Here is a 56,749-nt window from a genome sequence, read left to right as displayed (position 1 = left end):
GCGCGTTAAGGCGGGGAAAAGAAGCGGCCGCATGCGGTTAAGGAAGCGCAAAGACGCCGCGCTCAGCGCGCCGGGGAAAGTTTCGGCCTCGGATAGGCGCTCGTTTTGCAAGGTCGTCGAGTTATGCACCCTTACGCAGGGGGCTTTTGGTCCGTGTCGCTTGTGACAGTGGCGGGCTTGCTGGCAAAACCCCAGGTCAGATGTTTTCCCGGTGCAACTTTTCACGCGCGGGCGCTCGGGAGGAGGTGCATATCTCGTCGACATTGCAGTTTTCGGCGCTTTTCGGCAACGCGAGGGTGCAAAACTCGACGACATTGCAGAAGCTGGCCGCCCGGCGAACGCGCGCTCATCATTGCTATACTGTCTCCCATGAAGAAAATCAGGCTCGATACGCTGCTCGTGGAGCAGGGCTACTTCCCGGACGCGGGCGCGGCGCTGCGCGCGGTGCTCGCGCACGAGGTGAAGGTGGACGACGTGTACGCCACGAGCGCCGCCGTGCGCGTGGCCCCCGATGCCGACGTCGTGGTGAGGAACCGCAAGCGCTTCGTCTCGCGCGGTGGACACAAGCTGCAAGGGGCCCTCGACGCGTTCGGGCAGCGGGTCGAGGGCCTGCGCTGCCTGGACATCGGCTCGTCCACCGGCGGCTTCACCGATTGCCTTTTGCAGGCGGGCGCGGCCAGCGTCGCGTGCGTGGACGTGAACTACGGCCAGCTCGCGTGGAAGCTGCGCCAGGATCCGCGCGTGGTCGCCTTCGAGCGCACGAACATCAAGCTGGCCGACCCGGCGGAGCTCGGAGCGCCGTTCGACCTGCTCGTGGCCGATCTCAGCTTCATCGGCCTCGCGCAGCTCGCGCCCACCTTCGCGCGATTCTCCCAGCCAGGCACCGTGTTCATCGGCCTGGTGAAGCCGCAGTTCGAGTCGCGCCCGGACGAGACGGAGCGCGGCGTCGTGCGCGACGAGGCCGTGCGCGCCCGCACGGTGGAGGAGGTGCGCGAGGCGCTCGAGGCCACCGGTTTCGAGCCGACCGGCGTGGTCGAGTCGCCCATCACCGGCCCCGAGGGCAACGTGGAGTACCTCGTGCGCGCGGTGTACGAGGGGAGCGGGGTGGCGCTTTGAAGACGGCCGGGCAGCAGCACTCAGGGGATTTCAAAGCGTTCGCCGCGACGTACCTCCCGGGGTTCTCGCTCTCGTTTCTGGGGACGGGCGTCGTGCTCGTATGGATCCAATGCATCCTGTACGCCCGCTACATCTGGGTCGATTCCGGCCTGACTACCATCGCCATCAACTTCGCCCGCTGCGCGTGCATTGTGGTGCTGGGCGCCATCGCGCTGCGCCGCGCGTTCAGCCCGCGGTTCGAGCGCCAGCTGGGCTGGGCGTCCGCGACGCTCATGACGCTGGGCAGTCTGCTGTTCTTCGTGCAATCGCTGTTCCCGCATCTGCCGTTTACGCTTGCGGCCGCCGTGTGCTCGGGCGTGGGGCTCGCGTGGGGCGGCGGCATGTGGATGACGTTCTACATCCGGCTCGAACTGCGCGAGGCATTGCTCGTGGCGTTCTCGTCGCTCGCCTTCTCCACGGTCATCGGCATCTTCATCGGCTACATCGAGGAGAGCACGGCGTTCTTCATCAGCATGCTGCTACCGGCGGTGACGCTGGCCATGTTCGTCCAAGCGCAGAAGACGCTCGACGTTCGCGAGGCGCGCGGCATCGTGGCCAAGCCGCGCGACGACGTGTACGCGGACGAGCCGCGCTCCACGCTGGTGCGGCTGATCGTGGGAATCGCCCTGTTCAGCCTGGTGCTGGGCGCGTCGCGCGGATTCCCGTTCGGCGAGTCCATCAAGCTGACCCCGTTATTCCAGCTTGTGCAGCACCTGGGCGTGACGGCGGCCGGCCTCGGCGTCGTCTGGTGGACCCTCGTGAAGGGCCGCGGCTTCAAATTCGCGGCGCTGTGGCAGGCGCAGTTGGCGGCGCTGGCGGTGGGCGTGATCCTGCTCTCGACGCTCGATCCGCTGCTGGGCCAGGTGGGTGCCGTGCTCATTGCCATCACGAACCTGTTCCAGGTGGGCTTCCTCTGGTTCGTCTCCTACGACGTGGCGCGCCATCGGGCGCTGCCCTCCTACATCGTGCTGGGGTTCTTCTGGTTCCTGCACCTGTTCTTCCGCGAGAGCGGCCGCCTTATCATGTGGTGGCTGGGCGATGCGGGCGGGGCCGAGCAGATGCTCATCATCGCGGCCATGATCTGTCTGCTGGCGGTGAGCGTGGCTTTCCTGCTCACCGACTCCATCCCGCGCACGCGGCCCCTGTTCGCCGAGGTGTGCGGCCGGTGCCGTGTGCGCATGGCGACGCCCACCCAGTTCAGCGAGCCGCTCCCAAGCGCGCCCGTTGCCGCGGCGGTTGCGCCGGCCGACGCGGTGCGCGAGGAGTTCGGCCTGACCAACCGCGAGGCCGAGGTGCTCGCGCTGCTGGCCGAGGGGCGCAGTTCGTCCTACATCGCCGAGTCGCTCGTGCTGTCTGAGAATACCGTGCGCAGCTACGTTAAGAATATCTACCAGAAGCTGGGCGTTCATTCCAAGCAAGATCTCATTGACTTCATGAAGGGCCGCTGAGGGTCTTGCCCCGAGAGCACGGCGAAGGCCCGCCGGGAGGGGGCGGGCCTTCGCGTTCAAAGGAGGGGCGCGTCGCTGCTTACGCGTTCGCGATGGCGCTGCGCGCCGAGATGCGGCCGAAGATGAGGCATTCGGCGATGTTGCCGCCGCCCTGGTACACACCGCTCCAGACGGAGCCGAACTCGCCGGCGGAGTACAGGTGCGGGATGGGCGCGCCGTCAGGGTCGAGGATCTCGCCCTTGGCGCTGCGCACGGGGCCGCCGTCGGTGTTGAGGAACGACGGGCAGCACAGCTGCGCGTAGAACGGAGGTGTGGCCACGGGGGTCAGCGTCTTGGCGGGACGGTGGAAGTACACGTCTTTGCCGGCCTCGCAGCACTCGTTCCACTGGTCGACGGTGGCCTTCAGCTCATCGGCGGGCACGTTCATCTGCGCCGCCAGCTCCTCGATGGTGTCGGCGGAGTAGGCCAGCTTGTCGGCCACGGGATCGCTCGTGGTTTCGGCGGGGATGGCGCCCGCTTCCAGCCCGGCCTGGTCGAACACGAACCACGCCTTGCGCGGCATGGCCAGGTGGGGCCACTCGCCGCCGATCTGCATATGCCCGTGGCGGCTGCCCACGGCCAGTGACACGTCGTCCTTGTAGGCTATGTCGGACTTGTTGCTGTAGCCGTCCCAGTCCATATAGAAGCGCCGGCCGTTCACGGCCACGGTGATGCCGTACTGCTTGGGGCAGGGCGAGATGATCTGGTTGTTCGTGAACTTCGTGTTCTCCAAGTCGCGCCCGGCCATCCAGAAGCCCGCAACGTGCTCCATGTGCCAGAAGTCGGCGCCCACTTTCATGCAAGCCTTGTGGCCGTCGCCGGTGTTGAGGTCCTCCACGGCCGGATGCGCGCCGCCCTGGCCGAAGAAGTCCTGGCGCATGACGGGATTGGCCTCGAAGCCGCCGGTGCACATGATCACGCCGTGCTTCGCCCGCACGTTCTTGCCGCCGATGACCGCGCCGAGGATCTCCTTCGTGGCCGGATCCTGCACGAGCTCTTCCAGCGCCGCGCCCGTGCGGTACTCGATGACGTCCGCATGATCGGCGATGACGCGGTCAAGGAGCTTCGTGATGTGCTTGTCGCCCTTCACCTCCACGTCCTTGTTGCCGGCGACGGTCAGCTTGCCCAGCGAGTAGCAATGCTCGAACTCGGGCCATTCGGGCTTCGGCGCGAGGGGGTCGTCCTTCGTGCCGGGTGCGATGATGGACGCCTCTTCCAGCACGCCGCCCAGTGTGGTGAACACCCAGTCGTAGTTCTCGACCGCCCCCTTGGCGTAGGCGGCCAGCACGTCGTCGGGCGTGGTGCCCTCCTTGCCGCGCATCTCCAGCATGTACTGGTTGAATGCATCCTCGTCCTCGGCGTAGACGACGGTGCCCTTGCAGAAGGGGCTGTTGCCGCCGGGCATGGTTCCCTTCTCAGCCAAAAGGCACGTGGCCCCGTCACCTTCGAGCGCCACTGTGATGGCGGCCGCCTGGCCCGCGCAGCCCGCGCCCACCACCACGACGTCGAACTCCTCGTCCCAGTTCATGTCGGTGCCCGCCGCAGCCGGCGCACCCGCGCTCGCATCCGTCCCGTTCGTTGGCGCGCAGCCTACGATGCCCAGGCCCGCCGCGCCTGCGAGCGCCACGCCCGCCGTCTTCAGAAACGTTCGACGGCTCTGTTGCAGCATGCTCTCGGTTTTCTCCATTGCATTCCTCCTCCTTGCGATCGTCCGCGCAGCCTTGTCTGCGCTCCTCCGAGCCGCCGCGCTCCCTCCCTCGGGTTTCGCCGCTCGGCGTGCTCGGCGTATGCCATGCTAGGCCTCCCGAACGGCGCGCGGCACACCCGAACTGCGGCGTTTTTCGCAGGTTGCCCCCAAACCCCGCAAAACGAGGGGGTTGAGGTGGTATGCTTGTCGAGCTGGGGAAACTTCGGAAAGGCGTCTCATGAGCGTGATCGGCAACATTCTGTGGTTCATCTTCGCCGGACTCTGGCAGGGTCTGAGCTGGATCTTCGTGGGGGCGCTGTGGTGCATCACCATCGTGGGCATCCCGGTGGGCACGCAGTGCTTCAAGATGGCGGGGCTCGCGTTCTTCCCGTTCGGCAAGGAGGTGGAGTACGGCGGCGGCGCGGGGTCGGCTGTGCTCAACGTGCTGTGGTTCATCTTCGGCGGCGTGTTCCTGGCGCTCGAGGCGCTGGTGAACGGCGCGCTGCTCTGCATCACCGTCATCGGCATCCCCTTCGGCCTGCAATGCTTCAAGCAGGCGAAGCTGGCCCTCCTGCCCTTCGGCGCCGTCGTCCGCGGGAAGTAGGGAGCGCAGCCTACGGGATGTTCCCGGTTGGCGGCAAGGGCAGGGCCCTTGCCCTACGTAGAACCAGCGTTTTCCTAGTTCTTCAGCGAGTTGAGCGGCGCGGGCATGCGGCCGCCGCGGTGGGCGAACACGCTGCCGGCGTGCTGGTTGACCGGCATGACGGGCGCGTAACCCAAAAGGCCGCCGAAGTCGAGGCGGTCACCCACGGTCTTGCCGATGGCGGGGATGAGGCGCACGGCGGTGGTCTTGCAGTTGATCATGCCGATGGCGCACTCGTCGGCTATGATGCCGAAGATGGTCTCCACGGAGGTGTCGCCCGGCACGGCGATCATGTCGAGGCCCACCGAGCACACGCAGGTCATGGCCTCGAGCTTCTCCAGCGAAAGCGCGCCGTCCTCGGCCGCGCGGATCATGCCGGCGTCCTCGGACACGGGGATGAACGCGCCGGACAGGCCGCCGACGCTCGAAGACGCCATGACGCCGCCCTTCTTCACCGCGTCGTTGAGCATGGCGAGCGCGGCCGTGGTGCCGGGGCCGCCGCACTGGCCCACGCCGATGGCCTCGAGGATCTCGGCCACCGAGTCGCCCTCAGCCGGCGTCGGCGCCAGCGACAGATCCAGGATGCCCTGCTGCACGCCCAGACGGCGCGATGCCTCGCGCGCCATCAGTTCACCGGCGCGCGTGATCTTGAACGCGGTGGCCTTGATGGCCTCGGCCACGCTCGTGAGGTCGGCGTCCTTCGGCAGGTCGGCCAGCACGGCGCGCACCACGCCGGGGCCCGACACGCCCACGTTCACCACGGCGTCGGCCTCGCCCGAGCCGTGGAAGGCGCCGGCCATGAAGGGGTTGTCCTCCACGGCGTTGCAGAACACCACCAGCTTGCCCGCGCCGATGCACTGGCGGTCGGCCGTGGCCTCGGCCGTCGCCTTGACGATGCCTGCCATCTTGAGCACGGCGTCCATGTTGATGCCCGCGCGGGTGGAGCCCACGTTCACCGACGAGCACACGTTGTCGGTGACGGAGAGCGCATGCGGGATGGAGTCCATGAGCTTGTGGTCGGCCACGGACGCGCCCTTGTGCACGAGCGCGCTGAAGCCGCCCACGAAGTCGACGCCCACTTCCTTGCCGGCGCGGTCCATGGCCACGGCGATGGGCGTGAGGTCGGTCGCGTCGGTGGCGGCGCTGATCTCGGCGATGGGCGTGACGGAGATGCGCTTGTTCACGATGGGGATGCCGTACTCGCGCTCAAGCTGCTCGGCCGTGGGCACGAGGCGCTCGGCGGCGCTGGTCATGCGGTCGTACACCTTGCGCGCCATCGCGTCGATGTCGGAATCCGTGCAGCCGCGCAGGTTGAGCCCCAGCGTGATGGTGCGGATGTCCAGGTGTTGCTTGCTCACCATGGCAAGCGTTTCGGCGATTTCAGCAGGCGTGATCTGCATGGCCCCGTCTTTCTCTCTGCGGTCGTTCGCTGTGCGTATCGGCCAAGGATAGCAAATATCTCGGGCGCGGATGCCGCTGGCCGGCCGTTTCCGGCGTTTCTTCTCAGGGAGCGCGCTGAAAGAAGGATTCCTCCTTTGTCGTGAGAAGGAATTTCGCCTCGGCTGCGACGGGGGAGGGCGAGAGGCGCAGTGGAGACGCGGCCAAAGTCGCGAACGGGTGTTTTACGTGAAACATTTGATGACTTGCAACATCATGGACAAAATCGAGCTTCGGGCGCGTTTTCGGGGGAGGGATCTTTCGTTCGGCTCTTCGTCACCTGGGGTTTTCCCACGTTTGCGGCGGCTGAGCGTGTGAAAAACGCGCACGAGGGGCGATTGTGTCCACGTCTCCTCTCGCGAGCAGCGGGCTGGCGATGAGATCCTTCGACTCCGCGCTTCGCGCTCCGCTCAGGATGACAGAGGGGGTGCGCCGAGCTTCGCGCTCCGCTCAGGATTGCAAGGGGGGTGCGCCGCGGCCGGCGCTCACCTCGCCGTAGGGGAGGGCGAGGCGGGTCTTGTCGGGCAGCTCCACCACCAGCCGGAAGTCGTCGTCGAGGTCCACCGCGCGGGCGCGCACGCGCGAGCCGTCGCGCGCGACGACGACCGGCTGCCCCAGCAGGAAGCAGCGCCGCCGGTACTCCTCGAAGAACCGCCGCTCCTCGATGCGCTCGTAGAGCCGCCAGAACTCCTCCAGGATCGTCGCCGCCAGCTCGGCGCGCACAGCCCCCGCCCCGTCGGCGACGGCTCCGGCCACGTCGGCCAGCTCGGCGGGGAAGCCGGCCGCCGGCATCTTCGCGTTCACCCCGATGCCCATCACGGCATGCTCGAAGCGCCCCGACTCTATGTCCACCATGCCCTCGGTGAGGATGCCGGCCACCTTGCGGCCGTCCATGTAGATGTCGTTCACCCACTTGATCAGGGCCTCGCATCCGCACACGCGCTCGATGGCCCGCGCGCCCGCCACGGCGGCGGCGCAGGTGAGCAGCTGCCCCCGATCGGCGGGGAGCGTCGGACGCAGCACCACGCTCAAATACACGCCCGAACCCGGCGGCGAGTAGAACCGCTTGCCGGGCCGTCCGCGTCCGGCCCGCTGCTCCTCGGCCACGATCACCGTTCCCTCGGCCGCGCCCTCGAGCGCGCGCCGCCGCGCCTCGGCGTTCGTGGAGTCCACGCGCTTGCGCACCACGATGTCGAAGGGGTGCCTCTCCGGCAGGAAGCGCTCGATGCCCGCAGGCGACAGCAAGTCGTTCTCCTGCGCCAGACGGTAGCCGCGGTTCGTGGCGGCATCGATGACGTATCCCTCCTCGCGCAGCGCGCGCACGGCCTTCCACACCGCGTTGCGGCTCACGCCGAGCGTCTCGGCCAGGCGCTCGCCCGACACGAAGCGCTCGCGGTTGCCCTCCAGCAGCCGCAGCAGCCGATCCCTGGTGTTCATGCGCGCCCCTTCCGTCTCGCGGTCCATGGTAGGGAGGGTCGCTCATCACGTCAACCTAGGGCAGCAACAAGGGTGACAATAGGCCGCAGGGGAAATCCCTGCGTTGCGATGAGGCCCGCGACCGGGTATACTGGACGTTATTCGACAAGTTGTTCATTAATGGGCGAGGTGTACAAAAGGGGCCGCATGGCAGTTGCAACGATGCAGAAGGGCGCGAACCCGGCGTGCTGCGAGGATCGCCGCATCACGCGCTCGAAGCGCGCCCTGCGCGACGCGCTCATCGAGCTCATGGAGGAACGCGGCTTCGACGGGTTCAGCGTGAACGACCTGTGCGCCCGCGCCGACCTCAACCGCGGCACGTTCTACAACCACTTCCGCGACAAGGACGCCCTGCTCGCCGCCCTCGAGGCCGAGGTCATGGACGACCTCGAGCGCTTCCAGGCGCAGATGCAGGAGCTCACCGTGCGCAGCCTCATGTCGTACCGCGCGCGCAAGAAGCCGCTGCCCTTCCTCGTGGAGCTGTTCGACTACCTGCGCGAGCAGGGCGACTTCCTGCACGCGGTGCTCGGCCCCGGCGGCGACGTGGGGTTCGGCCCGCGCCTGCGCGACTCCATCTGCACCAACCTCGTGCAGTCCATCCTGCACGAGCGCTACCGCAACGACCCCTCGCCGTTCGTCGGCTACTACGTGGCGTTCTTCGCCTCGGCGTACCTCGGCGTCATCGAGCGGTGGATCGAGACGGGCATGTGCGAAAGCTCCGAGGAGATGGCCCTGGTGGCCATGCGCCTCTTCTTCATCAAGCCGGGCGAATCGATCAGACTGTAAGCGGGGGAGAAGGCAATGGATACGATGAACGTCAACGAAGAGAACGCGAAGGAGAACGTCATGGCGAACGCGAACGCGCCTGAGAATCCCCTGCACATCGGCATCGACGTGGGCTCCACCACGGTGAAGCTGGCCATCCTCGACGACGCGAACGAGGTGCGGTTCTCCGTGTACCGCCGCCACCACGCCGACGTGCGCGCCACCATCGTGGAGGTGCTCGAGGAGGCCGCGGCCGACTTCGGCGACGAGTCCATGACCATCGCCATCACGGGTTCGGGCGGCCTTCTGCTGGCGCAGTGGCTGGGCGTGGAGTTCGTGCAGGAGGTCATCGCGTCCAAGACGGCGGTGGAAACCTTCATCCCCAAAACCGACGTGGCCATCGAGCTGGGCGGCGAGGACGCGAAGATCATCTACTTCGACCAGGGCATCGAGCAGCGCATGAACGGCACGTGCGCCGGCGGCACGGGCGCGTTCATCGACCAGATGGCGGCGCTCCTGAACACCGACGCGGGCGGCCTGAACGAGCTGGCCCAGGGCGCGCAGACCATCTACCCCATCGCCAGCCGCTGCGGCGTGTTCGCCAAGACCGACGTGCAGCCCTTGCTCAACGAAGGCGCGCGCAAAGAGGACATAGCCGCGTCCATCTTCCAGTCCGTGGTCACGCAGACCATCAGCGGCCTGGCGTGCGGACGCCCCATCCGCGGACATGTTGCCTTCCTCGGCGGCCCCTTGCAGTACCTTCCTGAGCTGCGCAAGCGCTTCTACGAGACGCTCAGCCTGGACGACGAGCACATCATCGTGCCCGACGACGCCCATCTGTTCGTGGCCTGCGGCTGCGCGATGGCCGGCGCGGCCAGCGAAACCGTGCGCGCCGAGCGCCTGGCCGACGTGCTCGACCGCCTGAAGAACCTCGGCGACATCCAGGGCTCGGAGGTGGTGCGCCTGGCCCCTCTGTTCGCGAGCGACGAGGAACTCGACGCATTCAAGCGCCGCCACGACGGCGAGCGCGTGCGCCGAGCCGAGCTCCTCGACTACGAGGGCACGGCCTATTTAGGCATCGACGCCGGCTCCACCACGTTCAAGGCCGCGCTCATCGGCGAGGACGGCGCGCTTCTGTGGTCGCACTACGCCAGCAACAAGGGCGACGTGCTGGGCTGTGCGAAGGCCGCGCTCTCCAACCTGTACAACGCCATGCCGGTGGACGCCGACACGGGCGAGCCGCTCGTGCGCATCGGCCACGCCACGGTCACCGGCTACGGCGAGTACCTGCTGCTCGAGGCGCTGCGCGTCGATTCCGGCGAGATCGAGACGGTGGCGCATCTGCGCGGCGCGCAGGAGATGCTGCCGGGCGTGGAGTTCATCCTCGACATCGGCGGCCAGGACATGAAGTGCCTGCGCGTGAAGGACGGCGTGATCGACCACATCATGCTGAACGAGGCGTGCTCTTCGGGCTGCGGCAGCTTCATCGAGAGCTTCGCCACGGGCCTGAACCTCGACGTGTCCGAGTTCGCGCAGACGGCCATCGAGGCCGAGCGCCCCGTCGACCTGGGAAGCCGCTGCACCGTGTTCATGAACAGCCGCGTGAAGCAGGCGCAGAAGGAAGGCGCCACCGTGGGCGACATCGCCGCGGGCCTGGCCATCTCCGTCATCAAGAACGCGCTGTTCAAGGTCATCAAGATCCGCGACCCGCACGACGTGGGCACGAAGGTGATCGTGCAGGGCGGCACGTTTTTGAACGACGCCGTGCTGCGCGCGTTCGAACAGCTCTCCGAGGTGCAGGCCGTGCGCCCCGATATCGCCGGCAACATGGGCGCGTTCGGCGCCGCGCTGCTGGCCCGCGACCGCTACCACGAAGCCGTGAAGCGCGCTTCTTGTCATCCTGAGCGAGCGCAGCGAGTCGAAGGATCCCGTGCGGCGGCAGCCGTGGCGCTTCCCGCTGACGCCAAGGGGGATCCTTCGACTCCGGCGCTGCGCGCCTCCGCTCAGGATGACAACCATGTTGCCTCCTCCCTCCTCTCCCTTGAGCAGATCGAGGCGCTTTCGCCCACGCACAAGACCGTGCGGTGCAAGGGCTGCTCCAACAGCTGCCTGCTCACCGTGAACGACTTCGGCGTGGACGAGCGCACGGGCAAGCACCGCCGCTTCATCACGGGCAACCGCTGCGAGAAGGGCGCGGGCACCTTCGACGAGAGCAAGGCCGTGGTACCCAACCTCTACGAGTACAAGAGCCAGCGCCTGTTCGACGCGTACGAGCCGCTGACGGCCGAGGCCGCCACGCGCGGCAGCGTGGGTATCCCGCGCGCGCTCAACATGTACGAGAACTACCCGTTCTGGTTCACGTTCTTCACGAAGCTGGGCTTCCGCGTGGTGCTGTCCGACCCGTCCACGAAGAAGACCTACGAAGCCGGCATCGAGTCCATGCCGTCCGAATCGGTGTGCTACCCGGCCAAGCTCTCCCACGGCCACATCATGAACCTGCTCGACAAGGACCCGGACTTCATCTGGTTCCCGTGCAGCAAGTGGGAGCGCCAGGAGGACGAGGGCGCCGGCAACCACTTCAACTGCCCCATCGTGGCCAGCTACGCCGAGGCGCTGCGGCTGAACGTCGACGAGCTGCGCACCTCGCGCGCGCAGTTCCTGAACCCGTGGCTGCCCTACGATCAGAAGGACCACCTGAAGAAGCGCCTGTTCGTGGAGCTGGTGGAGGCGCATCCGGAGCTCATGGGGGCCGCCGGCGCGCCGGCGCAAGCCGAGGTGGACGCCGCAGTGGACGCCGCGTGGGACGAGGACGAGGCGTTCAAGCGCGATATCCGCGCCAAGGGCGAGGAGACGCTCGCGTGGATGGAGGCCACCGGTACCCACGGCATCGTGCTGGCGGGGCGCCCCTACCACAACGACCCCGAGATCAACCACGCCATCCCCGAGCTTCTGACCAGCTTCGGCCTGGCGGTGCTCACCGAGGATTCCGTGGCGCACCTCGGCACGCTCGAGCGCCCCATCCGCCTCGTGGACCAGTGGATGTACCACACCCGCCTCTACGCCGCCGCGAAGGTGGCCACCGAGCGCGAGGACCTCGACCTCATCCAGCTCAACAGCTTCGGCTGCGGCTTGGATGCGCTCACCACCGACCAGGTGCAGGAGATCCTCGAGCGCGCGGGCAAGGTGTACACCGTGCTCAAGATCGACGAGGTGTCCAACCTGGGCGCGGCGCGCATCCGCGTGCGCAGCCTGCTGGCCGCGCTCAAGGACCAGGCCGACGACAAGGCCGAGGCCGAGCGCATGCCGCGCGGCTGCCCGGCCCTGAGCTTCGATCCCGAGGCATTCGCCGCCACGCCCGAGGCCGCCGTGGAGGTGAAGACCGGCCAGACCGAGGCCTCCATCGCGCGCGAGCTGACCGGCGCCACGCCCGAGACGTTCACCGAGAAGGCCGCGCCCGAGGTCATCGAGCGTTTCCGCCAGCGCGAAGGCGCTACCACCGAGTTCCCGCGCGCGGTGTTCACGCAGGAGATGAAGGACGCGGGCTACACCATCCTCTGCCCGCAGATGGCGCCCATCCACTTCGAGCTGCTGGTGAAGATCTTCCACCGCAACGGCTACAACCTGGAGCTTCTGCCGTCGGTGGACCACGGCGCGGTGGATGCGGGCCTCAAGTACGTCAACAACGACATCTGCTACCCGTCCATCCTGGTCACCGGTCAGATCATGGAGGCCGTGATGAGCGGCCGCTACGACACCGACAAGCTGGCCGTCATCATCACGCAGACGGGCGGCGGCTGCCGCGCCACCAACTACATCTCGCTCATCCGCAAGGCGCTCGCGGCCGTGGGGCTGCCGCACGTGCCGGTGATCGCGCTGTCGTTCAAGGACCTCGGCGAGAGCAACCCCGGCTTCAAGGTGACGCCGAGCATGCTCCTGCAGGCCGCGTACTCCATCTTCTACGGCGACCTGCTCATGATGGCGCTCTACCGCACGCGTCCCTACGAGGTGGAGCCGGGCAGCGCGAACCGCCTGTTCGACCACTGGATGGCCGCGTGCCAGGAGCAGCTCATGCGCGGCCTCAAGCGCCGCGAGTTCAAGGAGACGGTGCGCCGCATCGTGGAGGATTTCGACTCGCTGCCCCTGCGCGGCGAGGGGACGAAGCCGCGCGTGGGCGTGGTGGGCGAGATCCTCGTGAAGTTCCACCCCACGGCCAACAACCAGATCGTCGACGTCATCGAGCGCGAGGGCTGCGAGGCCGTCGTGCCGGGGCTCGCGGAGTTCTTCCTGTTCGGCATCGCGGGCGGCATCTTCCAGAAGGATCCGCTCGGGCGCTCGGCGAAGGGGGCGCTCGGCAGCCGCATCGGGCTCTGGGCCATCGCGAAGCTGCGTGCGCCGGTGACGAAGGCGCTTGCGGCGTCGAGCCGCTTCGAGCCGCCGGCGGACATCTACGAGCTGGCCGAGTACGCGAGCGAGATCCTGTCCCTGTGCAACTCGATGGGCGAGGGATGGCTGCTCACGGCCGAGATGGTGGAGCTCATCCGCACTGGCGCGCCGAACGTGGTGTGCACGCAGCCGTTCGCCTGCCTGCCGAACCACGTGGTGGGCAAGGCCGTGATCAAGGAGCTGCGCCGCCGCTACCCCGACAGCAACATCGTGGCCGTGGACTACGACCCGGGCGCCTCGGAGGTCAACCAGCTCAACCGCATCAAGCTGATGATCAGCGTGGCGAAGGCGAACCTGGCCGACAAGGAGGCCGAAGCCAAGGCCGCCCGCGACAAGTTCGTCGACGCCGGCAAGCCCCACGCCTCCCAAGAGGAGATGGGCGAGCTTGAGATAGAGACGAAGAAGGCGTAAGCCCCTTCTGTCATCCTGAGCGGAGGCGGCCGAAGCAGCCCCTTCTGTCATCCTGAGCGGAGCGACCGAAGGGAGCGGAGTCGAAGGATCCCGCGCGGCGACAGCAGTGCGAGAAAGGACGAAGCCTTATGCAGAGACTTGAATCGCTGGCTGCACTGGCTGCGTGTGTGTGCCTGTGCGCGGCGCTTGCCGGATGCGCGCAGGAGCCGGTTGTCCCAGAGGAAAATCCGGTCCCGCAGGAGGCGGCCGAGCTGCATCCCGACCTCAAGGAGGCCGAACCTGCCAAGGCCCCGCTCCACCAGGGCAAGGACGAGATCACCGTGCTCGTGCTCAACGGCTGCGGCATCGAGGGCGCCGCCGAGGAAGCCGCCGGGAAGATCCGCGCGCTCGGCTTCGAGAACGTGACGGTCGATAACGCGACGTCATGGAACAATCCTCAGAACAGGGTGTCGTACCACCACGAGGAGCATCGCGCGGAGGTGGACGAAGTCGCGGCGTTGTTCGACTCGCTTCCACCCTTCGATCCCTATTGCTACGAAGACGCTAATAGCGGCGGCTGGAGCATGGATTACGACATCCTCGTCATGGTGGGCTGATCGTCAGCTACGGACGATGCGGTCAACTATTCTCAGGGACAAGAGAACCGTCAGCGTGAAGCGTCACTGCTGTCGCCGCGCGGACGCGCGCAACCGGTGCGGAGGGGCCTTCGCGAATTCGCGGGCTTGCAGTCACATTTTGGCCGCTCTGAAGCTTTTCGGCGGCAGGTAGGGTGCTTTGTGCAATTCGCGACCTGCGCAAACGCGCCGAGGAAGGTCGTCTGGCTGCCGGAATCGGGCTCCGAGCGCACGAAAAGGCTTCAGAGCGGCCAAAACGTGACTTCGGGATCCTCTCTTTTCGCACTACGGCGTTGTCAGTCGCGAATAACCCCGTCTACTAGCCTCATGAACGCGTCGGCCATCGCCTCGGGCGATTCCCTCGCAAGGCGGGCCGGCCCGTATGGAAGGGCACGTGCACGCACTGCATGGCCTGCATCGGCGGCTGCCCGGCCGAAGCCATCGAGTACGGCGAGAAGTCGAAGGGCCGCCGCCGCTACTATTTGGAAGAGGACGCAAGCGCCTAGCCGCCCCCGCGAGAGGAGTCCCCATGCGCTTCCCCCACGAGATAACGATAGACCCCGCGCGCTGCATCGGCTGCGGGCGGTGCGTTGACGATTGCCCGGCGAGCAACCTCGCCCTGGAGGGCAAAAAGGCCGCGCCGCTCACGCAGGCCTGCATCATGTGCGCGCACTGCGTGGCCGTCTGCCCGACGAACGCGATTGCCATCAGCGGCTTCGACGAGGAGCCGCGCCCGCTCGACGGCACGGAGGCGCTCGATCCCGCACGCCTGCTCGCGGCCCTCGGCGCCCGCCGTAGCATGCGGCGCTTCGCCGAGGGCCCCGTGTCCGACGAGGCCCTGGCCGACATCGTGGAAGCCGGCCGCCTCACGCCCACGGGAAGCAACGCCCAGGACGTCTCCTTCATCGTGCTGCGCGAGCGCCTCGCGCGCTGCGAGGAGCTGTCCGTGCGCCTGTTCCGCCGCATCCTGCCCCTCGCGCGCCTCGTGGACGCCACGGCCCGGCGCACCGAGATCGGCGACCGCTTCTTTTTCAAGGGCGCGCCGGCTGCGGTTGTAGTGGTGGCGAAAGACCAGGTGAACGGCGCGCTCGCCGCCTCGAACATGGAGCTTGCGGCGCAGGCGCACGGATTGGGCGTGCTCTACAGCGGCTTCTTCGCGATGGCTGCGAGGCTTTCGCCGGCGCTTCGCCGCGAGCTCGGCCTGGCGCGCGGGCAGAAGGTGGTGACCGCCCTCGTCGTGGGCCATCCCGCCGTGAAATACCGCCGCACCGCCCCGAAAGAGCCTGCGGACGTGCGGTTCCTGTGAGGGCGTGCCGCATGCGGCGGTCCCGTGTCCGTTCCGCAATATGTTATCAACAAAGTATCATTTTGCGGTAGCATAAGCGCGAACACGAAAGCCGCCGTTTGAAAGAAGGAACCCATGGCCTCCCTCTACGATCTCACCGTCAAGAACCAGCAGGGCGAGGACGTCGCGCTCGCGGATTACCAGGGGCGCGTGCTGCTCATCGTGAACACCGCCACCGAGTGCGGTTTCACGCCCACGTACGCCCAGCTCGAGGAGCTGTACCGCAGCCTGCACGAGCGCGGCTTCGACGTCCTCGACTTCCCGTGCGACCAGTTCGGCCACCAGGCGCCGGGCACCAATGAGGAGATCGCCCAGTTCTGCACCTCGCGCTTCGGCGTGACGTTCCCGCAGTTCGCCAAGATCGAGGTCAACGGCGAGGGCGCCGACCCGCTGTTCGCCTACCTGCAAAAGCAGAAGGGCTTCGAGGGCTTCGACGAGGGCCACGAGCTCACGCCCATCCTCGAGGACCTGCTCGCGAAGGGCGACCCGGACTACGCCGCAAAGCCCGACATCAAGTGGAATTTCACCAAGTTCCTCGTCGACCGCGAGGGCAACGTCGTGGACCGCTTCGAGCCCACGGCCAGCATCCCCGACGTCGTCGCCCCCGCCGTGGAAGAGCTGCTGTAGCATCCCCGCCTTACGCGCCCCGCGCGGCTGCGAAAGGCGTCGCGCGGGGCGTCAGTCTAGCTCAAGCAGCGCGTCCACTACGGCGTCCACGTCGAGCACGGGCATGACCCCGGGGTCGAACTCCTGCCGGAAGCGGATCTCCAGCGGGGCGTGCTCGATCTCGTCGAGGTTCACGGCGTAGGGCATGCCGCTGAACCGCAGGCCCAGCAAGTGCCCGCTGCCGCGCACGAGCGCCACATGGGCCGCGTCGCCCTCCGCGCCCGCGCCGCCCGCGTCGACGACGGGCGCCAGCTCGTTGCCGCGATGCAGCACGCCGCAGAACTCGCGCGGCAAAAAGGCCAGGGGCTTCACCTTGTCGGCCGCCACCACCTCTTCGATGGATGCGAAGGCGATGGCCATAGGCCCGCTCACGGTGGGGATGACGAGGGCGTTCGCGCGGGCGGCATCTTGCTGGGAGCCGCCGATGAGCTTCTCGATCCAACGTAGACGCTGGTCACGGTCGCGCATGGCCGCCTCCTCCCTTCAGGGCGGCGCCCGCCAGTAGCCGGGCGCTCACCACCGGGCAGGGCTCGCCGTTTTGCAGCAGGGCGTAGCCGATGCAGCCCGCCTCGCGCGCCTCCCGCCTATCGAGCAGCGCCGGCAGCCGGTTCACCGAAAGGCGCTCGTAGCCATCCACGGCGTCCACGACAAGGGCGCGCTTCGCTCCCGGTGCGTCCAGGAGCAGGGAGAACGTGGGGCTTTCGGCCTCGAACGGCGACGAGCCGCCCGGCTCGCCCAGAAGCGCGTAGCGCGCCCCGTCGTCGCCCACGTAAAACGCGCTTGCGGACACCGTCGCGCTCGAGACCGCGTCCGCCTCCCCGCTCGCCGCGCCCGCGCCCGCCCGCTCCACCCGCTCGGGCCGGTACGCCTCGAAGCGCTCGATCTGCTGCGCGGGCAGGGCGAACCGCGTGCCGCCCGCGCGCAGCACGGCCGCTTCCATCACGGTGAACGGCACGGGGAAGCGCAGGGATATCTCCAGGGTGCCCCGCTCGGTGTTGCGCACCTCGCCGCGCCCGCCCGCGTGCTGCAGCAGCGATCCGACCTCGTTGAACTGGGCGAACATGCTGGACGTGTGACTCGTGCCCGCCGTGACGAACCCCGGCAGCAGCAGAAACGCCCCCAGCTCCTCGTCGGTGTAGGTGCTCAGGGGCCGCGCGAGCAGGCCGCGCTCGACCGCCTGCTCGCCGATGGCGCGGGCGTCGAAGGGCCGCCCGTCGTGCTCGATGCGGCAGATCACGTCGGAGCCGTCGCTTTCCAGGCGCAGGCGCACCGTGGCGCGCGGGGGCTTGCCGGCCGCCGTGCGCGTCTCGGGCTTCTCGATGCCGTCGCGCAGGCACGCCCGCATCACCCGCTTGATGACCCCCTCCATCGACGCGAGCACCGACCGGTCGAGCGCCAGGTGCCCGTCGGCTATCTCCAGATCGGCCAGCACGCCGAAGCGGTAGCCGTAGTCGCTCACCAGCGTGCGCAACGACGGCGCGATGCGGTCGAAGGGCTCGATGCGCGAGCGCATCACGGCCGTGCGCAGCCCGTCCACCACCTGCGCGTGCGAGAATACGATGGCGCTGAGCCCGCGGTCGTTCGGCGCGTCGTCCAGATGCGCCCGCAGCGCGCGGTGCACCTCCTCGAACCGTGCGAGCAGGCCCGTGAGCTCGGCACTGCGGCGTCCCAGCTCGTCGGAGTGCGAGAAGGACGAGGGCAGGGCGAAGGCGGTGTCGCCCTCGCCGTCCGCGTCGGCACCGGCGGCCTCGTAGGCGGGGATGGCGTCGGGATCCTCCACGATGGTGCAGCGATCCACGAAGAACGAGCCCTTGATGGCCAGCAGCACCTGCTCGGGCGTGGCCGAGCTGAAGCGGATGAACAGCCCGTGGTCGCGCAAAAACGAGATGGTGGCGGGGTCGCTCTTCACCGTGCGCGGGTGGCACGACACCGCGTCGCACAGAGGCGTGATCCGGCGCACCACCAGCGAGGCGCGCGTGTTCTCCAAGCCGCAGTTCGGCTTGAGCATGACCTGCACGATCAACTCGTCTCGCTCCATGGCCGCCCTCCGCTAGTCCAGAAGGTCGGGCCGTGCGAACACGCAGCGGTTCTTGCCGGTTTCCTTGCCGTGGTACAGCGCGCGGTCGATGAGCGAGAAGTTCTCCGCGAAGCTGAGGGCGGGGTCGTAGGAGCCCAGCCCGAACGTGAGCGTGCACGAGAACTCGCCCGCGCCGTCGTCGATGCGGTAGGCCGCCACCTCCTCGCGCATGCGGTTGCACAGCCGCAGCGCCTCGTGGTCGGGCGAGGCGAACAGCACCGCGAGCAGCTCCTCGCCGCCCCAGCGGATGACCGGATGGCCGCCTGCCAGGTCGTCGAGGATGTCGGCGATGCACGCGATGGCGATGTCGCCGGACTGGTGCCCGCGCACGTCGTTGATGACCTTGAAGTCATCGATGTCGCACAGGGCCAGCACCGTGTTCGTCTCGCGGCTGGCCTCCTCTATCTCGCGTTCGAGGTAGTCGGTGAGGTAGTGGCGGCTGTACAGCCCGGTGAGCTGGTCGCGGAAGGCCAGGCCGCGCATGAGGTCGAGCTGCTTCTTCAGCTCGGCGTTGGCCGCGCGTAGACGCTCCTCCTCGGCGGGCAGGGCGGCCTGAGCGGCGGATTCGGGCGGGCGCTTCGTCACGATGCGCCGCCGTCCGCGCCCGTCGCCGGCGCCTCGAAGGTAAAGCGGTCGATGAGCTTCTTCAGGACGCGGGCCTGCTCGGCCAGCTCCTCGCCGATGGCGGCGCTCTCCTCGGAGGCGGCCGAGTTCTCCTGCACCACGTCGGAAAGGCTGTCCATGCTCTCCTGTATCTGGGAGACGGCCTCGAGCTGCTGGGCAGACGCCTGCGCGATGGCCGACATCATCTCCTTCACGCCCTCGGTGGCCGCCACGGCCCCTTCCATGTTGTCCGACGTGACCTCGATGAGCGCGCTGCCGCTCTCCACGCTGGCGCTCGCGCGCACGGCCAGCTCGTCGGCGGCGCGCGACGCCTCGCTCACCTGGGTGGCAAGGCGGCGTATCTCCTCGGCCACGATGGCGAATCCGCGCCCGGCGTCGCCCGCGCGAGCCGCCTCCACCGAGGCGTTGAGCGCGAGGATGTTCGTTTGGAACGAGATGTCCTCGATGGCGTTGGCCAGCTGCGAGATGTTGCGCGTGCTGGTCTTGATGTCGCCGATCACCTGCACCGTCTTGGCTATCTGGTCGTTGCTGTGCTCCACGGCGGCCAACACGTCGGCCGTGTTCTCGTTGGCCACGAGCACGCTCTCGTTGTTCACCTCCACCACCTGGGTGATGCCCTGCACGTTGGCGGCCAGCTCCTCGATGGCCATGGCCTGCTCGGCCGAGCCCTGCGCGATGGCCTGCGATCCGTCGGACATCTGCGACGACGAGCGCTCCACCTGCTCGGCCGTGTCGCTCAGGCGCTGCACGGTCATGCGCAGCGTGGCGATGGTCTTGTTGAAAGACGCGGCCAGCACGCCCAGCTCGTTGCCCGAGGTCACGGGGATATCGGCCGTGAGGTCGCCGTCGGCCACGCGCTTGGCGGCCTGCTCGATCTCGTGCACCGGCACGGCGATGGCGCGGGTGATGCGCCGCCACATGAAGATGGCCACCGCGACCATGACGAGCCCGATCGCGGCGATGATGAGGGAGGTGACGTTCTCAAGCTCCTTCGAGCGCGCCACGAAGTCGACGGCCTTCTTCTCGGCCGCCGCCACGATGTCGTCGGCGAGATCCATCGTGATGTCCTTCTGAGGAAGGTAGCTCTGGTCGTACAGGCTCTGCGCGCGTTCGAGATCGCCCGCCTCCGCGGCCTCCATGACGTCGTTGCGCAGCGCTATAAGGCTCTCGTTGGCCAGGTTGAACTGGGCGAGCACGTTCTGGTCGGCGACGAAGTACGTGGAGATGGTCTCTTGCTCGGTCTCGCGCTCGGCGGACAGCTGGTCGATGACCACCTTCACCTCAGTGCGTTCGGCGGCGTCCTCGATGTTCACGTACTGGCCCAGGTAGCCCGACATCTCCTCGACATCGTTGCGCAGCGACACGGCGCTCTTCGCCACCTGGTAGGGCCGTTGGTAGAACTCCTCGGTGACGGCCGCGTTCTGATGCACGGCCACGATGGATACGCAGGTGGACACGACGAACAGCACGGCGACGATGACGTAGGACAGCATGAGGATGCTGCTGATGCTCAGGTCTTTTGCGTTTCGCTTCATGGCAGGGTCGCTTCCGGTAGCTTCTGGTAGATGGAGTTGCCGCGGTACGCGAAGAGCGCCCGGTCGCGGACGATCTCGGCGTGGCCGAGGACGAGGTAGCTGGAAAGGGCCAGGTGGCGATGCAGGGTGTCCAGCACCCGCTCGCGCGTGCGGTCCTCGAAGTAGATGATCACGTTGCGGCAGAGGATGAGGTCGTAGGTGCGGGCGAGCGGCGCCGCGTCGCTCAGGTTCGCGTAGGCGAACGCCACGCGCCGGCGCACGGGCTCGGCCACCGCGTAGTCCTTGCCCTCCCGCACGAAGTAGGAGGACAGCCACCGCGGCGGCACCTTCTCGATGCGCGAGGCGGGATACACCGCGCGGCGCGCCTCGGCGAGCGCCGGCTCCGACACGTCGATCCCCGTGATGCGCACCGGCGGGATGTCGCGGCCGCGCGCGTAGTCCTCGACGAGCATCGAGACGGTGTAGCATTCCTCGCCGGTAGAGCAGCCGGCGCACAGGATGTTCCACGTGCGGCGCGGGCGGGCGCGCTCCAGCTCGGGCAGCGCGACGGTGCGCAGGAAGTCGAACTGCCGGCTCTCGCGCAGGAAGTAGGTGTAGTGGGTGGTGACGAGGTCGATGAAGCGGGCGCGGGCGGCGGGGTTCGCGCCCGACTCCATAAGATCGAGGTAGGCCGAGAACGAGGGCATCCCGAGGCGCTCCCGCTCGCGCGAGAGGCGGCATTCCAGCAGCACGCGCTTCGACCGCATGTCCAGCCCGAAGGAGCGGGCCAGATACGTGCAGGCGCGGTCGAACTCCCTGTCGGTCAAATGGTCCACTGCTCGCCGTCTCCGTCGAAATTGCTATGATCGAACCAGCATAACATGACAGGCGGGGAGCCGCCAGATCGAACCGTTTCAGTGGGATTTGGGTAGGCGGGCGCGCGGGGCGCGCGCATCCGTTTGGCGAGGTGGTATGCGCTGCCCGGCCGCTCGCGTCGGAGGGCCGGGCAGCGGTTTCGCGCGGGCCTAGAACGGGTAGGGGTGGGACACGTGCTGGACGCTCGTCCAGTGGGTGCGCGTCATCTCCTCCAGGATCCAGTCGCCGTTGAAGCGGCCGAGGCCCGAGTTCTTCTCGCCGCCGAAGGGCACGTGCTGCTCGTCGGCCACAGTCATGTCGTTCACGTGGGTCATGCCGGCATCGATCTTCAGGGCGAACGCGGTGGCGCGCTCCACGTCGCGGCCGACCACCGCCGAGGACAGGCCGTAATCGCTCATGTTGGCGAACTTGAGCGCCTCGTCCTCGCCGTGCGCCACGATGATGGGCGCGAGCGGGCCGAAGCTCTCCTGCAGGGCGATGTCCCAGGAGGGGTCCACGCCGCCGAACACCACCGGCGGCATGACCAGGCCGTCCGGCTCGCCGCCCAGGAGCACCTCCGCGCCCTGCTCTTCGGCGCGCTTGGCCTTCTGCAGGATGCCGGTGAGCTGGGCCTCGTTGATGATGGGGCCGATGTCGGTTTTCGGGTCGAGCGGGTCGCCGCACACGAGCTTGCTCGCGCGGTCCACGAAGCGCTCGGTGAACTCGTCGGCCAGGCTCGCGTCCACGATGATGCGGTTCGTGCTCATGCAGATCTGCCCCTGGTGCAAAAAGCGCCCGATGATGGCGATGTCCACGGCCAGCTGGAGGTCGGCGTCGTCGAGCACCACCAGCGGGCAGTTGCCGCCCAGCTCCAGCGCCACGCGCTTGAGCAGTTTGCCGCCGGTCGTTTTCGCGCCGATGCCGCGGCCCACCTCGGTGGACCCGGTGAACGAGATGAGCTTGGGCGTGGGGTGCTCCACGAAGTAGTCGCCTATCTCGCTGCCGCGCCCGATGAGCACCGACAGCAGCCCCTCGGGCAGGCCAGCCTCCTCGTAGATCTTCGCCAGCAGGATGCCGCCGGTGACGGGCGTGTCGCTGGCGGGCTTCAGCACCACGGCGTTTCCGCAGGCCAGCGCCGTGGCAACCGAGCGGTTCGACAGGTTCATGGGGAAGTTCCACGGGCTGATGACGCCCACCACGCCCAGCGGCTGGCGGTACACGCGGTTCTCCTTGTGCGGCGTGTCGGACAGGAAGATGTCGCCGTGCATGCGGTAGGGGAAGCTGGCCGCCTCCTCGGTGATGTTGCGCGAGGCGCCCACCTCGAACTCGGCCTTGGCGCGGATGCTGCCCGACTCGCGCTGCACCCAGTCGATGAGCTCGTCGTGGCGCGCGTCGAAGATGTCCACGGCGCGGCGCAGCACGGCGGCTCGCTCGGCGGGCAGGGTGGCGGCCCACTCGCGCTGGGCCTTTTCGGCGGCGGCGTAGGCCTCGTCCACGTCGGCGCGGTTGGCCAGCACGTGGGTGGCCAGGACGTCCTGGTTGTAGGGGTTCACGTCCTGGGCGGTCTCGCCGCTTGCGCCGTCGCGCCAGGCACCGGCGATGTAGAGCTTGTCCAGGTTGTCGTAGGGCTTGGGAGGGGTGGGGGCGGTGGTCATGGGAGGATCTCCGTTTCTCGCGAGGGGCACGAGCCGACAGCCCGCCGCCTGCGAGGACGCGCAGGGCGGGCCCGGCGATTCCCCCAGTATAGAAGCCCCGCGCCGGATGGCCGTCCGGCGCGGCAAACGGTTGCCGCGCCGTCAAACAGCGAGCGCCGAGCGGCCTCAGCGCCCAGCCAGGCGGTAGCGCGCACGAAAGCTTTTCCGCTCAGACATCCAGCGGCATGTTCGAATGCCCCTGCCCATTGCGTGTCAAAGGGATAGGCAAAACTTGGCAAACTTGGCAAACTTGGCAAACTTGGCAAACTTGGCAAACTTGGCAAACTTGGCAAACAAATCCGTTTCCCAAGTTTGAATCGCGCCGTTTGCCTTCTGGGGCGTCATGGCCGACAATGGCAGGCGACGGAAAACGGCGGGTGAGACGGAAGAGGTAGGCGCATGGGATTCGGAACCGCGGGTTTGGCGTGCACGGGGGACAGCGCGCTGCCGTTCATCATCGCGGGCGTGGTGGTGGTCGCGGTCATCGTGCTGGTGATCGCGTTCGTGCTCATGCGGCGCAACCGCTAGGAGCCTCGACGTGCCTGCATCGGGAAAGCTCGTCGTGTGCCCCACGCCGCTCGGCAACCTGGGCGACATGACCGCGCGCGCCCTCGAGGCGCTGCGCGCGGCCGACGTCGTGTGCGCGGAGGACACGCGCGTGACGGGCAGGCTGCTGGCCGCGTACGGCATCGAGAAGCGGCTCGAGCGCTTGGACGAGGCGCTCATCGGCGAGCGCGCGTCGGTCCTGGTGGAGCGCGTGGCGGCCGGCGAGGTGATCGCGTACTGCTCGGATGCCGGCATGCCCGGCGTGTCCGACCCGGGCCTGCGACTCGTGCGCGCGGCCCGCGAGGCGGGCGCGCCGGTGGAGGTGCTGCCCGGCCCTACGGCTGCGGCCACGGCCTACGTGGCCAGCGGCTGCGACAACCCGCGCTTCTACTTCGGCGGCTTCTTCCCGCGCAAGGACGCCGAGCGCCGCACCGCCTTGGCTCCCCTGCGCGCGCTCGACGCGGCCCTCATCTTCTATGAGAGCCCGAACCGCCTGGCAAGCGCCCTGGAAGTGCTCGCCGACGAGCTGCCGCATCGCGAGGCCGCCGTGTGCCGCGAGCTCACGAAGCTGCACGAGGAGGTGGTGCGCGGCCCGCTGCCCGAGGTGCGTGACGAGTTCGCCGCGCGGGCGGCTGCGGGCGGGCGCGGCATCAAGGGCGAGATCGTCATCGTGGTGGACGGCCCGAGCGCCGCCGAGGGAGCCGCCGCCGAGCACCACGCCGAGGTCTCTGCCCGCGCCCGCGCCGCCGAGCTCAAGGCCCAGGGCATGCGCAACAAGGACATCGCCCGCGCCGTCGCCGAGGAGTTCGGCATCGCGCGCAACGTCGCGTACGGCATCGCGCTCGAGGCGTGAGGCGGCGCATGTCGCACGCGGCCGCAACCACCTCGATGGCGCGCCCGTTCGCGCGCTACGTCTCGCTCAACGTGCTGGGCATGGCGGGCGTGTCCGCCTACATCCTGGCCGACACGTTCTTCATCGCAAACGGCGTGGGGCCGGACGGCCTCGCCGCGCTCAACTTCGCCATCGTGGCCTATACGGTCATGCAGGCCACGGGGCTCATGCTGGGCATCGGCGGCGCCACGGAGTTCCAGGTGCACGCCGCCCGCGGCGATCGGGCCGCGGCGAACCGGGCGTTCACCACGTCGCTTCTGCTGGCGGCTGCAGCGGCCGTGCTGTTCGTGGCGGCGATGGGCGCGTTCGCGGGCCCCTTCTCCCAGGCGCTCGGCGCGCAGGGCCCCACGCTGCCGCTCACGGAGACGTACCTGCGCACCATCTTCTCGTACGCGCCGTTGTTCCTGCTCAACAACGTCCTTCTGCCCTTCGTGCGCAACGACGGCAGCCCGCAGCTGTCCATGGCGGCCATGCTGGTGGGCAGCTTCGGCAACATCCTTCTGGACTGGCTGTTCATCTTCGGGTTCGGCTGGGGCATGTTCGGCGCGGCGTTCGCCACGGGGCTCGCCCCGCTCATGAGCATGGCGGTGCTGTCCGTCCACTTCCTGCGCCGGCGCGCCACGTTTCGCCCCGTGCGCCTGCGCCCGTCCGCGCGGCTCGCGGGGCACGTGTGCGCTCTCGGGTTCTCGTCGTTCATCGTGGAGGTGTCCGGCGGGTTCGTGCTGCTCGTGCTCAATCTCATCATCCTCGCGTTCGAGGGCACCATCGGCGTGGCGGCCTACGGGGTGGTGGCGAACTTCGCGTTCGTGGCGAACGCCCTGTTCGTGGGCATCGCGCAGGGCATCCAGCCGCTGGCAAGCAACGCGTACGCGCGCGGCAGCGCCCGCGACGTGCGCGCCGTGCTGCGCCTGGCGCTCGCGACGTCGCTCGTCATCGCGGCCGTGGCGTACGTGGCGGTGGCCCTCGCTGCCGAGCCGCTTGCGCTCGCGTTCAACCGCGACAACGACCCGCAGCTCACCGCGCTCGCCGTGGACGGCATGCGCGTGTACTTCCTCGGGTATTTCTTCGCGGGCGCGAACATCGTGGCCGCGGCGTTCTTCAGCGCGGTGGAGAAGCCGGGGCGGGGCCTGGCCATCTCCATCGTGCGCGGGCTTCCGGCCATGCTCTCGTTCGCCGTTTTGTTGGCAGCGCTGTTCGGCATGGCGGGCGTGTGGGCGACGTTCCCGGCGGCGGAGGCGGCCACGTTCGTGCTGACGGCGCTGCTCATCGTGCGGTTCGTGCGCGGGCAGGGGGCACGGGCATGAGCGCGCGGCAGGCGGGTGCGCCGGTGGAGCTCGAGGTGGACGGCCTGACGGTGCGCCTCGTGCGCAAGCGCGTGAAGAACCTCAACCTGCGGGTGCGTCGCGGCGGGGGCCTCGTGGAGGTGTCGGCGCCGACGCGCGTGCGCGTGGCTGACGTGGAGCGGTTCGTGCGCGAGAAGCGCCCGTGGATCGAAGCGAAGCTCGCGCAGGTCGCCGCGTCGCCCGCTGCTGCAGCCGCCGAGGCCGCGCCGGAGGAGGTGGCCGCGTGGCGCGCCGTGGTGGAGGCGTGCGTGCCGGCGCTCGTGGAGGCGTGGGAGCCCATCATGGGCGTGAAGGCGGGCAAGCTGGCGTACCGCAACATGACCAGCCGCTGGGGCAGCTGCCAGCCGGCCACGGGGCGCATCTGCATCAACGTGCGCCTCGCGCTCTACCCGCCCGAATGCCTGGAGTACGTGGTGGTGCACGAGCTCTGCCACCTGCTGGAACGCGGCCACGGCCCCCGATTCAAGGCCCTCATGGACGCCTTCATGCCCGACTGGCGCGAGCGCCGAGCGAAATTGCGGTAATTATCCCGCTAGGCGTATCTTTCCCCCAGGCTCATACTGGAGTCGCTTCATCAGAGAGAGAAGGAGAACCCCATGCCCGTACCGGTTATGATTGGAGCGCTGCTTGCGACGACGGCGCTCGTGCTGTATGTCATCGGCATTCTGATGACGGTAATTACAGGGAAGGTGAAGAGGCGCAACGTCATCATGCAGACCGCGGCGGTCGTATGCGACGCGATCGCGACGATCTGCATGATGATCCAGGCCGGCAACATCATCCCGGCCGACTTCCACGGATGGATCGGCTACTCGGCGCTCACGCTGATGGTGATCGACCTCGTGTTCGTCATACGCCACCGCAAGGACGGGAGGGCCTCCGGCGCGATGCGCGTGTACGCGGCGGTCGCGCTCGTGTTCTGGATTGTGTCGTACTCGCTCGGCTTCGTAAAGATGGGCTGATCAAGCGGCGTTTTCGATGAACTGGGCGATGGCGTCTGCGGCCTGCTCCTGCTGCTCGTCGGCGGAGACGGCCGCTTCGCCGTCGCCCTCCTGCGGGCCGTAGTCGCCGAAGCCCGCGTGGTTGCCGCCCTCGATGACGACGGTCTCCGCGTCGGCGGGCAGCTTCACGGCGCCCTCGGCCAGCTTGTCGCGGTTGAGCACCTGGTCGTTGGAGCCGTAGACGACGATGGCGCCCAGGTCGGTGGCGGAAAGGTCGCTCGCCGAGTAGGCTCCCAGCAGCACGACGCCCCCGAGCGCGTCGTCGTCCGCGTGGTTGGCCGCGTACTGGGCCGCCATGGAGCCGCCGAGCGAGTGGCCCCCCACCCACCATATTCCCACCTGGGGATACGCCGCTCGAACGCGGTCGGCGGCGTCGATGCCGAAGAATGCGAAGTTGAACGGCATCTCCACCACCACGGCCAGGTAGCCGCGCTCGGCCAGGTCGCGCATGAGCGGCGCGTACGCGCTGTACTCCACCTTCGCGCCCGGGTAGAGCACGATGCCCGTGCGCGCGGACGCGTCGCCGAACGCCAGGTAGCCGTCGCCTTGCGCCACAGGCAGCGCCGCGGTCGAGGCCAGGCTTTCGCGCGCTGTGTCATCGGCGTGATAGTAGTCGCTCGCATACACGGCGAACGCGGCCGCGCCGGCGAACACGACGACGGCGATGATCGCAAGGGCCAACGCGAGCCGTCGCAGCCATCGCCTGCGCGGCCGGGGAGTGTCGTTTCGGGAATCCATGGGGCACATGATAGCAGAGCCGTGCTCCCGCAACCCCTCCTTGTATTCGCATCGTAGCCTTGTAATCCATGGCGATGCCAAGTATACTTATCACAACGACAAGTAAACTTGTCACCACAGGCGTACGAATGTTTCACGTGAAACATTCGTACAGCAAAGCGGACGGGAGGTGCGCACATGGACAAGAACGAGATCCTGGAGAAGAGCCGCAAGGACAACGGGCTGGTGGACGAGCGCTTCAAACTGCTTGAACAGCGCAAAGGACTCATCACGATGAGTGCGGCGGCGGTGGCGTTCATCCTTCTGTATATGTGGGAACTTTTCCATGGGCGGAACACCGATGGCCTGTACGCCGTGTTCTTCACGGGCCTTTCGACGATGATGTTCTGCCAGGCATATCAGTTGCGCATGAAAAGCCTGCTCTTCTTCGGGCTGTTCACCGCGAGCTTCGTCGTTCATTCTGCCATCCGGTACGTCCTCGCCACGATGTAGGGGCCTCTCATGATAAAGCTGCCTTTCCTCGGCTTCGACGACGTCCACGACAACGACGGCGAGCTGGAACTCAAGAACCGCCTGAAAGCCGCGCGCGCCGAGGCGGACCTGTCGCAGGCCGAGCTCGCGGGCCTGGTGGGCGTGTCGCGCCAAACCATCTCGTCCATCGAAACGGGCCTGTTCAACCCCACCGCCAAGCTGGCCCTCGTGCTGTGCATCGCGCTCGACAAGAAGTTCGAGGACCTCTTCTACTTCGAGTAAGGCCCCCGCGGCGGGCGGCTTCGCAATCCGAGCATATCGTGCTCGCCGACCGGCTTCAGTCGTACAGTTCGTCTATGCCGACGAGATGGAGATTGGCTTCAAGTTCCGCTCGTCGCATGAGGGGGGCCGAAAAACCCGAGCGAGCAAAGAGAAAACGTTCTACTTCGTCGCTGTGAAGAGAGGCCGCTTTGCAGTCAAGCGATTCCAGCACGCTTTCACCTAAAGGACTGTTTCCGAATTTGCATTCTCCAACGAGGGCCGTTAAGCCTTTTCGGCGCATGCCAGCGGCTTTCGAGAAGCTGGCGACGTCTATCTCCACTTGCTTGTTCCAGTATCGCCCGATTTCGCCGAAGCGCGTTGCCAGCTCTCCCCGTTGGTTCTGCCTACGAAGCCACGTTCGGCAGACGTCCTCGAATGTGAGGGAGGAGAAACTCGTCAGCTCGGGCTCCACATCGAACCGGTATACTCCGTCGACATCGAGCATTTCCAGGTCGGATTTGTTAGGAAATATAAAGGCATACCAGAAGCGAAAGAACGCATCGGCCATGCGATATATGCCGCGAGTGCTCTTTGACGTTTCCTTGGGCGAATCGGCAATCGAGAACTCTCTTTTGATAATGCCGAGCTCGATCAGATTTTTTAAGTAGACGCTGGCTTTTTGCGATGGCACCATCGACCGTGCTGCGATTTCGCCCAGGGCAGAGGCTCCCATGGCGACGGCATGGATGATGCCGTTGTAGACGGCGGTTTCTCGAAGTTCCTGGTGAAGAAGGAACTCTATCTCGCTATAGAGGGTGCAGCCCTTGGTGAGCACCCGTCGCTTGATATTCTCTTCGATGCTAAAACCGTCATCGAATTGGGCGAGATAGTGGGGGATGCCTCCGAGAATAGAGAAGGCTGTCACTTGATCGGCGGGTGAGAAGCGTGGGAAGAATTCGGCTGCGGTGCGGTAGTCCATGGGCTCCATTTTGAGAATGCCCGTCGCGCGTCCGTACAACGGGTTCTTCTCGGCAAGCAGTTCGTTTTCGATAGAGCTCATGGCGCTTCCGCAAAGCACGATCATGAGGTTCTCATTGCGCAGGACGGCGTCCCACAGATTTTGCAGGATGGAAGGGAGTGAGGGATCCGCTTTTACGAGATAGGGAAACTCGTCGATGATGACGAGTTTCCTGCCGTCGCCTGGAAGCGAGGTGACTTCGCTTATCGCGTCGTGCCATGTGTCGAATCGGCTCAGGTATTTTCCCGCAGGGGCGCCCGCCTCAAAGAGGCGGCGGGAGAAAAGCGAGAGCTGCTCGGCCCGCGTTGCTTCGGGGGCGGCGAAGAACACGTGCCTTTTGTTTCGAGCGAACTCGAAAAGCGTCTCGGTTTTTCCCACGCGGCGGCGACCGTAAAGAAAGACGAGTTGCGCCTTGGACGACTCGTAGCATTGGTTGAGGAAATCGAGTTCGTGTTGCCGCCCGATGAATCGCATAAGCATCCTTTGACGTTTTGCTGTCGATAATGCTTGAGTATGATTTTCAAATCGCGATTTGTCAAATCGCGATTTGAAAAGGAAACGATTGCCAGGGGCTCTTGCGAAGCCGCTAGTTGCCCGCCTGATGCTGGAAGGGCGGGGTGTCGCGGGTGAGCACGCCGAACGTGTAGCCCTGCGCGCGCAGCCCGTCGATGACGGCCGGGAGGGCCTCCAACGTGGTGCCCTTCGCGTTGGTGTCGTGAGCGAGCACGCATATCCGCTGCATCGATCCGGTGTTGTCGAGGATGTTCGCCACGATGCTCTCGGCGGACAGCGGCGGGTTGGACGCGTCGCCGCTCGACACGTTCCAGTCGAAGTACTGGTAGCCCGCGGCCGGCACGCTCTGCGTGAGCCTGCTCATGATGCCGGAGCTGTAGTTGGCCGACACCGTGTTCGACGTGCCGCCGGGGAATCGCACGATGTCCGACGTGCGCCCGATGCGCGAGGAAACGGCCTCCTGCACGGCGGCGAGGTCGGCGAAGTAGGCGTCGTCGCTGGCGTAGACCTGCGCGTAGTCGTGGCTGTAGGTGTGCAAGCCGATGCCGTGCCCCGCGGCGGCGATGTCCACCACCCGGTCGATCTGCGCGGAGTTGCCCTGGACGAACCACGTGGCCAGCACGCCCTTCTCCTCGAAGACGCGCAGGAACTCCAAGGTGTTGTCGGAGGGTCCGTCGTCCAAGGTGAGGTAGCAGATCTTGGCGGTGGGGTCGCCCTCGGCGATGCGCTGCTCGACGACGACGGCTTCTGCGGCCTCGGGTTTCGGGGCGGCCTCGGACTCGGGCTCCGGCTCGGGCTCCGGCGCGGCTTCGGGTTCAACCTCGAGGGCGGGGTCCTCGATGGCTTCGAGCGAGCCCATGGCCTCCACATCGCTCGCAGGGCGGGCGGCTGCATCGGGCGGCGCGGCTTGCGAGCAGCCGAACAGCGCGGAGGCGGCGAGGGCGCAGCAGAGCGTGGCGACAAGCATGAGCGAGCGCGGTCGGAAGTGCTTCAAGTCGGCTCCTTTTCCAGCTCGTCCACCTCATCGGCAGACGGTGCGGGCGGTTCCTCCCGATAATACCGCACTCCGCGCCCATCACGCACACCAGAAAGGCATCATCCGGCCATCGGCGGCCCCCCGCGCCCGCGTAAATGCAAAGTCGTCGAGTTATGCACCTTTGCGTTGCCGAAAAGGCCCCGAAACTGCAAGGTGCTTGAGTTATGCACCCTTGGGAAGCCCATCTGAAAGAGCACGCATGGGGAGGGCTCAATCTGATCTGCGGTTTCTTGACTGAGTGAACTTAAACCGGCCGCGCAAGAGCCAAAAAAAGGCCTGCGGAAGGGTGCAAAACTCAAGGACATTGCAAAACTCGCGATAGCCGCGCGAGGGGCTCATGCTCCTGTCGGGGCGTCGTCGAGGGCCTGCATCCAGGCTATGTAGGTGTCGGGGTAGTGGGCGCTCAGCGCGGCGGACACGTCCAGGCCGATGAGCGACTGGACGACGCCCACCAACCCGAGCGGGCTGGCCAGATCCTCGGCCGCAGACACGTGCCCGGAGGCGTTCGAGCCGAACGAGTGCAGCGCGGCGAGCGCGTCCAAGTCGCTGCTCAGCGCGAAGCCGGTGTTCTGCCGGTAGGCGGTCTGCACGACGGCGAACGAGTCGTCGAAGCCGTCGCTCGCGACGTCCGGCAGCTCGATGGTAGAGCCGTAGCGGCCGAACCCCCAGGAGGAGAGCGGCAGCTGCGTGACGATGTCCGCCTCGTTCACCACGTTGAAGATGTTGTCGAACGCGGGATCGTGCCGATTGCCAGCGCGCGTGGCGCAGGGCGCGGCGAACGTGTAGGCGAAGATGCCCGAGGAGGGCGCGAGCGCCGCCTCTTGCGCGTCGGGATTGCCGAGGTCGGCGGCCAGCAGGTTCGCGATCGCGCCCCCGCGGCTGTGCCCGGTGATGAGGATGCGCGTGCGGTCGGGGTCGAGGCCCAGCTCGCGCACATAGGCGCGCACGGCGTGCGCCACTTCCTCCTCGGCCGCCTTGAACCCGCGATGGTCGGGCCCGGTTACGCCCTGCCCGAGGATGTTGAAGTTGCTGAGCCACTCGGCACCGTACGTGCCGCGGATGCCCACGAACACGAGCGTTGTCGGCCGGCCGCCGTCCTCCGAGGCGAGCGGCTTGCTGGCAAGCGTGTAGGCGGCCACGTCGGGCGAACCTAGCAGAAGCGAGCTCGCCTCGTCGAGGATGCTGCTGCGCAGCGCGTAGGAGTCGGTACGCACGTTCTCGAACCCGAGCCGCCCCAGCGTCTGCTCGGCGTAGGGCACTGAGCCCGGCACGCCGCTGTAGAACTGCGACTCGGAGTTGCACACCGCCGACAGCACGGCGCAGGCGGTGGCAAGCTCGTGCTGGTAGGCGTGGGAATCGCGAAGCAGCCAGAAGTCGTCGAACGTCAGCTGCGTCGAGGTGCGGCCGGCGGGATTCGCGGGATCGCTCGCGGACACCACCTCGCTGCAGTATTCTGCGACGACGGTGCTGCGCGAAGGGGCGGGCGCTTTCCCATCGGCGGCAGCCGCCTCGGCGCGCGGGATGTCGACGATGCCCGACTCGAAGCCCAGGTAGCGCACCTGGGCCATGAAAAGCCCGACCATCGCGATGCAGGCCAGCAGCGATCCGAGGACCGACATGCATCGCCTGACGGGGTTCGTCTGCACCGGCCCTCCTTCGCCAACGTGTCGGGTGCGTTGCAGCCAGTATACGGCGCGGTGCCCGTTTTCAGGCCTGGTGCGGGAGCACTGCAAGTAAACCATAAGTCTCGTGTAAGGATAACTTAAGGTTTCGCCGCCCGGCAGCCCCGATAAGCGAACGAATGTTTCACGTGAAACATTCGCGGACGCGCGCGGCGGCGCATCGCGGCGGGAAGTTGCGTGCTAAAATAGCTCGGTTATCGCGTTTGCCCATGCGGCCGACGGGGCACCATTCGCCCTGCGGTCCCGATACGTAAGGATGCACCATGTCAAAGGGAACCTACTCGTTCACCACGCCCATCTACTACGTCAACGCCGCCCCGCACCTCGGCACGGCCTACACCACCATCGCCGCCGACACCGTGGCGCGCTACCAGCGCATGAACGGCTACGACGTCGCGTTCGTCACGGGCATGGACGAGCACGGCCAGAAGGTGGCCGACACGGCTGCCGACAAGGGCATGACCCCGCAGGACTGGTGCGACTCCATGGAGCCGGCGTTCCGCGAGGCGTGGGACATGCTCGGCATCACCTACACCGACTTCGTGCGCACCACCGAGCCGCGCCACGCGCGAAGCGTGAAGAAGTTCTGGCAGGATCTCTACGACAAGGGCTGGTGCTACAAAGGCAGCTACGAGGGCTGGTACTGCGTGCACGAGGAAACCTACTACGCCGAGGGCGAGCTGGAGAAGAACGAGGAGGGCCAGCTCGTGTGCCCCGACTGCAAGCGCCCCGTGCAGAAGGCCGGCGGCGAGGAGAACTGGTTCTTCAAGCTCTCCGAGTTCCAAGAGCCGCTGCTGAAATTCTACGACGAGAATCCCGAGTTCATCCGCCCCGAAACGAGGCGCAACGAGATCGTCTCGTTCGTGAAGAGCGGCTTGCACGACCTCTCCATCTCGCGCAGCACGTTCGACTGGGGCGTGCCGCTGCCCTTCGACGAGGGGCACGTGGCCTACGTGTGGGCCGATGCGCTGCTCGCGTATCTCACCGGCATCGGCTACGCCGACGAGGGCGAGCGCGCCGGCGAGTTCGACGCGCGCTGGCCCATGCAGTACCACTTCGTGGGTAAGGACATCACGCGCTTCCACTGCGTCATCTGGCCGGCCATGCTCATGGCGGCGGGGCTGCCCATCACGCACACGGTGTTCGGCCACGGCTTTCTGCTCACCAAGGGCGAGAAGATGTCGAAGTCGAAGGGCAATGCGCTGCGCCCCGCCGACCTCTGCCGCGTGTTCGGCGTGGACGCGTACCGCTACTACTTCATGAGCGACGTGCAATTCGGCTCCGACGGCTCCATCTCCATGGAGCGCATGGTGCAGGTGTACAACGCCGACTTGGCCAACACCTGGGGCAACCTGGTGAGCCGCGTGTTCAACATGACGAAGAAGTACTTCGAGGGCCGCGTGCCCGAGGTGCCGGCCGAGGCGCTGGCCAAGGAGAACCCGCTGCGCGCCATCAGCGACGAGCTGTATGCCGCCTACGACGCCGCTCTGGGTGCCGCCGACTTCACCGGCGCCGCCGCTGCGGTGCAGAAGCTGGCCGGCCGCGTGAACCTCTACGTGGAGGAAAGCGCGCCGTGGAACCTCGCGAAGTCGGAGGAAACGGCGGCTCGTCTGGCCGAGGTCATCTACAACGCCCTCGAGGCCATCCGCATCATCGCTCTGTATATGGCACCGCTCATGCCCAACACGTCGGCCGAGGTGTTCCGCCGCCTGAGCCTGGGCGACGTGTTTGCCGTGACCGACATCGAGGCCGCCACCGCCTGGGGCCAGCTGCCCGCCGGCAACCCGGTGGAGATCGGCGAGCCCCTGTTCCCGCGCCTGGACATGGACGCCATCGACCTCTCGATGGAATAGGGGGCGGGCGATGGCCGACGATCGACGAGTCGAGCAGGTGTTCCACGACGGCCTGTTCCACCGCAGGCGCAAGCACGGCAAGTGGGACACCGTCGACGCGCCCGCACTCGAGGCACCCGTGGCCGATACGCACGCCCATCTGCAGCTTCTGGCCGAGCCGTCGCTCGCGCTCGCGCGCTGCGCCGTGCACCACGTGGACTTCGTCTGCACCATCGTGGACGTGTTCGAGGACGGCTCCACCACGTTCGACCGTTTGAACTCCTGGAAGTTCGAGGCGGCGGCCGATGCGAAGCAGATCGTCGGCTGGAGTTGAAGCGATCCCTTCCCGCGCGTGCCGCGGGTTCGGATCGCCGTGGGGTGCCATCCCCACAACGCGCGGCACTACGGGCCCAGCCTGGAGGCGGAGCTGCTCGAGCGGCTGGCCGACCCGCGCGTGGCGGCGCTCGGCGAGATCGGGCTGGACTACCACTACGACTTCTCGCCGCGCGACGTGCAGCGCGAGGTGTTCCGCCGCCAGGTGCGCCTGGCGAAGGCATGCGGCCTGCCCGTCATCCTGCACGTGCGCGAGGCGCATGACGACGCGCTCGCCATCATGCGCGAGGAGGGCTTCCCCGAGGCGGGCACCCTCCTGCACTGCTTCAACCTGGACTGGGCCACGCTCGAGCCTTGGGTTGAGGCCGGCTGCCACGTGGCCTTCGGCGGGCCGCTCACGTTCAAGAACGCCGACGAGGTGCGCGACGCCGCGGCCCGCGTGCCGGCGGATCGCCTGCTCACCGAGACGGATGCGCCCTACATGACGCCCGAGCCCCTGCGCGGCACCACCTGCGGGCCCGAGCACGTCGTCTTCACGGCGGCTCGTCTGGCCGAGGCGCGCGGCTGCGAGCCGGGGCCCGCGCGCAAGGCGCTGCTCGAACAGCTCATGGATAACGCGCGCGGCCTGCTCGACCGGCCGGCCACGCCGTGGCAGAAGGGCGAGGCGGCGTCGTTCTACGCCGAGGCGTTCGGCGCTTCGGATGCCGCCGAGGCCCGAGGGAAGGAGTGATGGCAATGAACCGCCTGATCATCTGCGGGTCGCCGCGCGCGCGGGGCCGCAGTGCGGGGCTGGCTGAGGCGCTGCGCTTCGCCTGCGAGGACGCCTTCCCCAACGACCGCGTCGACGTCGTGATGCTCTCGGACGTCCGCATCGCGCCCTGCACGGGCTGCGAGGCGTGCGCGGCCAACCTCGGCCGCAACGAGCTGTACTGCGTCATCTCCGACGACATGCTGCGCGTCCGCGCGCTGCTGAACGCCTGCGACGAGCTCCTGCTCGTGTCGCCGGTGTACTTCGCGGGCGCTCCCGCCCAGCTCAAGAGCTTTCTCGACCGGCTTCAGCCCTACTACTACGCCAACTGGCGCGCGAAGCCGAAGCGCCCGGCCAGCCTGTACGTGGTGGGGGAGGGCGGCGATCCGCACGGCTTCGGGCCGCTGGTGGGCGAGGCGCGCTCGGCGCTGTCGGTGGCGGGGTTCGCGCTCGGCGACGTGCACGACTGGGTGGGGCTCATCGGCGCGGACGGCGCGGTGCCGGCGGGCGCCGACCTGTTCCGGGACGGGCGCATCCATCCCGCGTCGGCGTACACGTGCTCGGGGCCGGACGGGACGTTCCCCCGATGAGCAAGCTCTCCCCGCTCGCGAGCGTGTCGGAGACGCGCGCCGTGCTGCAGGCCCACGGCCTTTCGACGAAGTATTCGCTCGGGCAGAACTTCCTCGTGAACGACGGCATCCTGCAGAAGATCGTGGCCTTGGCCGGCCTCGCGCCGGACGACGACGTGCTGGAGGTGGGCCCCGGCATCGGCACGCTCACCATCGCGCTGCTGAAGCACGTGGGGCGCGTGGCGTCGGTGGAGCGCGACCCCGACCTGCCCGCCGTGCTCGCCGAGACGCTCGCGCCGTGGGAGGGCCGGTTCACCCTCATCGAGAAGGACGCGCTCGACCTTGCGGCCGAGGACGTGCCCTTCGCGCCGGCGAAGCTCGTGGCCAACCTGCCCTACGCCGTGGCCGCCACCGTAGTGCTCGATTACTTCGAGCGCTTCGCGTCGCTTGAGTCGGCCACGGTGATGGTGCAGAAAGAGGTGGCCGACCGCATGGCCGCCGAGCCGGGGTCGAAGAACTACGGCGCCTACACGGTGAAGCTGCGCCTGCATGCCCGTCCCGCCGGGCGTTTCGCTGTGGGACCGGGCAACTTCTTCCCGCCGCCGCGCGTGGAGAGCGCCGTGCTGCGCCTGGACCGCCGCCCCGTCTGCGACGATGCGGGCGAGCCGCTCGACGCCGCCGCCGTCAAGGCCGCGGCCACGATGGCCGACGCCGCCTTCGCCACCCGCCGCAAGACCATCGCGAACTCGTGCAAGACCTACTTCGCCGGACGAGGGGAGGAGGGCGTGCGCGCCACCGCCGCGCTCCCGCAGATCTTCGAGGCCGCCGGCATCGACCCCCGCCGCCGCGGCGAGACCCTCGACCTGGCCGAGTTCGTCCGCCTCGCCTGCGCCTACCAGCAGGCCGTGTGAGACGAAGGGACGGGGTAATCGTCTCATCCAGGCGCATCTTCGCTCCAAAAACACGCCTCAGCGCACGAGGCATGTTTTTGGAGCGCGGATTGCGGTGAACGCCTATTCACCCAAGAAGCTTCTTGCGGACGGCCTTGCCCTTGGAGCATTTCGGCTTCGCGAGGGGGCAGTGCTTCTTGCAGCAGGGGCACGTTCGCTCGAGGACGGCCGCCGCTGCCTTCTTCGCCTGCTTCTTTTTCTTCCCCACGGCTGCCACCTGCCTTCGTCCGCTTAAATGTTACATCAATAGTACCATATAAGCATCCGGCCGCTCTGTTCGACCGCCAATCGATTCGGGGAAAGGGCGCGCACGGAGTCCGGCACGTTCCCGCTCGTCAGAATTGTTGTCGAATGAGGGACAATCCGTGCAGATTCTGTAAAGTATTGACCGAGGTGGTATAATCCTTGGCTGTCATTTCTGCACACTGGCACACGCGAGAAAGAGTGAGCATGGATTTAGCGAAACAAGCCAAAATCGTCGACTCCATTCATGATACGTTACACGACTTCGTCGGTCAACGCCTGAAAGTGCGCGCCAACATGGGCCGCTCGAAGATCGTCGAGAGCGAGGGCGTGCTCATGCAGGTGCACCCCCAGCTGTTCATCATGGAGGTCGATCGCAAGCGCGGCCGCACGGCGCGCCAGTCCTACCAGTACGTGGACGTCCTCACCGGCATGGTGGAGCTCTCCCAGAACGGCGAGCCGCTGTTCGAGCCCTTCGTGCCCGAAGCCGACGCCGCGCTCTCCCTGGACGAGGCCGACGAGCTCGACGAGGAGAAGGTGCTCTCCTAAGCCGCAAGGCAGACATGTTCGACCCGCGACGGGCGCTGCGCAAAGCGGCGCCCGTTTCATAAGGGGAAGCGCTGTTCCGCTCCGGCTAGCGGGAGCGGCGAGGAGGGTGCGTCACGCTTCGTGCACGTTCCCGTCCGCGTCCACGAAGTACGCCTTCAGGATGGCGGGATGCGCTCGGGCGAACGCGATGCCGCGCTCGATGCCGAGCGCCACGAGCGTGGTCGAGTAGCCCTCGGCATCGATGGAGCGCCGCGCGACCGCCGTTGCCCCGGCCGCGTCCGTGACGACGGGGAAGCCGGTCGCCGGGTCGAGGATGTGCTGGTAGAGCACGCCGTCGCGCTCGAAGCAGCGCTCGTACACGCCGCTCGTCACAGCCGACGCGTCGCGCACGGCCACCGCCCCCACGATGCCGCCCTTTTCGCGCGGATCCTGCAGCCCGATGCGCCAGGGCGAGCCGTCCGGCTTCGAGCCGCTCGCCATCACGTTGCCGCCCAGGTTCACGATGAACGATTCCAGGCCCTTCGCGCGCATGAGCGCGGTCAGCCGGTCGGCGATCCAGCCCTTCGCGATACCGCCCGCGTCCACGGCCGCCTGCGCGTCGGCGATGCGGGCGAGCCAGCGCGGGCCCGCGGGCGCGCCGGTTTCCTGCCACACCTCGACCTTGCGCCAGTCCACGTGGCGCAGCGCCTCGTCGATGCGCGCCCGATCGGGGATCACTCCTTCGTGGAAGTTCCACAGCCTCACGACGGAGCCCATCGTGATGTCGAAGCGCCCCTCGCTGTCGGCGCAGTAGCGCAGGGCCTCGAGCAGCAGCTCGGCCGTGTCGGCACCGATGGTAACCGGCTGGCCCTCCGCGGCGTTGAGCCGTGCGATATCGGAATGGGGCAGCGTCCGCGAGAGGCTCCGCTCGAAGCTGCGGCAGGCGGTTCGCGCGGCGTCGAACGCGGCGGCGCACCGCTCGGGCTCGCCGAAGGCCTGCAGCGTGATCACGGTGTTGAAGGCGTAGAACAGATGCGTCATCATGCCCGCGTCGTCGGGGCCGCGCGTCTCGCTCACGTCCTCGAGCGGGACCGGATCGTATGAGGAAGGTTCGTCCATGGCCCCAGTATAGGGCATACCGGTCCCGCCCGCGAGGGCGAATAGACGGCGACGGACGCGGGCCCGGCGCGTTAAGGGCGCTCGCCGTGCGACAGCTTGCCGCGCGCCTTCTCCGATTGCTCGGCGATGGCGCGCAGGGCCTCGTCGCGCGCGGTGGGGACGTTCTCCGTCGCGGCCGCGTTCTCGAACAGGGCGCTGACGGCCTTGGAGAGCTCGATGAGCCGGGAGTTCAGTTCTTGATCGGTTGAGATGCCCATGGTTCGTCCCTTTTCTCCTCGTGGCGGATAGGTGCCGGCAGCCCCTGCCTTCAGAGCCTCCACCGGCGGATGCCCGTCGCCATGCCGACCAGGAAATGCTCGACGAGCGGCACGGCATCGTTCTCGGTGTCCTCTTCAAAGGCGAGGCACAGCGGTATGGTCATGAGGTCCTCGGCAACGATGGGCAGCAAGATGGCGTCGGGGTACATCGTCTCGAGCAGCGGATCGTCCGCGACGAAGAAAGCCCCGCGGCCCTCGTTCAGAAACGCGCGGTGGTCCTCGATGTAGGGAGGCAGCGCCGTGTAGTCCGCGTCGAGCCCCTTCGCCTTGAGATGGTCCGTGATGATGGCGTGGCAGTAGCGCAGATCCTCCGGGGCGGCGAGGGGAAAGCCCTGAAGGTCGTCGATTGCGACGCATCGCTGCGACGCCAGCGGGTGATCGCGCGACACCAGCACGCCGAGGGGAAACGACAGCAGGCGCACGCAGTCGATGCCGGGCTTCGTCGTGCGGCCGACGATGATGGCGGCATCCACCACGCCCTCCTCGAGCGCGGCGAGGCACGTGCCGCTGGGATGGTAGGTTATCGTGAGGTTGACGTGGGGATACGCTTTCTTGAACAGCGAGAGGTCTTCGGGATGCACGATGTTCCCGCGGCACGGGGAGCAGGCGACGGCCAGCGAGGCGGCTCCCTCTTCCGCTTGCGCGACGCTCTGGGCCTTCGCGAGCGCCTCGAGCTCGAGCATGCAGGAGAGTATCTCGGAGGCGCGGGCGGAGAACACGCGGCCGAACGGCGTGGGCTTGATGCAATGGCTCGTCTTCACGCACAGGGCGACGTCGAGTTCGCGCTCGAGTTCGTTGACGCCCCTGGAAACGGCTTGCGGCGATACGAAGAGCTCGCGCGCGGCCATGGAGAAGCTGCCGCATCGCATCGTGGCCACGTAGTATTCCAGCTGGCTGATATTCACCGCAACCCACTTTCCTGCCGGACGGCGGCGTTCAAGGAAAATTTCAATGATATCAATTTATCATAAAACATTAAATCCGTAACCCTGGCTTTGAAGAAGGTGAGCGAACATTTTCCCAGATAGGGAAGAAATTCCGAGCGATGTAATCCCTAGGTTACGTTTGCGGTCGCGCTGCTCTGAATTTGGTTTGTTTGCAACGGTTCGTTGAACATCAGCTGCGTTTGTTGAAGTACCATAGGATGATCGTTCGAATAATGCTTGACGGTGCCGCTGCGCGACGAGGAGCCCCCAATGAAATTTGCCGAAGACGTGGTGTCGTTCGACTTCGCCGGAATTCCCATGGTGGGGTCGATGGCCACCGGCTACGCCATCGGGCTCACGGAAGAAGGGGCGGCGGTCTGCGCGCGCCTACACGTCGAGGATGTGGACGAGCGCGAGGTGGCCGCCGTCGACCCCGCGCTTCTCGAGCATCTGACCAAGGGCGGGTTCTTCTCGGAGGCGCCTGACGATAGGCGGGTGATGAGCGCGTATCTGCACGTGACGCAGCGCTGCAACCTCGATTGCGCCGGCTGCTACTCGCTCGATGCGCAGAGAAACGCGCTCGCCGACGCGTCGCTTGCGGACATGGCGCGCGCTGTTGACGAGCTTGCCTCGGCGGGCGTGTCGAACCTGGTGATCTCCGGCGGCGAGCCGTTTTTGCGCGCCGACCTTCCCGACATCGTGGCGCATGCGAAGGCCGCGGGCATCGCCAAGGCGACCGTGCTCTCGAACGGCACCTGCCTGACTGCGGACGCGCTCGCGCGGCTCGCCCCATACGCGGATTGCGTGTCCGTGTCGTTCGACGGGTGCTCGGCCGGCTCGCCCGCCTACATCCGGGGCGAGCAGCGCTTCGACGAGCTGGTGGAGGCGGTGGGGATGATCCGCGCCGCCGGCATCTCCGCGCACATCATCCCCACCGTGCATGCGAAGAACGTCGGCGACCTGCCCGCATATGTGAAGCTTTCACGCGACCTTGGCGCGACGCTCAACTTCAGCCTGCTCACCTGCGAGCCCGAAGACGCGCTGGCGCCGCTGCTTCCCGGCGACGAGGAGCTGCGCGCGCTCGGCCTCGGACTGCTGACGCTCGACGGAGGAAGGCCCCTCGCGCTGCTCGATGCGCCGGTGGGGCTCAACCTCACGGTCAAGCGCAATTGCGGCGCGGGCTATCGCGAGGTGAGCGTCGCGGCGGACGGCACCGTGTATCCGTGCCACATGCTGCAGCGCCCTGAGTTGGCCATGGGCAACGTGTTCACGGGGACTTTGGCCGAGGCGCTCGAGAGCGACGTCAGCCGGCGGTTCCGCGCGCTCGACGCTGCGGAGTTCGAAGGCTGCTCGTCGTGCCGCTACACGCGAATCTGCGGGGGAGGCTGCCGAGCCCGCTCGCTGTTCGCATCGGGCAATCTGGAGTCGCGAGACTCCTATTGCGCGATGACCCAGGCCTTCTACGACGACCTGGGAAGAAGAATGCAAGCATCGTTACAGCAAAGGAGGTGAACAACATGCTGTTCTATAGCGAAGGCGAAACACGCGGCATCTGCACAATAGTCGGCTTTGGCGGGATATGTTTTGCTCCGGGATTCTAAACTGATAACGGAAGGGTCTCTTTCATGAAAAGCGGCCCTTCCTCTTACTATTGAGTTGATGCTACATGCTTGATTTTACTATCGCCGGCGAAGGGGCTGTAAGTGGATTGCAGGAATGATTTAAAAGAAACCGCACAATCGTTGGCAAAGGTTAAAAGCATTTGCTCTTTCATAGCCGTAACGCTAAAAATAGTTTTCCCAATCGTATGTTTGTATTGGGCTTTCACAGTAATCCTCATAATTGGTACGCTTGTGAATCCAGATGCTTTTGATTTTTTTGGAACCTCTGATTTAACGAGCACTTTGCTCTATCTTCTCTACGACATCACGATTGCAGCGATGTTCGTTACTTTCATCAAAATATTTTCAGACGCTTCAAAGGGAGAATCCCCCTTTACTTTGCTGCAAGTTAAAAGACTGCGTGTTCTCGCCCTGTTGCTGCTACTTTGCGGAATTATTGATATATCTGCTACCGCTAGTGCTTCTATCATGCAATACGGAAACGTTGATGCGGGATATTATTCTACGACGGATAATATAGTAATTCCGATAAACTTTGCACCGTTCATTACTGCGGCAGTAATATTTGCTTTCTCATTTGTTTTCAAATACGGCGTTCTCCTGCAAGAGTTCACAGACGAGACATTATAGGCGTTTCCGATGCCTATCGTCCTTCGGCTCGATCAGGTTATGACTGATCGCAAGATGTCCTTAAACGAGCTCGCCGACAAGGTGGGCATCACCAACGTGAACCTGTCGCGCATCAAGACGGGCAAGATTCGCGCGGTCAGGTTCTCGACGCTCGATATGCTGTGCGAGGTGCTCGATTGCCAGCCAGGAGACATTCTCGTGCACGTCTCGCGGGAAGAGGCCGAGAGCGCGGGCCTCCCTGTTTTCCTCCGCGAGCCCGACTCAGATGCCGACGATGCCGACGGCTGACCTATCTGTGAACATTCTGCATTATCGTTTGACAAACTCATCCGCTACGTGCAAAATATCAACTCGCGCGAAAGCGCCAACCCGTGGGGATGTAGCTCAGCTGGGAGAGCATCACGTTCGCAACGTGGGGGTCGTGGGTTCGAATCCCATCATCTCCACCACGGAAACCCGATCGGGGCGAGGCCACAGGCTTCGCCCCGATTTTATCTTCTGCCGCATGGTGGGAATCGTCGGCTTTCGACTTAATTCGGGAATCCGCCCTCAAGCTTCCTTCAATCGGTCCAAGATGTCTTCTACCATTTTGGCATCTTGAATTTTCGTTATTGCGAAGCACTTCTTACCGGCGTCCTTGAGCGATGCCCCGATGTGATATCCGATTGAATCGTCGATAATTAAGAATCGGTCGTGAAAAGCCCGGGTGCGGCGCACTGTCAACGCGGGATACTGGTGGTTGAACGTATCGATGTCGGTTTGCGTCAACCGCGCATTGGGCAATGTATGGATGGTCACAGCCACCCCTGCTGCTTTCTTCGTCAAGATATTGAGTGTCGAAACGTCGACATATCCATCTATGAGCACGATCTTGCACTGGGCTTTCTGAACGAGTTCGACCAAGAGACTGAAAGCATCGAATAGCTGACCATCGAAGAAAATCTTTTGGGTTGTCTCGGGCGCACTTTCTATGTAGGCGAAAACCTGATCGAGCTTTTTATCAGTCTTCTTTTGATATTCAAGCTGCCTCAGCTCTATTTGTCCGATACGCTCGAAAAGAGCCGCATTGTTCGCGAGGAATCGGCGTGTTTCCACAAAGGCATCCATGATACGAATGCTCGTCTCGACTGCGATGTCGCTACGGAGAACGGCCGACAGCATCGCGATCCCCTGTTCGGTGAACACATAGGGAAGATAGCGCCTTCCTCCTCTTCCGTTTGAGGTCACAGTTTGTGACCTCAAACGTTCGTACTCTTCTGACGTAAGCCGGAATCGGAATCTTTCGGGAAAGCGGTTTTCGTTACGTCTCACTGCCTGATTGAAAACCTTGGTTTCCACGTCATACAGCATTGCCAAATCGCTATCCAGCATGACCTGTTGGTTCCGCACAACGTAGATGAGACTTTTGACATCGATGGGGTCGAATGAAGTCAAGGCGATATCGTTGGTCACCTTAGTTCCGCCATTTGTCTCAATGCTGTCGTTTTCCAAGGCTGATCCTTCCAGAAACAAGTAAAACGAGTATGCCTAAAACCAGCAGTGCAATCAAGAACGCTTCGCAATATGAAGATCGTGGTTTCGAATCCTATCGTCTCTACTATAAATAGCGATCGAGTTGGAAAGCGACTCTCGGCTCGATGAAGGGGGCTTGCTTGGAGTCTTGGGGCGCTGCATGGCTCGAGAGTGCCGCACCACTTCATCTGTCCTGGTATAATCAAATTTATCATATATGTCCGGTTAAGGGGGTTTCATGGTCGATCTCTCGAAAATCAGTATTGGCGGTACGAGGTCGCCTCTCGATCCTCGCGATATATACATGGCCTTACCGGACAAAGCCCCGGGGCATGAATACCCAAGAGATGTTCAGACGGACGTATGGAAGCAGTGGTCCTCGTGTCGAGATCAAAAAGATGTAATTGTGAAGATGAACACAGGGAGTGGAAAAACCACTGTTGGTCTCATAATTTTACAAAGCTGTTTAAATGAGAATAAGGGGCCTGCTGTGTATGTCGTGCCCCATTCGTATCTTGTTGATCAGGTTATTTCCGAAGCTCAAAAGTTGGGGATAAAAGTTGTTCAAAACCAAGAAGAGTATTTATTTCGAGAGGGAAAGGCGATTCTTGTAATCAATATTCATAAATTGGTGAATGGAAGAAGCGTTTTTGGCATGCGCCCCGGCGGCAATAATTGTCCAATTGGGAGCATTGTTATTGATGACGTCCATGCATGCATGGACGTCATCGAAGATCAGTTTACGGTACGAATCATCGAAAGTAGCGCTGCTTATAAGCGTGTTGTAAAAATACTAGAAGAATCGCTTAAGGCATACGATGCCCAGAAGTATCTCGAAGTGATTGAAAGTGGGGATCGAAGTAAAAGCATTTTAGTTCCGTTCTGGATTTGGCAAAAAAATTGTCTTGAAGTATTACGATTATTGCAAGATGAAGAATACGCAGATAGTGATTTCATTCTGTTTAATCTGCCACTTTTAAGAGACGATTGGAAAACTTGCAATTGCGTGATAACACCAAATCAGATTGAGGTTTCTCCGAAATGCATTCCGATTTCGGCCATAAGAAGTTTTGAAGATGCCAAGCATCGTGTTTTTATGAGTGCCACTCTGTCCGATGATAGCGTCTTTGTTTCAACTATGGGCGTCGAGGAAGATTCTTTTACAAGGATTGTTGCCCCGGAGAAGGCGAATGATCTTGGTGAGAGAATGATTCTGTATCCACAGCTTTTGAATCCTCAGATAGATGATGATGAAATTAAGGCTCAAATAGTTGAATACTCAAAACACTACAATACTGCTGTCATTGTGCCTTCTAGACAACGATCCCAATATTGGCTCGACGCGGCGGATCAGGTGCTTACAAAAGACAACCTCTCGACAGGTGTCGAAAGAATGCGCTGTTGCCATGTTGGTCTTTCCGTCCTGATAAACCAGTATGATGGTGTCGATCTGCCTGGCGATGCATGTCGCATTCTCGTTATAGATGGTCTTCCGTCGATAAGAAGTGAATTTGAATCAGTATTAGAGAATATAAATTATGAAAGCAATCACATCCGGAGAACTCAAATCCACAAAATTGAACAGGGGATGGGGAGAGGAATTCGTTCGAGCAATGACTACTGTGTCGTTCTGATCATGGGTAAAAAAATCGCGAATATCCTTACGTTCCAGAACGGGACGCAATTCCTCAGCTCAGCCACGAAGGCGCAATATGAGCTCTCAAAACAGCTGTGGGATCAATTAGCGGAGTCCGAACGTCCGCAGATGAACCATTTCGCCGAGTTGATGGATCTATCTCTTTGCCGCGATAAAGAATGGGTCGACATCAGTCGCCAGACTATCTCATCAGTGTTTTACGACCGTAAGCCAAAGCTGGATAGATCAACAATTGCTCAGCGAAAAGCATTTGAGATGTCGCGAGTGGGTGACTATCGTGGAGCTGTTAAAGTACTTGAAGAAGCAAAGAACAAAACAGAAAGCTCATTTGAAAAGGGCTATCTTATGCAGCTAATGGCTGAGTATGAGAATTTTATAAATCGAGAGATCTCTCAACAAATATTGCTATCAGCGAAGCGCGCGAATCGGGCAGTGCTGGCTCCGATATCTGGAATTCAGTATGAAAAGTTGTATAACAATTCTGATTCTCAAGCTGACTCCGTTCTGGAGTATATATCTTCTAGATATCCTACACCGGCAAGCTTTCAATTAAAAGCTGACGACCTGCTAGACTCACTATGCTTTGGAGATGCGAGCTCGAATCGTTTCGAGCAGTCACTTATGGAGATTTTTCAATTGCTGGGTTTTTCTGCTTCTCGTCCTGAGAATGAAAGCAAAATTGGCCCCGATAATTTGGTTGCCTTGGGCGGTATGGAATACCAGGTGATCGAATGCAAAAATCAAACCACTACTGAAACTATATCCGAATCAGATTGCTCGCAATTGAATAATTCCATCGTCTGGTTTCGCAATGAATATCCAGATGAATGCGTATGCTATCCTGTGATGGTTCACAACAGCGACACATTCGACCGTTATTGCTCTCCCGATAGAAACATCAGAATCATCACCCCTGAGTTGCTGAATTCTTTTAAGTGCAACTTCAAACAATTTGTCTCTGAGATTAGTCAGCCAGACACTTGGAGCTGCGCGTCGTCAATTGCTGAGTCGTTGAAAAATAGCCAGTTAGGAAAAGCTGATCTAATAAGCCGCTATTCTAAAAAATTCAGACAGCAAAGATAGCCTTGAATTCAAGCGGGAGGACACACCACCATTTTAGTTACTAAATCAAATGTGATCGTTTACGGATGAGCTGGGAGAGCATCACGTTCGCAACGTGGGGGTCGTGGGTTCGAATCCCATCATCTCCACCACGGAAATTGAGGCAGGTCGGGAAACCGACCTGCTTTTTTGGTATTGCCGGACGATTGTTGGTGTCGTGGTGGCGCGACAGTTTCTGTGGTATCTATTTCCCAATAGTAAAACGAAATCAATTTTGGGAAATAGGAATTAGAGATGAAGCTTATCGAGAGGAAAAGCTATCTGCAGAAGCTGATAGACGTCGAGGGAACTCCCGACATCAAGGTGATCACCGGCGTTCGCCGCAGCGGCAAATCCAAGCTGCTCGAAGCGTTCAAGCACCACGTCGTGAGTTCGGAACCCAGCGCGAACATCATTCACGTCAACTCAACCTGACCGAATTCGAGGGCCTCATGGAATACCACGCCCTGGACGAGTTCGTGCGGGCCGCCTACGTTCCCGGAGCGAGCAACTCCGTCATCATAGACGAGGTCCAGATGTGCGAGGGGTTCGAGAAGGCCATCAACAGCTTCCACGCATCGGAGAACTTCGACATCTACATCACCGGCTCGAACGCCTTTCTGCTCAGTAGCGACCTCGCCACGCTGTTCACGGGCCGCACGTTCGAGATCGAAGTGTTCCCGTTCTCGTTTGCCGAGTACCTTGCCTACTTCGGAGAAGGAGAGGGGGTCGACAGCGCCTTCGATCGCTACGTGCGCGCAGGAGGCATGTCGGGCTCCTACCCCTACAAGAACGAGGTGGACCGCTACGCCTACATAAAGGACGTGTTCGACACCCTCATCATGCGCGACATCCGCCAGAAGTACGACGTGCGCAACCCCGATCTGCTTAACCGCCTGTCCGAATTCCTGATGGATAACGTCTCGAACGTGACATCTGCAAGGAGCGTGGCGTCATCGCTAGAAGGCGACACCGAGGCGAACCACAAGACCGTCGGTTCGTACATCGAGTACCTGTGCAACGCCTACGCGTTCTACAAGGTCCGCAGATATGACATCCGAGGGAAGAAGTATCTGTCCTCGGGCGACAAATACTACCTGAGCGACCACTCTTTCCGGTTCGCGAAGCTTGGCACGCGCAACATGGACTGGGGCCGGGTCTACGAGAACATGGTTGCCATCGAGCTTCTGAGGCGGGGCTTTGAGCTCTATGTCGGAAAGCTGTATCAAAAGGAAGTGGACTTCATCGCCATGCGGGGGAGCGAGAAGATGTACATCCAAGTAAGCGACGACATCTCAGCTCCTGCGACATTCGAGCGGGAGGTCGATCCTCTGCTGAAGATACGCGACGGATACCCGAAGATTCTCATCGCCCGCACAAGGCATGAAACCTACGATCACGAGGGCATCAGGATCCACGACCTTGCCAGGTGGCTGTCTGCCGAATAGCGGCGATGGCCGCTTTGCGAGATGCCGCCCACGTTGCACATCTTGGCGCAGAAGAACAGGCTCTTGTAGTGGCGGCTCTCGTCAACGAACAGGCGGTCGGCGCATAGCTGCTCGAACTCGATTGCGTCATACGATCAGCAAAATGCGTAACTATTGGCTTAGTGATGCGTAGTACCGGAGTTACTAATTGTGATGGCATACGTACCTTCTGGGAGAGCATCGCGTTCGCAACGTGGGGGTCGTGGGTTCGAATCCCACCATCTCCGGAAGCTCGATCGGGCGAGGCGTGCACCGAAATCACGGTTTCGTGGCAGAAAACGGCGATCCGCGTGCGCGCGGACCCGGGGCACTGCCCGGATCGGCGGGCGCAACGCAGGGGAAAACATCCCAGACCCCTGCGCCAACCCCCGCTTGAAACCCTTACCAAAGCCATCATCCCAGGTCGCATGCGATATGCCAATAACCCTCCTGAACTGGGGATAGCCGAGCATCAGGGTTTTTCCCTATGGTCTTGCTGGGAATCCCCGACACGGGCCAAAGCAGCTTGGAACATCCTCCGAAAAAGTGTATATTTCGTGAAGGAGAGATCGTCAGTCGAAGGGAGGAGATTTGCATGACGAAAGTCAAGAGGAACAAACTCGCTCTCTGGACCGCGTCGCTGTGCGCGTTCGGCATGGTTGTGGGGTTAGCTGCTTGCGCACCCCAGAACAACGCCAACGATGCGACGGACCAGAAAGCGGAAGAGAAGCCGGCAGTGCAGGTGGAGACGCCTGAGGCCGATAGCTTCGGTGTGGTCGTGGCGGACTCGTGGAAGGATATCTATCCTGACCAGTACAAATCGTACATGGAGAACGAGGCCAACAAGCCCCTCCAGAACGGTGGCGATAAGCACAACTATCTGGAGCTGTACCCTGCTTTGAACACGATGTACAAGGGTTACGCGTTCGCGCTCGGCTATGACGAGGCCGCGGGCCATCTCTACACGCTGCAGAGCGTGAAGGAGACTCCGCGTACCACCAAGAAGGAGCAGCTCGCGGGCTGCATCACCTGCAAGACCCCTCAGTTCACGAAGATGGTCGAGGACGAGGGCGAGGGTGTGTACAAGGAGAAGTTCAACGACCTGATCGGCGAGTTCGACGAGCCTATCAGCTGCTACAACTGCCACGAGAACGACCCGCAGACGCTCAACGTCACCGGCTCGTACTTCGTGGACTCGCTGGGCAAGGACTACGGCGAGAAGGGCAAGGCCCCGATGAACGCCCAGGTGTGCGGTCAGTGCCACAACGAGTACTACTTCGATGGCGAGACCAAGGCCACGTCGAACCCCTACACGGGCCTCGACGCCATGACGCCCGAGACCATGCTCGCGTTCTATGACGAGAAGGGCTTCAAGGATTGGAACCATGCCGACACGTTCGCCCCGATGCTCAAGGTCCAGCACCCCGAGTTCGAGACGATGTACGGCGGCGAGCAGTCGCCCATGGCCAAGCAGGGCTATGGCTGCGCCGATTGCCACATGGCTCCGGCCGAGGGCGAGAGCGGCGAGTACACCTCCCATAACTGGGTGAGCCCGCTCGAGAACGCCGAACTGATGAAGAACGACTGCAGCAAGTGCCATGCCGACCTCGAGAAGGAAGTCAAGGACATCCAGGCTAACGAGGAGAAGCGCGTGACCGCGATCAGCGAGAAGATCGAGGACATGACCGGCAAGATCGCTGCCAAGTACGCCGACGAGATCGCCGCCATGAAGGCTGCGAACGAGGCTAAGACCGAGATCCCGGCCGCTTCCGAGGACCTGGCGAAGCTGCAGAAGCTGCAGCGCACCGCCCAGTGGTACTGGGACTTCGTGATGGTCGAGAACAGCGAGGGAGCCCATAACTCCAAGCTGACCGAGGAAACCCTCGATAAGGCCGAGGCCGCCGTCGACGAAGCTCTGGCGATGCTCGCATAACGACAGGGACGTTCTCTCCAACGTTTCTGAGAGTGGGGAAAGGGAGCGCATGCTTCCTTTCCCCGTCTCTCCGCCCTTTTCGGCGGCGCACGCCCGAAACGACGGTCAAAAAAGCCGTATCACACGAAAAACGGGGGTGATTCGGGCTAATTCCCCCCAAATGGGTGATAGGTTTTTTGTCGGTTGAACGATAGTATGCATGTGGTAAAGTGCTTGTGTTTCCGTTTGGAACCTGACTCGTTACGAAGGTGTTGCGGAAACGGATGGAAATACGAGCCGAGTAAATCAGAAAGGGGGTTAGAAGAGCATGAGCGAAGAGGAAACCAAAGTGGAAGCCGCCACCGAGGCAGCCGTGACCGATGATGCTTCGACGACCGAGGAAGCCGCTCCCAAGAAGTCTGGGAAGAAGAAGTGGCCGATCGTCGTGGGCGTCGTCGCGGTTGTTTTGATTGCAGCCGGTGCCGGCTTCTGGGTTTGGCACGAGCAGCCGAGCTTCTGCAACGCCATCTGCCACACGCCGATGGATCCGTATCTGCCGACGTATGAGGCGGAGCCGGGCCAGCCGGCCGTGGACAAGTGGGGCAACGAGGTTGCGGACGCGTCCAGCATGATGGCCGCGGTGCACCGCGCGGACCAGGGCACGACCTGCATGGGCTGCCACGTTCCGTCCATCGGCGAGCAGATCTCCGAGGGCATGAGCTGGGTCACGGGCAACTACGTGGCACCGCTCGAGGAGCGCGATCTCGAGCAGCTCGTCGAGGCGCGCGGCATCGAGGAAGACCAGTTCTGCCTGAACGAGGCCTGCCACAACCTGACGCGCGAGGACCTGATCAAGGCCACGAGCGGCATGGAGTTCAACCCGCATGTGGCGCAGCACGGCGAGATCGCCTGCAGCGAGTGCCACAAGGCGCACCGCGCCTCCGTTGTGTACTGCACGCAGTGCCACAGCGAGGCCGAGGTGCCCGAGGGCTGGCTGACGGTCGCCGAGGCCAACAAGCTGGCGGCGTAACGGCCGACCTTGCGCCCCTCGGGGCGCGCACAACCGAATAGCGAGAGGGAGCCCGCCTCGAGTGCGCATGCGCTCGGACGGGCTCCCTTGTCAAAGGTCCGAAGAACGAAATGGCCGCTTCGCGGCACACGCAGATGAATGCCCGACGATCTCGTCTCGCACGCGCGGCGCGCCACGCATGGTGAATCTTTGAATTCCGCGCCATTGCGCTCTTCGGAACTTTGAGGTACGTGAAAATTACCGTGAGAGAGAACCATTCGAGGAGGCGAACGTGAACACGAAAACGAAGCGCCGCATGGTCGTGGTGACCGGCATCATCGTCATCGTGCTGGTGGTCATCCTGGCCGTGGTCGGCGGCACCAGCTCGGCGAAGAGCGTGACGATAGCCGATGCGGCGGCCGGCTCGCTCGGCGACCAGAAGATCCAGGTGAGCGGCAATGTCGTCGAGAACTCCTTCGAGACGAAGGACAACGTGCTGACCTTCGCCATCTACGATCCGCAGGGCGATCCCGCCCAGCAGCTCGACGTCCGCTACGACGGGGGCGTGTCCGCCACGTTCGGCAACGACGTGACGGCCATCTGCACGGGCAAGATCGGCGAGGACGGCGTGCTCCACGCCACCGAGCTCGTCACCAAGTGCCCCTCGAAGTACGAGAACGCCTTGGATGCCCTCACGGTGGCCCAGCTCGTCGGCTACGGCCAGGAGGTCGTCGACAAGCCCGTGAAGGTGGCGGGCGAGGTCAAGGCCGGCACGCTCGCGGCCGCGGGCGCGGGCGACCGCCTCGTGGTGGTCGACCCCGACAGCGGGGAGGAGCTCGCCGTGCTCTACGACGGCGCGATCGCCGATGCGATCGCCGACGGCTCGAAGCTCGTGCTGACGGGCTCACTGAACGCGCAGGGCAAGTTCGCCGCGACCGACGTGGCCCTCGAGGGCTAGGTCCGGCCGCACTGGAATTCGACAGGCGGCGGCAACGGCCCGCCGCTTCGGAAGGATAGTACATGTCAACATTCGGATTGATCGGACTGCTCGTCGCGTTTGCCGGCGTGATCGTGTCCGTGGCGTGCCTCGTCGCGGGCGCGGTGCTGCGCAAGCGCAAGCGCGGCCTCGGCGACACGCTCACCTGGGCGGGCCACATAGCCGTCCTGCTGTCCGTCGTGGGGCTCACGGTATGCTGCGGCATCCTCGTGTACTGCTTCATGGCGGGCGACATGACCATCGACTACGTGCTCAAGTACCACAGCGACGCCTCGGGCGACATGGCCTGGCTCTACAAGCTCTCCGGCCTGTGGGCCGGCCGCCAGGGCTCGCTGCTGTTCTGGGCGTGGCTCATCGCCGCGTTCAACTCCGTCATCGCGGTGCGCAACCTCAAGAAGACCGCGCGCCTCGACTCCATGGCGCTGCTCGTGGCCCAGCTCGTGCTGGCCGCCTTCGTGTGCGTGCTGCTGTTCTCCGAGAGCAACATGCCCTTCACGGCCACCGACGCGCGCTACTTCGACGCGTCGGGCAACCTGACGGCCGCCGCCTCGTCGTTCGGCATGAACACGCTTTTGGAGCACTGGGCCATGGCCATCCATCCGCCCACCCTGTTCGTGGGCTACGCGGGCCTCACCATCCCGTTCGCGTACGCCATCGCGGCGCTCATCGTGAACGACTCTTCCAAGGAGTGGGTCATCCGCTCGCAGCGCTACGCGCTGTTCTCGTGGCTGTTTTTGGGCGTCGGCATCGGCCTGGGCGCCGTGTGGGCCTACGTGGTGCTCGGCTGGGGCGGCTACTGGGGCTGGGATCCGGTGGAGAACGCGAGCCTGCTTTCGTGGCTCGTGGGCGTGGCGCTCATCCACAGCTTCACGGTGTACCGCCAGCGCGGCGCGTTCAAGCGCTGGAGCGTGATGTGCGCGTGCCTCACGTTCGCGTTCGTCATCGTGGGCACGTTCATCTCGCGTTCGGGCCTCGTGCAGTCCGTGCACGCCTTCGAGGGCGACCCGGTGTCGCTCGTGCTGTTCGGCGCGCTCATCGCGGTGTCCATCCTCGCGGGCATCGTGGGCCTCATCGTGCGTTGGAAGAGCTTCGGTCCGGCCAACGTCGGCCAGGACGACGTGGAGAGCATGGTGTCCAAGGACGCCGCCTACTACTTCAACAACGTCATCATGGTGGTGTTCACGCTGCTGCTGACGTACCTCACCGTGGCCTCGGCCCTGCCGTCGTGGCTGCCGCTGGGCGGCCAGACCGTGTCCACCGGCACGTTCGACGCCATCGCGCGCCCGCTCGGCGTGGTGTACCTCGCCATCCTCGCGGTGTGCCCGCTGCTGTCGTGGGGCCGCACGGAGGGCAAGCTGTTTTGGAAGCGGGCCCGCATCCCGGGCGCGCTCGCGCTCGTGCTGTTCGCCGTGCTCATGTTCTACTTCGCGACGTACCTGCTTCCCAGCTACGACGCCAACGTGGCGTACTACACCGCGCAGTCGCTCGGCGGCGACGCCTCGGCCACCGAGATGCTGTCCACGCTCACTCCGGGCTGGTACTACAACGGCCTGGCCGTCGTGGGCTTCCTGGTGGCGAGCCTGCTGTTCTTCAACTCGCTGTTCATGCTCGGCCGCGCCATCCGCGGCTACAAGAAGGGCCATGGCGGCAACGTGGTCGCCGCGGCGTGGGGCATGCTGGTGAACCGCGCCTCCACGTTCGGCGGGTTCGTCGCGCACCTCGGCATGGCCGTCATCCTCGTGGGCCTCATCGGCTCTTCGATGTACGTGACGGAGCGCGTGGGCTACGTCGACTACGACGAGGCCACCGACACGGCGGCGCAGCCCTACCTCATCCAGGATTTCGTGCTCACCTACACGGGCAACGAGGTGGTGCCGCAGGAGAACGATGACGACATCCTCTACACCGTGTTCTTCGACGTGACCAAGGACGGCCAGCCGGTGGGCTCGGTGAACCCGACCGTGCAGTTCGTCCAGTCCACGCAGCAGCAGAAGCTCGTGGCCAGCGTCATCGGGTTCCCCACGGAGGACCTGTTCGTGGTGTACCGCGGCGTGAGCACCGAGGGCGACTTCTCGATGGACGTGCGCGTCAACCCGCTCATCTCGCTCGTGTGGGCCGGCTTCGCCCTGCTCATGGCGGGCATCGTGGTGGCCACCTTCGGCCGCCGCGGCGCGAGCCGCAAGCTCACCGGCATCGAGGACGAGGAGGAGCGCCTGGAGGCCCTGGCCAAGAAGGCCTCCGACAAGGGCGCTGCCGTCGTCGCGGCGGCGTACGAGGCGGTCGCGGTGAGCGACGGCGAGAAGGTCGTGGTGGAGGAGAAGGCCGTGGTCGTGGAGGCCGCGCCTGCCGCCGACGCCGCGGCCGACGAGGAGAAGAAGGACTGACGTGGCCGAAGTGGGCGCCGCCATCAAAACGAAGAAGCTCTCGAAGGTGTTCGGCAACCGCCGTGCGGTGGACAACGTGACCATCGAGGTGCCCCAAGGCGCGTTCCTGTCCATCTTCGGCCCGAACGGGGCGGGGAAGACCACGCTTCTGCGCGTGCTGTCGACCCTGTCCCGCGCCACCTCCGGCACGGCCACGCTCATGGGGGTGGACCTGAAGGACGAGCCCGACAAGGCGCGCGACCACATCGGCCTCATCTCGCATAACTCCATGCTCTACCCCGACCTCACAGCCGAGCAGAACCTCATGATATACGCGCGCCTCTACGGGGTGGTGGACCCCGAGGCGCGCGTCATGGAGCTCTTGGAGGCGGTGGAGCTCAAGCACCGCCGGCTCGACGTGGTGCGCACGTTCTCGCGCGGCATGACGCAGCGCCTCTCCATCGCCCGCGCGCTCATCCACGACCCCGACGTGGTGTTTTTGGACGAGCCGTACTCGGGCCTCGACCCGCATGCGGTGGAGATATTCGACGAGCTCATCGAGCGGCAGCGCGAGGGCCGCACGTTCGTCATGGTGAGCCACGATTTGCAGAAGGGCTTCGCCATGTGCACGCACGCGCTCGTGCTGGCGCGCGGCCGCGTGGTGGCGTTCGACCAGAAGGACGCGTTCGACTTCGACGAGTTCGCGGCGATGTACCGTGAGACGGTCGGCATGGGGGTGGCCTAGATGGCGGCGCAAAAGGAGGCCGCCGTGCGCACGGCCGGCGGCGTGGAGCTGAGGAAGCCCTCGACGTTCCAGCAGTACAAGACGCTGCTGCGCAAGGACCTGGAGCAGGAGTTCCGCACCAAGGAGATGCTCACGTCCATGGGCATCTACGCCCTTTTGGTCATCATCGTGTACGGGGCGGCGCTCGCGCAGACGTCGCAGACCACCGACGTGCTGCAGATGTCGGGCGGCCTTCTGTGGGCGCTCATCGTGTTCACGTCGCTTCTGGGCCTGAACCGCTCGTTCGCGCACGAGAAGGAGCAGGGCTGTTTGGAGGGCATCCTGCTGGTGCCCATGGACCGCTCGGTGGTGTTTTTGGCGAAGTCCACGTCCAACCTGCTGTTTTTGCTGGTGGTGGAAGTGCTCGCCGTGCCGCTGTTCTACTTCTTCTTCCTGACCACCACCACGCCCGCCGACAGCTTCTGGCTGCTGGTGGTGCCGCTCGTGGTGGGCACCATCGGCGTGGCGGGCATCGGCACGCTGCTGTCCACCATCACCATCAACACGCGCGGCAAGGACGTCATGCTGGCCGTGCTGTTCATCCCGCTCGTGTTTCCGCTGCTGTACTCGTGCGTGTCCGCCACCACGGCGGTCATCGTGGGCGCGGAGGGCTACGCCGACGTGATGCTGACCTCGTTGGCGCTCGCCGGCGGCTACGACGTCATCATGATCCTGGCGTCGTGGGTACTGTACGATTTTGTGATTAGCGCTTGATGTCATCCTGAGCGAAGGCGGCGAAGCCGCCGCAGTCGAAGGATCCCGCGCGGACGCACGTCCGGCGGGTTTGAGAGAGAAGGAGCCGTATGACCGAGGAAACGAAAAAGTCGCTGAAGCTTCCGGAGGCGGGGCAGTGGCCCGACCGGATCGCGCCGGGGGTGCTCATCGCGGGCATCGTGCTGTCGACGATCGGCTTTCTGCTGGCGTTCCTGTGGGCCTCGCCGGTGAATGGCGCCGCAGTGAACGGCGCGGAAATGATCGGCGGCCAGATGGTGACCAGCGTGCTTTTGCTGTCGCAGAAGATCTTCTACTTCCACATGCCGGTGGCCATCACGTCGTTCGTGGCGCTCGCGTTCGCGGGCTACTACGCGGTGCGCTTCCTCATGACGAAGAACCGCCGCTTCGACACGTGCTCGAAGATCGCCATGGAAATCGCGCTTTTGTTCGTGGCGTGCACCATGATCACGGGCGACTTGTGGACGCGCTTCGAGTGGGGCGTGTGGTGGACGTGGGATCCGCGCCTGACCACGTACCTCATCCTCATGCTCATCATCATCGCGTACTTCATCCTGCGCAACGCCATCGACGAGCCCGAGCGCCGCGCCACCTACGGCGCCGTGCTGGCCATCATCGCGCTCATCGACGTGCCCATCTGCTTCATGGTGACGCGCCTCATCCCCTCGAGCATCCATCCCGTGGTGGTGCGCGAAGGCGGCATGTCGGGCGACATGGGCATCACGCTCATGTTCTGCCTGTTGGGCATCGCGATGGTGGGCTTCGCGCTGTACCGTCTGCGCTTCCGCCAGGTTCGCCTGACCGAGCGCGTGGAGGCGCTGAAAGAGCAGCTGGAGGACTAGGGGTTCCGCCCCGAGCGAAGCGGGCCGAAGGAATCCGCCCCCGCGTCATCCTGAGCGAGCGAAGCGAGTCGAAGGATCCCACCAAGGATCCTCACTGAATGAGAAGGAGAGCAAACCATGAATCCGATTCTTGTCGAGATATACAGCACCGTCGCGCCGTCCA

General features: G+C 64.6%; 53 protein-coding genes and 1 tRNA gene (1 of these 54 cut by a window edge). 36 read left to right on the top strand and 18 right to left on the bottom strand.

The features are described 5' to 3' along the window. Positions 1-369: 369 nt before the first annotated feature. Positions 370-1,116 (top strand): TlyA family RNA methyltransferase, encoded by a 747-nt coding sequence (locus FX134_RS07370; RefSeq protein WP_080799804.1) that lies wholly within the window; start codon positions 370-372, stop codon positions 1,114-1,116. Beyond that, on the top strand, positions 1,113-2,603 hold the full coding sequence (locus FX134_RS07365) for a helix-turn-helix transcriptional regulator (RefSeq protein ID WP_080799801.1): 1,491 nt from the start codon (positions 1,113-1,115) through the stop codon (positions 2,601-2,603). Before FX134_RS07370 ends, FX134_RS07365 begins: the two co-directional genes overlap by 4 nt. Before the next feature lie 79 nt (positions 2,604-2,682). On the opposite strand, the gene FX134_RS07360 is transcribed toward FX134_RS07365, so the two are convergent. After that, complete coding sequence (locus tag FX134_RS07360) at positions 2,683-4,329, bottom strand: FAD-binding protein (RefSeq protein WP_080799798.1); 1,647 nt, start codon at positions 4,327-4,329, stop codon at positions 2,683-2,685. Positions 4,330-4,567: 238 nt separating this feature from the next. Here FX134_RS07360 and FX134_RS07355 point away from each other — a divergent pair, with 238 nt between their 5' ends. Beyond that, on the top strand, positions 4,568-4,933 hold the full coding sequence (locus FX134_RS07355; RefSeq protein ID WP_080799795.1) for a YccF domain-containing protein: 366 nt from the start codon (positions 4,568-4,570) through the stop codon (positions 4,931-4,933). 74 nt (positions 4,934-5,007) lie between these two features. Here the strand turns inward: FX134_RS07355 and FX134_RS07350 are convergent, their stop codons facing one another. Both FX134_RS07350 and FX134_RS07345 read right to left on the bottom strand, forming a co-directional pair. Next, complete coding sequence (locus tag FX134_RS07350) at positions 5,008-6,372, bottom strand: PFL family protein (protein WP_080799793.1); 1,365 nt, start codon at positions 6,370-6,372, stop codon at positions 5,008-5,010. A gap of 487 nt (positions 6,373-6,859) precedes the next feature. Beyond that, complete coding sequence (locus tag FX134_RS07345; RefSeq protein ID WP_080799790.1) at positions 6,860-7,846, bottom strand: biotin--[acetyl-CoA-carboxylase] ligase; 987 nt, start codon at positions 7,844-7,846, stop codon at positions 6,860-6,862. Positions 7,847-8,032: 186 nt separating this feature from the next. On the opposite strand from FX134_RS07345, the gene FX134_RS07340 reads away from it, so the two are divergent. The 5 genes from FX134_RS07340 to FX134_RS07315 all read left to right on the top strand — a co-directional run bounded on the left by FX134_RS07340 (position 8,033) and on the right by FX134_RS07315 (position 16,090). Next, positions 8,033-8,671 (top strand): TetR/AcrR family transcriptional regulator, encoded by a 639-nt coding sequence (locus FX134_RS07340; RefSeq protein WP_080799787.1) that lies wholly within the window; start codon positions 8,033-8,035, stop codon positions 8,669-8,671. Between the two features lie 60 nt (positions 8,672-8,731). Beyond that, complete coding sequence (locus FX134_RS07335) at positions 8,732-13,504, top strand: 2-hydroxyacyl-CoA dehydratase (protein WP_080803882.1); 4,773 nt, start codon at positions 8,732-8,734, stop codon at positions 13,502-13,504. Positions 13,505-13,632: 128 nt separating this feature from the next. Continuing rightward, a complete protein-coding gene (locus tag FX134_RS07330; protein ID WP_080799784.1) occupies positions 13,633-14,100 on the top strand; it encodes a LytR C-terminal domain-containing protein in 468 nt (155 codons plus the stop codon). A 547-nt stretch (positions 14,101-14,647) separates the two neighbouring features. Next, positions 14,648-15,424: a nitroreductase family protein gene (locus tag FX134_RS07320; RefSeq protein WP_080799782.1), complete on the top strand. Its 777-nt coding sequence runs from the start codon at positions 14,648-14,650 to the stop codon at positions 15,422-15,424. 114 nt (positions 15,425-15,538) lie between these two features. Beyond that, the gene (locus tag FX134_RS07315) at positions 15,539-16,090 is read left to right on the top strand and encodes a glutathione peroxidase (protein ID WP_080799780.1); all 552 of its coding nucleotides are present in this window, start codon (positions 15,539-15,541) and stop codon (positions 16,088-16,090) included. A gap of 51 nt (positions 16,091-16,141) precedes the next feature. Here the strand turns inward: FX134_RS07315 and FX134_RS07310 are convergent, their stop codons facing one another. From FX134_RS07310 to FX134_RS07285, 6 genes are all read right to left on the bottom strand, one after another. Continuing rightward, positions 16,142-16,597, bottom strand: a complete 456-nt coding sequence (locus FX134_RS07310) for a bifunctional autolysin (RefSeq protein WP_080799777.1) — start codon at positions 16,595-16,597, stop codon at positions 16,142-16,144. Next, positions 16,584-18,167, bottom strand: coding sequence for a chemotaxis protein CheA (locus FX134_RS07305; protein ID WP_080799774.1), 1,584 nt, complete (start codon positions 18,165-18,167; stop codon positions 16,584-16,586). Before FX134_RS07305 ends, FX134_RS07310 begins: the two co-directional genes overlap by 14 nt. 12 nt (positions 18,168-18,179) lie before the next feature. Then, positions 18,180-18,791, bottom strand: a complete 612-nt coding sequence (locus FX134_RS07300; RefSeq protein ID WP_232050869.1) for a GGDEF domain-containing protein — start codon at positions 18,789-18,791, stop codon at positions 18,180-18,182. Continuing rightward, complete coding sequence (locus FX134_RS07295) at positions 18,788-20,365, bottom strand: methyl-accepting chemotaxis protein (RefSeq protein WP_080799770.1); 1,578 nt, start codon at positions 20,363-20,365, stop codon at positions 18,788-18,790. Before FX134_RS07295 ends, FX134_RS07300 begins: the two co-directional genes overlap by 4 nt. Continuing rightward, positions 20,362-21,180 carry a CheR family methyltransferase gene (locus FX134_RS07290; RefSeq protein ID WP_080799767.1) on the bottom strand — a complete coding sequence of 273 codons (819 nt, stop codon included), beginning with the start codon at positions 21,178-21,180 and terminating at the stop codon, positions 20,362-20,364. Before FX134_RS07290 ends, FX134_RS07295 begins: the two co-directional genes overlap by 4 nt. A 189-nt stretch (positions 21,181-21,369) precedes the next feature. Next, on the bottom strand, positions 21,370-22,854 hold the full coding sequence (locus tag FX134_RS07285) for an aldehyde dehydrogenase family protein (RefSeq protein WP_080799764.1): 1,485 nt from the start codon (positions 22,852-22,854) through the stop codon (positions 21,370-21,372). A 438-nt stretch (positions 22,855-23,292) separates the two neighbouring features. Between FX134_RS07285 and FX134_RS14935 the strand changes: the two genes are divergently transcribed. The 5 genes from FX134_RS14935 to FX134_RS07265 all read left to right on the top strand — a co-directional run bounded on the left by FX134_RS14935 (position 23,293) and on the right by FX134_RS07265 (position 26,636). After that, a complete protein-coding gene (locus tag FX134_RS14935) occupies positions 23,293-23,421 on the top strand; it encodes a hypothetical protein (RefSeq protein ID WP_267900882.1) in 129 nt (42 codons plus the stop codon). Positions 23,422-23,431: 10 nt separating this feature from the next. Then, entirely contained in the window at positions 23,432-24,292 is an 861-nt protein-coding gene (gene rsmI, locus FX134_RS07280; protein ID WP_080799762.1) for a 16S rRNA (cytidine(1402)-2'-O)-methyltransferase, read from the top strand. Positions 24,293-24,300: 8 nt separating this feature from the next. After that, positions 24,301-25,635, top strand: coding sequence for an MATE family efflux transporter (locus FX134_RS07275; protein ID WP_080799758.1), 1,335 nt, complete (start codon positions 24,301-24,303; stop codon positions 25,633-25,635). After that, positions 25,632-26,198: a M48 family metallopeptidase gene (locus FX134_RS07270; RefSeq protein ID WP_080799752.1), complete on the top strand. Its 567-nt coding sequence runs from the start codon at positions 25,632-25,634 to the stop codon at positions 26,196-26,198. Before FX134_RS07275 ends, FX134_RS07270 begins: the two co-directional genes overlap by 4 nt. Positions 26,199-26,270: 72 nt before the next feature. Further along, positions 26,271-26,636: a hypothetical protein gene (locus tag FX134_RS07265; RefSeq protein WP_143412159.1), complete on the top strand. Its 366-nt coding sequence runs from the start codon at positions 26,271-26,273 to the stop codon at positions 26,634-26,636. Here FX134_RS07265 and FX134_RS07260 read toward each other — a convergent pair whose 3' ends face one another. Further along, positions 26,637-27,356 (bottom strand): alpha/beta fold hydrolase, encoded by a 720-nt coding sequence (locus FX134_RS07260; protein WP_232050868.1) that lies wholly within the window; start codon positions 27,354-27,356, stop codon positions 26,637-26,639. Between the two features lie 234 nt (positions 27,357-27,590). On the opposite strand from FX134_RS07260, the gene FX134_RS07255 reads away from it, so the two are divergent. Both FX134_RS07255 and FX134_RS07250 read left to right on the top strand, forming a co-directional pair. Next, the gene (locus tag FX134_RS07255) at positions 27,591-27,905 is read left to right on the top strand and encodes a DUF6442 family protein (protein ID WP_080799742.1); all 315 of its coding nucleotides are present in this window, start codon (positions 27,591-27,593) and stop codon (positions 27,903-27,905) included. 9 nt (positions 27,906-27,914) lie between these two features. After that, positions 27,915-28,166 (top strand): helix-turn-helix transcriptional regulator, encoded by a 252-nt coding sequence (locus FX134_RS07250; RefSeq protein ID WP_080799740.1) that lies wholly within the window; start codon positions 27,915-27,917, stop codon positions 28,164-28,166. 55 nt (positions 28,167-28,221) lie between these two features. Here the strand turns inward: FX134_RS07250 and FX134_RS07245 are convergent, their stop codons facing one another. The 3 genes from FX134_RS07245 to FX134_RS07235 all read right to left on the bottom strand — a co-directional run bounded on the left by FX134_RS07245 (position 28,222) and on the right by FX134_RS07235 (position 32,358). After that, complete coding sequence (locus FX134_RS07245) at positions 28,222-29,637, bottom strand: ATP-binding protein (protein WP_080799736.1); 1,416 nt, start codon at positions 29,635-29,637, stop codon at positions 28,222-28,224. Positions 29,638-29,749: 112 nt separating this feature from the next. After that, the gene (locus FX134_RS07240) at positions 29,750-30,670 is read right to left on the bottom strand and encodes a polysaccharide deacetylase family protein (protein ID WP_080799734.1); all 921 of its coding nucleotides are present in this window, start codon (positions 30,668-30,670) and stop codon (positions 29,750-29,752) included. A gap of 377 nt (positions 30,671-31,047) precedes the next feature. Next, the gene (locus FX134_RS07235) at positions 31,048-32,358 is read right to left on the bottom strand and encodes a lipase family protein (RefSeq protein ID WP_080799731.1); all 1,311 of its coding nucleotides are present in this window, start codon (positions 32,356-32,358) and stop codon (positions 31,048-31,050) included. A gap of 299 nt (positions 32,359-32,657) precedes the next feature. Between FX134_RS07235 and metG the strand changes: the two genes are divergently transcribed. Genes metG through rsmA form a run of 5 tightly spaced genes read left to right on the top strand, consistent with a single transcriptional unit; the run spans position 32,658 to position 36,787 of the window. Continuing rightward, a complete protein-coding gene (metG, locus tag FX134_RS07230; RefSeq protein ID WP_080799729.1) occupies positions 32,658-34,247 on the top strand; it encodes a methionine--tRNA ligase in 1,590 nt (529 codons plus the stop codon). Positions 34,248-34,257: 10 nt separating this feature from the next. Beyond that, positions 34,258-34,560, top strand: a complete 303-nt coding sequence (locus FX134_RS07225; protein ID WP_080799725.1) for a nitrate ABC transporter substrate-binding protein — start codon at positions 34,258-34,260, stop codon at positions 34,558-34,560. An 18-nt stretch (positions 34,561-34,578) separates the two neighbouring features. Then, positions 34,579-35,289 carry a TatD family hydrolase gene (locus tag FX134_RS07220; RefSeq protein WP_080799722.1) on the top strand — a complete coding sequence of 237 codons (711 nt, stop codon included), beginning with the start codon at positions 34,579-34,581 and terminating at the stop codon, positions 35,287-35,289. A 5-nt stretch (positions 35,290-35,294) separates the two neighbouring features. Further along, positions 35,295-35,897 carry a flavodoxin family protein gene (locus FX134_RS07215; protein ID WP_080799719.1) on the top strand — a complete coding sequence of 201 codons (603 nt, stop codon included), beginning with the start codon at positions 35,295-35,297 and terminating at the stop codon, positions 35,895-35,897. Then, positions 35,894-36,787, top strand: a complete 894-nt coding sequence (gene rsmA, locus FX134_RS07210; protein ID WP_080799716.1) for a 16S rRNA (adenine(1518)-N(6)/adenine(1519)-N(6))-dimethyltransferase RsmA — start codon at positions 35,894-35,896, stop codon at positions 36,785-36,787. The genes FX134_RS07215 and rsmA overlap by 4 nt, the downstream gene beginning before the upstream one ends. Before the next feature lie 106 nt (positions 36,788-36,893). Here rsmA and FX134_RS14560 read toward each other — a convergent pair whose 3' ends face one another. Continuing rightward, positions 36,894-37,034, bottom strand: a complete 141-nt coding sequence (locus tag FX134_RS14560) for a hypothetical protein (protein WP_172623315.1) — start codon at positions 37,032-37,034, stop codon at positions 36,894-36,896. Positions 37,035-37,276: 242 nt separating this feature from the next. Here FX134_RS14560 and FX134_RS07205 point away from each other — a divergent pair, with 242 nt between their 5' ends. Next, positions 37,277-37,618 (top strand): Veg family protein, encoded by a 342-nt coding sequence (locus FX134_RS07205; protein WP_080799713.1) that lies wholly within the window; start codon positions 37,277-37,279, stop codon positions 37,616-37,618. 111 nt (positions 37,619-37,729) lie between these two features. On the opposite strand, the gene FX134_RS07200 is transcribed toward FX134_RS07205, so the two are convergent. The 3 genes from FX134_RS07200 to FX134_RS07190 are packed head-to-tail and all read right to left on the bottom strand — an operon-like array spanning position 37,730 to position 39,938. After that, on the bottom strand, positions 37,730-38,734 hold the full coding sequence (locus tag FX134_RS07200) for an FAD:protein FMN transferase (RefSeq protein WP_232050867.1): 1,005 nt from the start codon (positions 38,732-38,734) through the stop codon (positions 37,730-37,732). A gap of 53 nt (positions 38,735-38,787) precedes the next feature. Continuing rightward, the gene (locus tag FX134_RS07195) at positions 38,788-38,973 is read right to left on the bottom strand and encodes a hypothetical protein (protein ID WP_080799706.1); all 186 of its coding nucleotides are present in this window, start codon (positions 38,971-38,973) and stop codon (positions 38,788-38,790) included. Between the two features lie 50 nt (positions 38,974-39,023). Next, on the bottom strand, positions 39,024-39,938 hold the full coding sequence (locus tag FX134_RS07190) for a LysR family transcriptional regulator (RefSeq protein WP_080799703.1): 915 nt from the start codon (positions 39,936-39,938) through the stop codon (positions 39,024-39,026). A gap of 291 nt (positions 39,939-40,229) precedes the next feature. On the opposite strand from FX134_RS07190, the gene FX134_RS07185 reads away from it, so the two are divergent. The 4 genes from FX134_RS07185 to FX134_RS07170 all read left to right on the top strand — a co-directional run bounded on the left by FX134_RS07185 (position 40,230) and on the right by FX134_RS07170 (position 42,660). Continuing rightward, positions 40,230-41,471, top strand: a complete 1,242-nt coding sequence (locus FX134_RS07185) for a radical SAM/SPASM domain-containing protein (RefSeq protein WP_080799700.1) — start codon at positions 40,230-40,232, stop codon at positions 41,469-41,471. A gap of 191 nt (positions 41,472-41,662) precedes the next feature. Continuing rightward, positions 41,663-42,211, top strand: a complete 549-nt coding sequence (locus FX134_RS07180; protein ID WP_143412158.1) for a hypothetical protein — start codon at positions 41,663-41,665, stop codon at positions 42,209-42,211. Positions 42,212-42,220: 9 nt separating this feature from the next. Then, positions 42,221-42,499 carry a helix-turn-helix domain-containing protein gene (locus tag FX134_RS07175; protein WP_080799697.1) on the top strand — a complete coding sequence of 93 codons (279 nt, stop codon included), beginning with the start codon at positions 42,221-42,223 and terminating at the stop codon, positions 42,497-42,499. A gap of 85 nt (positions 42,500-42,584) precedes the next feature. Beyond that, positions 42,585-42,660 (top strand) — tRNA-Ala (locus FX134_RS07170). A gap of 100 nt (positions 42,661-42,760) precedes the next feature. Here the strand turns inward: FX134_RS07170 and FX134_RS07165 are convergent. Further along, positions 42,761-43,702, bottom strand: coding sequence for an ORF6N domain-containing protein (locus FX134_RS07165; RefSeq protein ID WP_197735973.1), 942 nt, complete (start codon positions 43,700-43,702; stop codon positions 42,761-42,763). Positions 43,703-43,961: 259 nt separating this feature from the next. Between FX134_RS07165 and FX134_RS07160 the strand changes: the two genes are divergently transcribed. The 11 genes from FX134_RS07160 to FX134_RS07115 form a co-directional block, all read left to right on the top strand. After that, a complete protein-coding gene (locus FX134_RS07160) occupies positions 43,962-46,463 on the top strand; it encodes a DEAD/DEAH box helicase (RefSeq protein ID WP_080799692.1) in 2,502 nt (833 codons plus the stop codon). Between the two features lie 273 nt (positions 46,464-46,736). Next, positions 46,737-46,916 (top strand): hypothetical protein, encoded by a 180-nt coding sequence (locus FX134_RS14685; protein ID WP_197735972.1) that lies wholly within the window; start codon positions 46,737-46,739, stop codon positions 46,914-46,916. Positions 46,917-46,933: 17 nt separating this feature from the next. Beyond that, complete coding sequence (locus tag FX134_RS07155) at positions 46,934-47,929, top strand: ATP-binding protein (RefSeq protein WP_197735971.1); 996 nt, start codon at positions 46,934-46,936, stop codon at positions 47,927-47,929. A gap of 613 nt (positions 47,930-48,542) precedes the next feature. After that, positions 48,543-49,880: an ammonia-forming cytochrome c nitrite reductase subunit c552 gene (locus tag FX134_RS07150; protein ID WP_080799689.1), complete on the top strand. Its 1,338-nt coding sequence runs from the start codon at positions 48,543-48,545 to the stop codon at positions 49,878-49,880. Positions 49,881-50,187: 307 nt separating this feature from the next. After that, positions 50,188-50,889: a cytochrome c-type protein Cgr1 gene (gene cgr1, locus FX134_RS07145; RefSeq protein WP_080799686.1), complete on the top strand. Its 702-nt coding sequence runs from the start codon at positions 50,188-50,190 to the stop codon at positions 50,887-50,889. Between the two features lie 271 nt (positions 50,890-51,160). Beyond that, a complete protein-coding gene (locus FX134_RS07140; RefSeq protein WP_080799682.1) occupies positions 51,161-51,826 on the top strand; it encodes a cytochrome c maturation protein CcmE domain-containing protein in 666 nt (221 codons plus the stop codon). A 62-nt stretch (positions 51,827-51,888) separates the two neighbouring features. Beyond that, positions 51,889-54,249: a heme lyase CcmF/NrfE family subunit gene (locus FX134_RS07135; RefSeq protein ID WP_080799680.1), complete on the top strand. Its 2,361-nt coding sequence runs from the start codon at positions 51,889-51,891 to the stop codon at positions 54,247-54,249. A 10-nt stretch (positions 54,250-54,259) separates the two neighbouring features. After that, entirely contained in the window at positions 54,260-54,973 is a 714-nt protein-coding gene (locus FX134_RS07130; RefSeq protein ID WP_172623521.1) for an ABC transporter ATP-binding protein, read from the top strand. Then, a complete protein-coding gene (locus tag FX134_RS07125) occupies positions 54,974-55,726 on the top strand; it encodes a heme exporter protein CcmB (RefSeq protein ID WP_080799675.1) in 753 nt (250 codons plus the stop codon). 89 nt (positions 55,727-55,815) lie between these two features. Further along, entirely contained in the window at positions 55,816-56,586 is a 771-nt protein-coding gene (locus tag FX134_RS07120; protein WP_080799672.1) for a cytochrome c biogenesis protein, read from the top strand. A 117-nt stretch (positions 56,587-56,703) separates the two neighbouring features. After that, a protein-coding gene (locus FX134_RS07115) for a hypothetical protein (RefSeq protein ID WP_080799669.1) crosses the window boundary here: on the top strand, positions 56,704-56,749 show its 5' portion. It continues 140 nt past the right edge of the window; the window shows 46 of its 186 coding nt (coding positions 1-46); its start codon is at positions 56,704-56,706; its stop codon lies beyond the right edge, outside the window.

The organism is Arabiibacter massiliensis (assembly GCF_902386925.1).
Lineage (GTDB): Bacteria > Actinomycetota > Coriobacteriia > Coriobacteriales > Eggerthellaceae > Arabiibacter > Arabiibacter massiliensis.
The sequence above is the reverse complement of the archived record's forward strand: the minus strand, read 5'-3'. Positions and strand labels throughout refer to the sequence as shown.

Coding starts and splice junctions, on each gene's coding strand:
- FX134_RS07310 (WP_080799777.1), bottom strand. CDS start 16,597: ATGCGCGACCGTGACCAGCGTCTACGTTGGATCGAGAAGCTCATCGGC.
- FX134_RS07355 (WP_080799795.1), top strand. CDS start 4,568: ATGAGCGTGATCGGCAACATTCTGTGGTTCATCTTCGCCGGACTCTGG.
- FX134_RS07135 (WP_080799680.1), top strand. CDS start 51,889: ATGTCAACATTCGGATTGATCGGACTGCTCGTCGCGTTTGCCGGCGTG.
- FX134_RS07150 (WP_080799689.1), top strand. CDS start 48,543: ATGACGAAAGTCAAGAGGAACAAACTCGCTCTCTGGACCGCGTCGCTG.
- rsmA (WP_080799716.1), top strand. CDS start 35,894: ATGAGCAAGCTCTCCCCGCTCGCGAGCGTGTCGGAGACGCGCGCCGTG.
- FX134_RS07320 (WP_080799782.1), top strand. CDS start 14,648: ATGCGCTTCCCCCACGAGATAACGATAGACCCCGCGCGCTGCATCGGC.
- FX134_RS07195 (WP_080799706.1), bottom strand. CDS start 38,973: ATGGGCATCTCAACCGATCAAGAACTGAACTCCCGGCTCATCGAGCTC.
- FX134_RS07345 (WP_080799790.1), bottom strand. CDS start 7,846: ATGAACACCAGGGATCGGCTGCTGCGGCTGCTGGAGGGCAACCGCGAG.
- FX134_RS14685 (WP_197735972.1), top strand. CDS start 46,737: ATGAAGCTTATCGAGAGGAAAAGCTATCTGCAGAAGCTGATAGACGTC.
- FX134_RS14935 (WP_267900882.1), top strand. CDS start 23,293: ATGGGATTCGGAACCGCGGGTTTGGCGTGCACGGGGGACAGCGCGCTG.
- FX134_RS07350 (WP_080799793.1), bottom strand. CDS start 6,372: ATGCAGATCACGCCTGCTGAAATCGCCGAAACGCTTGCCATGGTGAGC.
- FX134_RS07285 (WP_080799764.1), bottom strand. CDS start 22,854: ATGACCACCGCCCCCACCCCTCCCAAGCCCTACGACAACCTGGACAAG.
- FX134_RS07265 (WP_143412159.1), top strand. CDS start 26,271: ATGCCCGTACCGGTTATGATTGGAGCGCTGCTTGCGACGACGGCGCTC.
- FX134_RS07245 (WP_080799736.1), bottom strand. CDS start 29,637: ATGCGATTCATCGGGCGGCAACACGAACTCGATTTCCTCAACCAATGC.
- FX134_RS07360 (WP_080799798.1), bottom strand. CDS start 4,329: ATGGAGAAAACCGAGAGCATGCTGCAACAGAGCCGTCGAACGTTTCTG.
- FX134_RS07315 (WP_080799780.1), top strand. CDS start 15,539: ATGGCCTCCCTCTACGATCTCACCGTCAAGAACCAGCAGGGCGAGGAC.
- FX134_RS07370 (WP_080799804.1), top strand. CDS start 370: ATGAAGAAAATCAGGCTCGATACGCTGCTCGTGGAGCAGGGCTACTTC.
- FX134_RS07250 (WP_080799740.1), top strand. CDS start 27,915: ATGATAAAGCTGCCTTTCCTCGGCTTCGACGACGTCCACGACAACGAC.
- FX134_RS07305 (WP_080799774.1), bottom strand. CDS start 18,167: ATGGAGCGAGACGAGTTGATCGTGCAGGTCATGCTCAAGCCGAACTGC.
- FX134_RS07125 (WP_080799675.1), top strand. CDS start 54,974: ATGGCGGCGCAAAAGGAGGCCGCCGTGCGCACGGCCGGCGGCGTGGAG.
- FX134_RS07330 (WP_080799784.1), top strand. CDS start 13,633: ATGCAGAGACTTGAATCGCTGGCTGCACTGGCTGCGTGTGTGTGCCTG.
- FX134_RS07160 (WP_080799692.1), top strand. CDS start 43,962: ATGGTCGATCTCTCGAAAATCAGTATTGGCGGTACGAGGTCGCCTCTC.
- FX134_RS07205 (WP_080799713.1), top strand. CDS start 37,277: ATGGATTTAGCGAAACAAGCCAAAATCGTCGACTCCATTCATGATACG.
- FX134_RS07335 (WP_080803882.1), top strand. CDS start 8,732: ATGGCGAACGCGAACGCGCCTGAGAATCCCCTGCACATCGGCATCGAC.
- FX134_RS07185 (WP_080799700.1), top strand. CDS start 40,230: ATGAAATTTGCCGAAGACGTGGTGTCGTTCGACTTCGCCGGAATTCCC.
- FX134_RS07155 (WP_197735971.1), top strand. CDS start 46,934: ATGGAATACCACGCCCTGGACGAGTTCGTGCGGGCCGCCTACGTTCCC.
- FX134_RS07200 (WP_232050867.1), bottom strand. CDS start 38,734: ATGCCCTATACTGGGGCCATGGACGAACCTTCCTCATACGATCCGGTC.
- FX134_RS07295 (WP_080799770.1), bottom strand. CDS start 20,365: ATGAAGCGAAACGCAAAAGACCTGAGCATCAGCAGCATCCTCATGCTG.
- cgr1 (WP_080799686.1), top strand. CDS start 50,188: ATGAGCGAAGAGGAAACCAAAGTGGAAGCCGCCACCGAGGCAGCCGTG.
- FX134_RS07270 (WP_080799752.1), top strand. CDS start 25,632: ATGAGCGCGCGGCAGGCGGGTGCGCCGGTGGAGCTCGAGGTGGACGGC.
- FX134_RS07225 (WP_080799725.1), top strand. CDS start 34,258: ATGGCCGACGATCGACGAGTCGAGCAGGTGTTCCACGACGGCCTGTTC.
- FX134_RS07175 (WP_080799697.1), top strand. CDS start 42,221: ATGCCTATCGTCCTTCGGCTCGATCAGGTTATGACTGATCGCAAGATG.
- FX134_RS07275 (WP_080799758.1), top strand. CDS start 24,301: ATGTCGCACGCGGCCGCAACCACCTCGATGGCGCGCCCGTTCGCGCGC.
- FX134_RS07120 (WP_080799672.1), top strand. CDS start 55,816: ATGACCGAGGAAACGAAAAAGTCGCTGAAGCTTCCGGAGGCGGGGCAG.
- FX134_RS07340 (WP_080799787.1), top strand. CDS start 8,033: ATGGCAGTTGCAACGATGCAGAAGGGCGCGAACCCGGCGTGCTGCGAG.
- metG (WP_080799729.1), top strand. CDS start 32,658: ATGTCAAAGGGAACCTACTCGTTCACCACGCCCATCTACTACGTCAAC.
- FX134_RS07255 (WP_080799742.1), top strand. CDS start 27,591: ATGGACAAGAACGAGATCCTGGAGAAGAGCCGCAAGGACAACGGGCTG.
- FX134_RS07215 (WP_080799719.1), top strand. CDS start 35,295: ATGAACCGCCTGATCATCTGCGGGTCGCCGCGCGCGCGGGGCCGCAGT.